General features: G+C 34.8%; 45 protein-coding genes (1 of these 45 running past the window's edge). 19 read left to right on the top strand and 26 right to left on the bottom strand.

Annotated features, from left to right (window positions below; genetic code table 11):
- On the top strand, nucleotides 1-50 hold the end of the coding sequence (gene aceB, locus ACP7AT_RS02515) for a malate synthase A (protein WP_426062791.1). The gene continues 1552 nt to the left of window position 1, outside the view; only the last 50 of its 1602 coding nucleotides appear in the window; its start codon lies off the left edge, out of view; it ends in the stop codon at nucleotides 48-50.
- A gap of 68 nt (nucleotides 51-118) precedes the next feature.
- Complete coding sequence (aceA, locus tag ACP7AT_RS02510; RefSeq protein WP_426062790.1) at nucleotides 119-1399, top strand: isocitrate lyase; 1281 nt, start codon at nucleotides 119-121, stop codon at nucleotides 1397-1399.
- 73 nt (nucleotides 1400-1472) lie between these two features.
- On the opposite strand, the gene ACP7AT_RS02505 is transcribed toward aceA, so the two are convergent.
- Nucleotides 1473-4310, bottom strand: a complete 2838-nt coding sequence (locus tag ACP7AT_RS02505; RefSeq protein WP_426062789.1) for a WD40/YVTN/BNR-like repeat-containing protein — start codon at nucleotides 4308-4310, stop codon at nucleotides 1473-1475.
- Between the two features lie 215 nt (nucleotides 4311-4525).
- Between ACP7AT_RS02505 and ACP7AT_RS02500 the strand changes: the two genes are divergently transcribed.
- From ACP7AT_RS02500 to ACP7AT_RS02490, 3 genes are all read left to right on the top strand, one after another.
- Nucleotides 4526-5818, top strand: coding sequence for an aminopeptidase P family protein (locus ACP7AT_RS02500; RefSeq protein WP_426062788.1), 1293 nt, complete (start codon nucleotides 4526-4528; stop codon nucleotides 5816-5818).
- A gap of 396 nt (nucleotides 5819-6214) precedes the next feature.
- Complete coding sequence (locus ACP7AT_RS02495) at nucleotides 6215-7015, top strand: TIGR00266 family protein (RefSeq protein ID WP_426063061.1); 801 nt, start codon at nucleotides 6215-6217, stop codon at nucleotides 7013-7015.
- A 462-nt stretch (nucleotides 7016-7477) separates the two neighbouring features.
- A complete protein-coding gene (locus ACP7AT_RS02490; RefSeq protein WP_426062787.1) occupies nucleotides 7478-8260 on the top strand; it encodes an alpha/beta fold hydrolase in 783 nt (260 codons plus the stop codon).
- Here ACP7AT_RS02490 and ACP7AT_RS02485 read toward each other — a convergent pair.
- The 5 genes from ACP7AT_RS02485 to ACP7AT_RS02465 all read right to left on the bottom strand — a co-directional run bounded on the left by ACP7AT_RS02485 (nucleotide 8257) and on the right by ACP7AT_RS02465 (nucleotide 18582).
- The gene (locus ACP7AT_RS02485; RefSeq protein WP_426062786.1) at nucleotides 8257-8928 is read right to left on the bottom strand and encodes an ATP-binding cassette domain-containing protein; all 672 of its coding nucleotides are present in this window, start codon (nucleotides 8926-8928) and stop codon (nucleotides 8257-8259) included. The genes ACP7AT_RS02490 and ACP7AT_RS02485 overlap by 4 nt on opposite strands.
- 302 nt (nucleotides 8929-9230) lie before the next feature.
- A complete protein-coding gene (locus tag ACP7AT_RS02480) occupies nucleotides 9231-11996 on the bottom strand; it encodes a PD-(D/E)XK nuclease family protein (protein WP_426062785.1) in 2766 nt (921 codons plus the stop codon).
- 63 nt (nucleotides 11997-12059) lie between these two features.
- A complete protein-coding gene (locus ACP7AT_RS02475) occupies nucleotides 12060-13493 on the bottom strand; it encodes an OmpA family protein (RefSeq protein WP_426062784.1) in 1434 nt (477 codons plus the stop codon).
- Between the two features lie 112 nt (nucleotides 13494-13605).
- Nucleotides 13606-14799 (bottom strand): glycine C-acetyltransferase, encoded by a 1194-nt coding sequence (gene kbl / locus ACP7AT_RS02470; protein ID WP_426062783.1) that lies wholly within the window; start codon nucleotides 14797-14799, stop codon nucleotides 13606-13608.
- A gap of 48 nt (nucleotides 14800-14847) precedes the next feature.
- The gene (locus ACP7AT_RS02465; RefSeq protein WP_426063060.1) at nucleotides 14848-18582 is read right to left on the bottom strand and encodes a UvrD-helicase domain-containing protein; all 3735 of its coding nucleotides are present in this window, start codon (nucleotides 18580-18582) and stop codon (nucleotides 14848-14850) included.
- Nucleotides 18583-18826: 244 nt separating this feature from the next.
- Between ACP7AT_RS02465 and rbfA the strand changes: the two genes are divergently transcribed.
- Nucleotides 18827-19219: a 30S ribosome-binding factor RbfA gene (rbfA, locus tag ACP7AT_RS02460; protein WP_035669309.1), complete on the top strand. Its 393-nt coding sequence runs from the start codon at nucleotides 18827-18829 to the stop codon at nucleotides 19217-19219.
- Nucleotides 19220-19222: 3 nt separating this feature from the next.
- A complete protein-coding gene (locus tag ACP7AT_RS02455) occupies nucleotides 19223-20422 on the top strand; it encodes an ABC transporter permease (RefSeq protein WP_426062782.1) in 1200 nt (399 codons plus the stop codon).
- Nucleotides 20423-20511: 89 nt separating this feature from the next.
- Here the strand turns inward: ACP7AT_RS02455 and dusB are convergent, their stop codons facing one another.
- Genes dusB through ACP7AT_RS02440 form a run of 3 tightly spaced genes read right to left on the bottom strand, consistent with a single transcriptional unit; the run spans nucleotide 20512 to nucleotide 23569 of the window.
- On the bottom strand, nucleotides 20512-21504 hold the full coding sequence (gene dusB / locus ACP7AT_RS02450; protein ID WP_426062781.1) for a tRNA dihydrouridine synthase DusB: 993 nt from the start codon (nucleotides 21502-21504) through the stop codon (nucleotides 20512-20514).
- A 39-nt stretch (nucleotides 21505-21543) separates the two neighbouring features.
- Nucleotides 21544-22311, bottom strand: coding sequence for a TIGR03915 family putative DNA repair protein (locus ACP7AT_RS02445; protein ID WP_426062780.1), 768 nt, complete (start codon nucleotides 22309-22311; stop codon nucleotides 21544-21546).
- Entirely contained in the window at nucleotides 22289-23569 is a 1281-nt protein-coding gene (locus ACP7AT_RS02440; protein WP_426062779.1) for a putative DNA modification/repair radical SAM protein, read from the bottom strand. The genes ACP7AT_RS02445 and ACP7AT_RS02440 overlap by 23 nt, the downstream gene beginning before the upstream one ends.
- A gap of 243 nt (nucleotides 23570-23812) precedes the next feature.
- On the opposite strand from ACP7AT_RS02440, the gene lepA reads away from it, so the two are divergent.
- Nucleotides 23813-25609: a translation elongation factor 4 gene (gene lepA / locus ACP7AT_RS02435; protein ID WP_417959202.1), complete on the top strand. Its 1797-nt coding sequence runs from the start codon at nucleotides 23813-23815 to the stop codon at nucleotides 25607-25609.
- Nucleotides 25610-25709: 100 nt separating this feature from the next.
- On the opposite strand, the gene ACP7AT_RS02430 is transcribed toward lepA, so the two are convergent.
- Nucleotides 25710-26642: a 1-phosphofructokinase family hexose kinase gene (locus ACP7AT_RS02430; protein ID WP_426062778.1), complete on the bottom strand. Its 933-nt coding sequence runs from the start codon at nucleotides 26640-26642 to the stop codon at nucleotides 25710-25712.
- 106 nt (nucleotides 26643-26748) lie between these two features.
- On the opposite strand from ACP7AT_RS02430, the gene thiL reads away from it, so the two are divergent.
- Nucleotides 26749-27795, top strand: coding sequence for a thiamine-phosphate kinase (gene thiL / locus ACP7AT_RS02425; RefSeq protein ID WP_426062777.1), 1047 nt, complete (start codon nucleotides 26749-26751; stop codon nucleotides 27793-27795).
- Between the two features lie 61 nt (nucleotides 27796-27856).
- On the opposite strand, the gene ACP7AT_RS02420 is transcribed toward thiL, so the two are convergent.
- The 4 genes from ACP7AT_RS02420 to ACP7AT_RS02405 form a co-directional block, all read right to left on the bottom strand.
- The gene (locus tag ACP7AT_RS02420) at nucleotides 27857-28552 is read right to left on the bottom strand and encodes a response regulator (RefSeq protein WP_426062776.1); all 696 of its coding nucleotides are present in this window, start codon (nucleotides 28550-28552) and stop codon (nucleotides 27857-27859) included.
- A 27-nt stretch (nucleotides 28553-28579) separates the two neighbouring features.
- Nucleotides 28580-30601 carry a tetratricopeptide repeat-containing sensor histidine kinase gene (locus ACP7AT_RS02415; protein ID WP_426062775.1) on the bottom strand — a complete coding sequence of 674 codons (2022 nt, stop codon included), beginning with the start codon at nucleotides 30599-30601 and terminating at the stop codon, nucleotides 28580-28582.
- 103 nt (nucleotides 30602-30704) lie between these two features.
- Nucleotides 30705-30893: a hypothetical protein gene (locus ACP7AT_RS02410; protein ID WP_426062774.1), complete on the bottom strand. Its 189-nt coding sequence runs from the start codon at nucleotides 30891-30893 to the stop codon at nucleotides 30705-30707.
- Nucleotides 30894-31069: 176 nt separating this feature from the next.
- Nucleotides 31070-31882 carry a LytR/AlgR family response regulator transcription factor gene (locus ACP7AT_RS02405; protein WP_426062773.1) on the bottom strand — a complete coding sequence of 271 codons (813 nt, stop codon included), beginning with the start codon at nucleotides 31880-31882 and terminating at the stop codon, nucleotides 31070-31072.
- A gap of 483 nt (nucleotides 31883-32365) precedes the next feature.
- Here ACP7AT_RS02405 and ACP7AT_RS02400 point away from each other — a divergent pair, with 483 nt between their 5' ends.
- Entirely contained in the window at nucleotides 32366-32893 is a 528-nt protein-coding gene (locus ACP7AT_RS02400; protein ID WP_426062772.1) for a DUF3575 domain-containing protein, read from the top strand.
- Between the two features lie 52 nt (nucleotides 32894-32945).
- Here the strand turns inward: ACP7AT_RS02400 and ACP7AT_RS02395 are convergent, their stop codons facing one another.
- Nucleotides 32946-34487 (bottom strand): glycine--tRNA ligase, encoded by a 1542-nt coding sequence (locus tag ACP7AT_RS02395; RefSeq protein WP_426062771.1) that lies wholly within the window; start codon nucleotides 34485-34487, stop codon nucleotides 32946-32948.
- A gap of 97 nt (nucleotides 34488-34584) precedes the next feature.
- On the opposite strand from ACP7AT_RS02395, the gene ACP7AT_RS02390 reads away from it, so the two are divergent.
- Both ACP7AT_RS02390 and ACP7AT_RS02385 read left to right on the top strand, forming a co-directional pair.
- Nucleotides 34585-35268: a ComF family protein gene (locus tag ACP7AT_RS02390; RefSeq protein ID WP_426062770.1), complete on the top strand. Its 684-nt coding sequence runs from the start codon at nucleotides 34585-34587 to the stop codon at nucleotides 35266-35268.
- A 403-nt stretch (nucleotides 35269-35671) separates the two neighbouring features.
- Nucleotides 35672-36280 carry a superoxide dismutase gene (locus tag ACP7AT_RS02385; protein WP_426062769.1) on the top strand — a complete coding sequence of 203 codons (609 nt, stop codon included), beginning with the start codon at nucleotides 35672-35674 and terminating at the stop codon, nucleotides 36278-36280.
- A gap of 297 nt (nucleotides 36281-36577) precedes the next feature.
- Here the strand turns inward: ACP7AT_RS02385 and ACP7AT_RS02380 are convergent, their stop codons facing one another.
- From ACP7AT_RS02380 to purN, 4 genes are all read right to left on the bottom strand, one after another.
- Nucleotides 36578-38476 (bottom strand): amidophosphoribosyltransferase, encoded by a 1899-nt coding sequence (locus tag ACP7AT_RS02380; RefSeq protein ID WP_426062768.1) that lies wholly within the window; start codon nucleotides 38474-38476, stop codon nucleotides 36578-36580.
- Nucleotides 38477-38605: 129 nt separating this feature from the next.
- Nucleotides 38606-39529 carry a PfkB family carbohydrate kinase gene (locus ACP7AT_RS02375; protein ID WP_426062767.1) on the bottom strand — a complete coding sequence of 308 codons (924 nt, stop codon included), beginning with the start codon at nucleotides 39527-39529 and terminating at the stop codon, nucleotides 38606-38608.
- A gap of 95 nt (nucleotides 39530-39624) precedes the next feature.
- Nucleotides 39625-40104, bottom strand: coding sequence for a ribonuclease HI (gene rnhA / locus ACP7AT_RS02370; RefSeq protein WP_426062766.1), 480 nt, complete (start codon nucleotides 40102-40104; stop codon nucleotides 39625-39627).
- Between the two features lie 7 nt (nucleotides 40105-40111).
- A complete protein-coding gene (purN, locus tag ACP7AT_RS02365) occupies nucleotides 40112-40681 on the bottom strand; it encodes a phosphoribosylglycinamide formyltransferase (protein ID WP_426062765.1) in 570 nt (189 codons plus the stop codon).
- A 176-nt stretch (nucleotides 40682-40857) separates the two neighbouring features.
- Between purN and ACP7AT_RS02360 the strand changes: the two genes are divergently transcribed.
- From ACP7AT_RS02360 to ACP7AT_RS02335, 6 genes are all read left to right on the top strand, one after another.
- Nucleotides 40858-41094: an acyl carrier protein gene (locus ACP7AT_RS02360; RefSeq protein ID WP_007137004.1), complete on the top strand. Its 237-nt coding sequence runs from the start codon at nucleotides 40858-40860 to the stop codon at nucleotides 41092-41094.
- A gap of 181 nt (nucleotides 41095-41275) precedes the next feature.
- Nucleotides 41276-42529, top strand: a complete 1254-nt coding sequence (gene fabF / locus ACP7AT_RS02355) for a beta-ketoacyl-ACP synthase II (RefSeq protein ID WP_426062764.1) — start codon at nucleotides 41276-41278, stop codon at nucleotides 42527-42529.
- Nucleotides 42530-42535: 6 nt separating this feature from the next.
- Nucleotides 42536-43276: a ribonuclease III family protein gene (locus tag ACP7AT_RS02350; RefSeq protein ID WP_426062763.1), complete on the top strand. Its 741-nt coding sequence runs from the start codon at nucleotides 42536-42538 to the stop codon at nucleotides 43274-43276.
- Between the two features lie 114 nt (nucleotides 43277-43390).
- Nucleotides 43391-43879: an IPExxxVDY family protein gene (locus tag ACP7AT_RS02345; RefSeq protein ID WP_426062762.1), complete on the top strand. Its 489-nt coding sequence runs from the start codon at nucleotides 43391-43393 to the stop codon at nucleotides 43877-43879.
- A gap of 5 nt (nucleotides 43880-43884) precedes the next feature.
- The gene (gene pyk / locus ACP7AT_RS02340; RefSeq protein WP_426062761.1) at nucleotides 43885-45315 is read left to right on the top strand and encodes a pyruvate kinase; all 1431 of its coding nucleotides are present in this window, start codon (nucleotides 43885-43887) and stop codon (nucleotides 45313-45315) included.
- Between the two features lie 173 nt (nucleotides 45316-45488).
- Nucleotides 45489-46262 (top strand): Bax inhibitor-1/YccA family protein, encoded by a 774-nt coding sequence (locus ACP7AT_RS02335; protein ID WP_426062760.1) that lies wholly within the window; start codon nucleotides 45489-45491, stop codon nucleotides 46260-46262.
- Between the two features lie 55 nt (nucleotides 46263-46317).
- On the opposite strand, the gene ACP7AT_RS02330 is transcribed toward ACP7AT_RS02335, so the two are convergent.
- The 3 genes from ACP7AT_RS02330 to ACP7AT_RS02320 form a co-directional block, all read right to left on the bottom strand.
- On the bottom strand, nucleotides 46318-46833 hold the full coding sequence (locus ACP7AT_RS02330; RefSeq protein WP_426062759.1) for a PAS domain-containing protein: 516 nt from the start codon (nucleotides 46831-46833) through the stop codon (nucleotides 46318-46320).
- Between the two features lie 94 nt (nucleotides 46834-46927).
- Entirely contained in the window at nucleotides 46928-48010 is a 1083-nt protein-coding gene (gene dinB, locus ACP7AT_RS02325) for a DNA polymerase IV (RefSeq protein ID WP_426062758.1), read from the bottom strand.
- A 46-nt stretch (nucleotides 48011-48056) separates the two neighbouring features.
- On the bottom strand, nucleotides 48057-50144 hold the full coding sequence (locus ACP7AT_RS02320; RefSeq protein WP_426062757.1) for a recombinase: 2088 nt from the start codon (nucleotides 50142-50144) through the stop codon (nucleotides 48057-48059).
- 309 nt (nucleotides 50145-50453) lie between these two features.
- On the opposite strand from ACP7AT_RS02320, the gene ACP7AT_RS02315 reads away from it, so the two are divergent.
- Entirely contained in the window at nucleotides 50454-50921 is a 468-nt protein-coding gene (locus ACP7AT_RS02315; RefSeq protein ID WP_426062756.1) for a CYTH domain-containing protein, read from the top strand.
- On the opposite strand, the gene ACP7AT_RS02310 is transcribed toward ACP7AT_RS02315, so the two are convergent.
- The 4 genes from ACP7AT_RS02310 to pgi all read right to left on the bottom strand — a co-directional run bounded on the left by ACP7AT_RS02310 (nucleotide 50922) and on the right by pgi (nucleotide 57344).
- Nucleotides 50922-51398, bottom strand: coding sequence for a septal ring lytic transglycosylase RlpA family protein (locus ACP7AT_RS02310; protein ID WP_426062755.1), 477 nt, complete (start codon nucleotides 51396-51398; stop codon nucleotides 50922-50924).
- An 84-nt stretch (nucleotides 51399-51482) separates the two neighbouring features.
- Nucleotides 51483-51905: a hypothetical protein gene (locus ACP7AT_RS02305; protein ID WP_426062754.1), complete on the bottom strand. Its 423-nt coding sequence runs from the start codon at nucleotides 51903-51905 to the stop codon at nucleotides 51483-51485.
- Nucleotides 51906-52001: 96 nt separating this feature from the next.
- Nucleotides 52002-55307 (bottom strand): carboxypeptidase regulatory-like domain-containing protein, encoded by a 3306-nt coding sequence (locus ACP7AT_RS02300; RefSeq protein WP_426062753.1) that lies wholly within the window; start codon nucleotides 55305-55307, stop codon nucleotides 52002-52004.
- Between the two features lie 384 nt (nucleotides 55308-55691).
- A complete protein-coding gene (gene pgi, locus ACP7AT_RS02295; RefSeq protein WP_426062752.1) occupies nucleotides 55692-57344 on the bottom strand; it encodes a glucose-6-phosphate isomerase in 1653 nt (550 codons plus the stop codon).
- Nucleotides 57345-57671: the final 327 nt, after the last annotated feature.

Raw genomic sequence — 57671 nt, 5'->3', positions numbered from 1 at the left:
ACGACAATTTTATCGAATTTTTGACGATTCCTGGATACAAATACATTTAAAAAATCAATTGCAATAAAATCAATATCAGTAAAAAATTATTAAAGACCATTAAACCTTTATAAACACTATGAAAACTACAGAAACAAGAATTCAAGAATTAGTTACCGACTGGATTACGAACCCAAGATGGAATGGTATTGAGCGACCGTACACCGCTGAAGAAGTGGTGAAATTGCAAGGTTCTTATCAAATAGAACATAGCGTTGCCAGAATTGGAGCCAATAATTTATGGAACAAACTAAACGCTCAGGATTTTGTAGCCGGACTTGGCGCGCTTACCGGAAACCAAGCCATTCAAGAAGTAGAAGCAGGATTGGATGCTATTTATTTGAGCGGATGGCAGGTTGCTGCTGATGCAAATGTAGCTGGTGAAATGTATCCTGACCAATCTTTATATCCTGCTAACAGTGTTCCATTGGTAGTAAAACGTATCAATAATGCACTTTTGAGAGCAGACCAAATACAAGTAGTAAACGGAACTGCTGACAAAAAAGAATATCTGGTTCCTATTGTAGCAGATGCAGAGGCTGGTTTCGGAGGAAACCTGAATGCTTTCGAATTAATGAAAGCGATGATTGAAGCGGGAGCAGCCGGAGTTCACTTTGAGGATCAATTGAGCTCTGCAAAAAAATGCGGACACTTAGGCGGAAAAGTATTGGTTCCTACTCAAGAAGCCATCAATAAATTGATCGCAGCACGTTTGGCAGCTGATGTAATGGGAACACCAACAATTGTGGTTGCCCGCACAGATGCGGATGCAGCTAACTTATTGACTAGCGATATTGACCCACGAGATGCTAAATTCATCACGGGTGAAAAAACTGGAGAAGGTTTTTTCTATGTAAATTGTGGAGTAGAGCAAGGAATTGACAGAGGATTGAGTTATGCACCTTATGCTGATTTAATTTGGATGGAAACCAGCAACCCGGATCTTGATTACGCAAGAAAATTTGCTGAAGGAATTCACGCAAAATTTCCAGGAAAAATGTTAGCGTATAACTGTTCGCCTTCTTTCAATTGGGCTGCAAAATTATCAGTAGCTGAAATGGAAACGTTCAGAGAAGATCTTGCGGCAATGGGATACAAATTCCAATTCATCACTTTAGCTGGATTCCATGCATTAAATACCAGCATGTTCGAATTGTCTAAAGCATATAAAGAAAGAGGAATGGCTGGCTATTCTGAATTGCAGGAGAGAGAATTTGCTTTGCAAAAACACGGTTTCAAAGCGGTAAAACACCAAGGTTTTGTAGGGACATCTTATTTTGACGCGGTACAAAATACTGTGACAATTGGAAAATCTTCTACAACTGCAATGAAAGACTCTACTGAAGCTGCTCAGTTTTAAACAAAGTAACAACCATAAAAAAACACGATTTCAAATGAAATCGTGTTTTTTGTTTTTAAAATAAAATGACTGTTTATTTCGATTCAATAATTTCAAGATCAGTAACAACCTTCTCTTTTCCTTTTTGAATACTTATTTTATTCACTGAAACTGGAAGGTAATAGTTGCCATTTTTGGCTGTTTCCAATTTTAGTTTTTTGTCTTTATTTTTCCAATTATCAGCGGTTGCCTTCGTTATAGAAAGATCATAAACGTGTTTGTTTAATCCTTTTAAAGCTTTCACTTTCTGAGAATAAACGACTTCTTTCAAGCTGTTTTCAATTTGCAGCAGCACCTCTGCATCTCCATTCGAATAAAACCAAATCTCCGCTTTTGGCTCCGCAGCTTTAGCCCAAGAACTCCAGCTATTTCCCCATTCTTTTGCTTTTTTTATCTTTTTAAGTTCAAAAATATAAAGATTTTCCGCTACAACTTTATCATTCAATTGTTGCACTTGATCCAAATTGACTTTATACACCGAACGACCGTGAGTTCCTACCACTAAATCTTTTGCTTTCTTTTGAATTACTAGATCGTGAACCGCCACGTTTGGAATTCCGTTAGAAAAATCATCCCAAGATGTTCCTTTGTTTAATGAAACATACAAGCCGTTATCCGTTCCCACATATAAAACATTCTCGTTGACATTATCCTCCACGATTACATTCACTGGACTTGCAGGCAAATTATTGGCTATATTTTTCCAGGTTTGACCAAAATCATCTGACATGTAAACATAACTGGTGAAATCATCATTTCGATATCCGTTCAAAGTCGCGTACACTCTTTCTTTCTTATGTGCCGAAGCCACTACTCTCGAAACCCAGCGGTTTTGGGGCATATTTCCCGAAATCTTGTTCCAAGTCGCCCCGCCGTCTTTCGAAACATGAATCAATCCATCGTCACTTCCTGTATAGAGTAACCCAAACTGCAAAGTACTTTCACTAATAGCAGCGATTGTTCCAAAAGCAACATTTCCTTCTTTTGCTCCTTGTGTTAAATCAGCCGAAATAGCCGTCCAGGTTTCCCCTTGATTCATTGAACGATGCAAGAAATTAGATCCCATGTATAAAATATCCTGATTGTGTGAAGATAATAAAATAGGCGTTTGCCAATTGAATCGAAATGGTTTTTCGTCTTTTTTTGGCTTTGGCGAAATATACTCTCGCTTGTTGCTTGCACGATCAATTCTGTAATAATTTCCAAATTGAAACCCTGTAAAAACAATATTTGGATTTCTTTTGTCGATTTGAGTCTGCATTCCGTCTCCTCCCATCAAATTTTCGTAAGGATATTTTCCGGTTTGGTACCATTCTGAGGAATATTTGTAAGTGCTTGGTCCAACCCAAACCCCGTTATCCTGCATCCCGCCATAAATATTATACGGTTCTTGCTCATCTACATTTACTGAATAAAACTGACTTACTGAGTGCGAATTACTTTTTATCCAGTGCGCTCCATCATCATACGAAATATTCAAACCACCATCATTTCCATTGATTAAATGCCCTGATTTATTTGGGTTCACCCAAACTACGTGATGATCTGAGTGAACATTATTTTCGCTAATGGATGTAAATGTTTTTCCGCCATCATTTGATTTTATAATGGGCACACCCGATAAATAAATTTTATTGACATCATTGGGATCAACAGAAATAACACTGAAATAATACCCGTACGAATAAAAGAAATCATCGATAAAATCCTGATGGGTCTTCGTCCAGCTTTTTCCTCCGTTACTTGACTTGTATATTTCGGCTCCAATAACTTCTGTTTCTGCTAAACTATTTATCGCATCCAGAACCACTTTTGCTGCTTCGCTAGGTTGCAAATACCCATTTTGAACCCAATGTTTGATGTTTTCTGCTCTGTATTTTTCGGTTAAACCGTAATTCTTTAAAATAGAATTCAAACTTTTATTTGGCAATTTCAGGAATTCATCTCCCGGCATAGAAAATGCGACCGGTAACGAATTGCTTTTTTTGGATTGTAAAGGTCTTTTGAATTGGTTATCCAAAATGGCATATACGTTTTCATCATCATACACCGCTAAACCAATACGACCAACGCCTTCACCAACAGGAAATCCGCTTTCAGCATTCGTGAAAAGCTTCCATGTCAATCCTGCATCCTCACTTTTGTAAATTCCCGAAGTAGCGCCACTTCCTGTAAAATCCCATGCCTTTCTGTCTTTACTCCAAGAAGCCGCATATTGAACCTTGAAATTTTTTGGCGAAACAGCCACATCAATAATTCCCGTTTCATCATCGATATAAAGAGTTTTACTCCATGTTTTTCCGCCATTTGTGGTTTTATAAATCCCTCTTTCTTCACTTTTTGAATACAAATGACCCACTGCACCCACAACGACTTCATCTGGATTTGATGGATTTATCAGGATTCTACTGATGTGATGGCTGTCGTGCAATCCCATATTTTGCCAAGTCTTTCCTTTGTCTTCCGATTTCAAAATACCAATTCCGGCGTAAGACGATCGAGACGAATTAACTTCGCCAGTTCCTACCCAAATCGTTCCTCGTTTCCAGTCTATCGCGATATCACCCACATTTTGCGTAGGTGCGGCATCCATAACTGGCGAAAAACTCATTCCATTATTATTAGTGTACCAAAGTCCGCCTGAAGCATAGCCCACATAAAACTCGGTTGGATTTTCCGGATTTACATCCACATCCACCACTCTACCGCTCATCACCGTTGGACCCACATTTTCGAAAGCAACATTTTGAAAAAGAGATTGTTTTTCCATTATTTTTTTGTCTTCCAATGCTTGCTGAATCGCTTCGGCAGAAACTTGTCCCCAAGAGACACTTTGTACAATAAGAGCCGAAAAGAGTACTATTTTTTTCATGTAAATTGATTTGAGTTGGAAAATTAATCATAAAAATAGTTATCTGAAAATTTTATAGTGTAATTAACATCCGTTTCTCTCAAAGTTAGTATTTTTGATTATTCAAGATATTAAACGATGTGTAATGAAATAAGTAAAGCCAGAAATGGTGTCAAAACCAATACTAGCGCTCCAAGAATTACGCTTATCCCATAAAAAACAATAAAAATCAACAAATGAAATACCATCAAATTGACCGAGATTTATTTATAAAAAATAGAGCAAAATTCATGGCTCAGATGAAGCCTAATAGCGTCGCTGTTTTCAATTCTAATGATATATATCCTGTTTCGGCAGATAGTACGTTACCATTTGCACAACACCGCGACATCTTTTACCTGAGCGGAGTAGATCAGGAAGAAAGCATTTTATTGCTTTTCCCGGATGCGCCTTACGAGCATCAAAGAGAAATGGTTTTCTTGAAAGAAACCAGTGAGCATATTGCGATTTGGGAAGGCGAAAAACTGACTAAAGAGCGTGCTTTTGAAGTAACAGGAATCAGAACTGTGTATTGGTTGCAGGAATTGGAAAAAGTCTTATTCGAGATGATGACGCATGCTGACACGATTTACATTAACACCAACGAGCATTACCGCGCTAAAGTAGAAACTGAAACTCGCGAAGCCCGTTTTGTAAAATGGTGGAAAGAGAAATATCCGGCACATGCTGTTGCAAAAAGTAATCCGATATTGCAACGTCTTCGCTCCGTAAAAGAGACCGAAGAATTGGATTTAATCCAAAAAGCCTGTACTATTACGGAACTCGGTTTTAGAAGATTATTGCCATTCGTGAAACCAAACGTGACCGAATACGAAATCGAAGCCGAGCTAATTCACGAATTCATTCGCAACCGTTCCAGAGGTTTTGCGTATACGCCAATTATCGCTTCCGGAAATAATGCCAACGTGTTGCACTACATCGAAAACAACCAACAATGTAAAGCCGGCGATTTAATTTTACTGGATGTGGCGGCTGAATACGCCAATTATTCCAGTGATATGTCGCGCACCATACCGGTTTCAGGGAAGTACACCCATAGACAAAAAGAAGTATATAACGCTGTTTTACGTGTAAAAAATGAAGCGACCAAAATGCTGACAACAGGCACACTTTGGAAACAATATCATATCGAAGTGGGGAAATTAATGACTTCAGAATTGCTAGGTTTGGGTCTTATTGACAAAGCCGACGTGCAAAACGAAAAGCCGGAATGGCCCGCTTACAAAAAATATTTCATGCACGGAACATCGCACCACATGGGATTGGACACGCACGATTACGGAATCCTCACCGAACCCATGCAAGCCAATATGGTGTTCACCGTAGAGCCTGGAATTTATATTCCTGCCGAAGGCTTCGGAATCCGTCTGGAGGACAATATCATCGTTCAGGAAAGCGGCGAACCATTCAACATGATGCGTAACATCCCAATTGAAGTGGACGAAATCGAAGAATTAATGAACAGTTAATTCCTCAAAAACTTGGAAGGAAATCGGTTTACAGCAATGTGAACCGATTTTTTTTTGGGCGCAACCCAGCCTCCGTAAACTTCGGCTGCGTCGGGCTATTCGCTATAAGTCCTCGTCTTGTCAAAAAAGACGAGACTGTGGGCTTTCCGCTGCTATCCCTTGCGCGTTACAGCGATGAAATTTGTAATTCCAAAACAGCAATTCCAAAATCCATCTTATAGCTGTAACTTTATAATCACCCTTCCGACTTATTTAAAACAGCAACTATTTTTTAAAACATATTCAATATGTAATTTGAACCATTAAGAAGTTAAGAAAAATTAAGCTCTGATTCTTAATGAAACTTAATTCCTTAATGGTAAAAAATTTTAAATATAAACTTAAAACACAGAAATCATTCAAGCACACGAAATAGACTACCACATTTACGGCGAGGAAATGCAATATGTGGAAATAGAATTAGACCCAAAGGAAATTGTAATTGCCGAAGCCGGAAGTTTTATGATGATGGATAATAATATCCAAATGGAAACTATTTTTGGAGACGGTTCCGGACAAGAAAGCGGATTGTTCGGCAAACTTTTAAGCGCCGGAAAAAGAGTATTGACCGGCGAAAGTCTTTTCATGACGGCGTTCATCAATCAAAACAGCACCAAAAGCAAAGTTTCCTTTGCCTCACCGTATCCCGGAAAAATTATCCCAATTGACTTAACTCAATTCGGAGGTAAATTCATTTGCCAGAAAGATGCCTTTCTCTGCGCTGCCAAAGGCGTTTCTGTTGGAATTGAATTTTCTAAAAAACTCGGTCGTGGATTGTTTGGTGGCGAAGGTTTCATCATGCAAAAAATAGAAGGCGATGGTCTGGCATTTGTACATACCGGCGGAACATTGGCCAAAAAAGAATTAGCCGCAGGCGAAATCCTAAAAGTCGACACCGGTTGCATCGTAGGTTTCACCAAAGATGTTGATTACGATATTGAGTTTATTGGCGGCATCAAGAACTCTATTTTTGGTGGCGAAGGTTTGTTTTACGCCACATTACGCGGTCCGGGAACCGTTTATGTACAATCCTTGCCTTTCAGCCGACTTGCGGACAGAATCATAGCATCCGCACCAAGAGCTGGCGGAAACAGCCGCGACGAAGGCAGTTTATTAGGCGGATTAGGAAGTTTACTTGATGGAGATAGAAGATTTTAAATTTCACCATTACGTTGATAAACTGCGACTTTAATTAATACCTACAAGGTTCAAAAAACCTTGCAGGAAATACAACAACGGCTTTCAGAAATGGGAGCCTTTTTTTTAACCATATAAGTCATTTAAGCCCGAAAGATGTATTGTCGCAATTATTAAAAGAGTTTTTATCACCGATTTTAAAGTTACTGATAAAATAATCTGTGCTGATCTGTGAAATCTGTGGCAAAGAAATTTAGAGTTTTAATATAATTCAGCATTAAATCTTAGCGAAAACTTATTAGTAAGACTCAAATAACTTAGAAGGTTGAAAAACCCTTTTTCTTTAATTATTCTTTTCAAAGGTTTTTTCAATTTTACTTTTGTACTTTTTAATATAATTGACTACAACAATTCTAAAACTTATATGCCTTACATGGTTTAAAAAAATTAAAGTCCTAATTTTGCAGTCTCTAAAAACTAAAAGTGAAACAAATTCTCTTTAAAAACACCAACATCTCCTATTCCGATACCGGGAAAGGAACCGCTATTGTCTTACTTCATGGTTTCTTGGAAAACAAAGGCATGTGGGATTTTTATATTCCGGAGTTTGCTAAAAAAAACCGCGTTATTACCATTGATTTATTGGGACATGGCGCAACGGAATGTTTGAGTTACGTGCAAACGATGGAAGATAATGCGGATGCGGTTCATGCTGTTTTATCGAATTTGCGTATCCGAAAGGCCGTTTTTGTCGGACATTCTATGGGCGGTTATGTCGCATTAGCTTTCGCCGGATTGTATCCCGACATGATAAAAGGATTGGTTTTATTAAATTCGACAGCAAGAGCTGACAGCGAGGAAAGAAAAACAAATCGGGATCGGGCTATTAAAGCAGTAAAACAATCTTTTAAGAACTTTGTTTCACTTTCTATCGCCAATTTATTTAGTGAATCCAACAGAGAACGGCTTTCTTCAGAAATTGAAAAAGTAAAAAAAGAAGCTTTAAAAACACCGTTGCAAGGAATCGTTGCGTCACTGGAAGGAATGAAAATAAGGCAAGATCGGGAGGTGTTGTTGCATCTTACACCCTATCCAAAATTATTGATTCTGGGCGAAAAAGATCCAGTTTTAAATTACGAAGAGACCAAAGAACAAATCGAAAATACAGCGGTAAAACTAGTAACTTTTCCGGACGGACACATGAGCCACATTGAGAACCAAGATCAATTATTGACCGTATTATTCGCTTTTTTCAGAAGCATCTAAATCATTCCTGATTTCAGATATCCTTTTTCCACCAATTCGCTTTTGTCTTTTAAATGGTGCAGTTTTCCTTCTTTCATCAACGCCAGTTTTGTGGAGACTTTAATCACATTTTCATAATTATGATCCGTGATAATAATTCCTTTTACACTGCACATTGCAGTGATTAATTCATTTATCTTTTCAATCATGATTGGCGACAAACCATTATAAGGCTCGTCTAATAAAACAAATTTTGACGCGTTATTCAGGATTAATTTAATTTCTAAATACCGTAATTCGCCCCCCGACAAATGCTTTATTTTTTTGTTCAGCATCAATTGAATCATTTCGTCGGCATAAAAATCTTGTAATTTATCTTTGGAAATAGACAATTGAATCGTCTTTTTTATCGAAAATGAACTTGGAATAAAATTATCCTGAGGTAAATAACTTATTTCGTTAAGCAAATCGCTTGTTTTTGATTTCACTACGCCATCCACCCGAATAAATTTAAAATCAGCGGCTACAATTCCGAAAATGATTTTTAACAAGGTCGATTTTCCGGAACCATTTCGTCCTAAAACACCAATAATATCGGTCGTTTCGCATTTTAAATACACATCAGAAACTATGATTTTTCCATCATATTGTTTTTGAACGCTGTCCACTTCTAAAACACTCTTTATCATACGAATTTGAGTATTACATTAATGACTAAAATTAACACCATTGAAAAAACAAAATTCATTAGAAAACCATAAATGAATAGATGTAATTTAGATATGCCGTTGTTGTAATAAAACAGGTATTCATTTTTAGCATTCACTTCTTTTATCAAAATACTGATACAGAAACCATAAATAATAAGCGCGTATTTAAAGGTTTCAAATCCTCCAAAAATCCATGCCAATGCACTTATTGACACGTTTATCGTCAAAGTACTTTTGTAAAACTCAATGATGTTGGCTAATTTTCTGATTGGGAACTTTGTTTAAATTATTTTCTCTTCGAAAGATATATTCACATCTAAAATTTCGCTCAATAAAAGAACCATTTGCTCCAGATAATTACTCAAAATTGCTTCATTTATAATTGAATTTATCTCTTTGTCTTCTTTAAAATTAAACGGAAGAAAACCAGCTTTTAAATTCTTAAAAGAGATAATTCCAGCTTCAATTGGCTTTCCTTTTGCGTCGTGCTCATACATGAAAGCATACGCGAGCACCTGAATGATTTTATCGCTTTTAATATCTTCGGTTAATCCTTTCCAGGATTTCAACGTGACGCTTGCTTTTTCTACTTTTCCGGTTTTATAATCAATAATTCGAATAATTCCGTTGCGCTCTTCTATTCGATCTACATTTCCTCTTATCAATACCGGAAAAGGCAAATTAGGATGATTTAAAGTTCTTCCAAAAGTTTTTTCCAAAGCAATTATTTTTATTGCATCACCGTTTTTAATACTTTCTAATTCTACTTTTAAGAAATTAGAAACATTTCGTTTGGCAACTTCAAACGCCAACAAATTTCGACCTTTTTTGATTTCGCCTTCTTTGTAAACCAATTTGAATTGCTTCAAAACCTCAGCGTCTATTTGTTTGAAACAATTTAAAATATCACTTTCCGAAATGAATTTACCAACGAATGACTCGTATAAAACCTTCAACGTTTCGTGGATAATGGTTCCTAGCGTATTCAGGGCAATATTTTCCTCGACTTCTTCGACTTCGCTGATGCGCAAAATCTTCTGGAAATAAAACTGAATCGGATTCCGAATATAACTCGTCAATGCAGATGGAGAAAACCCTTTTTCAGCAATTTCTTTCAATCGCAGCATTACACTTTCCGACTTTGGAATAACCATCGGTTGATAGGCTGTTTCGGGTAAAACTGCATTGTAAATTTCGTGTGATAAAGTATGATTTTTTTGCTTTTCGACTTCCAGTTGCGTAATGAATCGGCTTTTTTCACCCGCATCCAAACCTTCACTTTCGGTGTTATACAGTAAATAAATGTTCTTTGCTCTTTGTAGTAAATGATAAAAGTGATACGTGTAAATCGCATCTTTTTCTTTGAATGTGGGCAATCCTAATTCGCGTTTCACATCATACGGAATAAACGAATTTTGCGATTTCCCCGCCGGAAATTTGCCTTCATTCATCGAGGTGACGATAACAGTGTCAAAATCCAAAACACGACTTTCTAACACTCCCATGATCTGCAAACCATTTAACGGTTCGCCTTCAAAAGAAACTTCGGCTAAATCGATTACTTGTTTATATATGGCATAAAGCGTTTCTATTTTATCAATATGCAGGTGCTTCGAATAATAATTAATTAGTTTATTGATGACTTTGAAAATAGCGAAAACAAAAGCTTTCGTAATTTTTTCTTCCTCGTTATCGTTACTTAAATTTTCTTTTATCATTTGCAATAATTTAGAAATCGTCTGTAATACCGGAATCGAACCCTTTTCCCATTTTTGGAACAACAACAGAAACAATTCGCTTGGAACTACATTCAATTCCATCAATTTATGATGGGTGATAAATGTGTAATTGTTTTGATTAATGATCTTAACCAGTATATTCGTATTTGCATAAGGCTCCACCAATGGATGCGTCAATATATCCAAAACATCTTTGTAATACAACACATAACTTTTTGCATTTCTTGATAACGCATTCGTGTGCATTTTGAATAATTTGGCAATTAAAATTTGGGCTGGATTGTTTTTGCTTGAATACCCCATTGTAATATTCAAAGCGCCAACACTTGACGGTAACGAATATAAAAGCGGTATTAAAAGATTTTCTTCACCAAGTACTATCGCCACTTTATCTAATTTCCCTTCCGGATTTCCATTGATGACATTTTCGATAATACTTCCCGCGATTTTGGCTTGGCCAATTGATTTTGGTGTACCAATAACCTGAATATTTTTAATCTGCGAAAAATCATTGACAATCCATTCAAACGGATTCAGTTTATAATGCTTCCAACTCTCTTTAAAACGGCGTACAAAAAGTCCTGCATCGTGGTACGGATCATTGAGAAAGGTTTGGTCTACATCCCAATATATTTTGGCCTGATCAGAAGCGATAAGATGTTGGATTATTTTTTCTTCGGCTGCATTTAACGCATTAAAACCAGCAAATAGAAACTGTTTGTCTCGTACGGTATTTGAAAAATGATTTAAGTTATTTACTGCCTCGCGATAAATCAAGCCTTGATACCCAATTCGTTTATTTAGTAAATGAGTGTACAGAGATTGATAGTAATTGGGTAGTAATTTCCAAAAATCAATATATTTCTCTAATAATACAGTTTTGTTTTCAACTTCAATTCCCCATTTTTTTATATCTTCAATATCTTTCAGATACGAAAGAACATGCGACGGTTCTAATAAATAACGGTCAATTTCATTGAAGTCCTGTAATAATGTTTTGGCCCAGTTGGCAAACAACTCAAAGGATTGTTGATTTGCTTTATCAGTGATAGATAAGTAGACTTCATAAAATTCAAATAATAACTCTATAGGATCTACTGTTCGGATTCCAGCTATATTTTGAACAAAATCTTCAATACTTATAATTTCTGGAGAAAGTATATTTGTTTTGACTTGATTTTTTAACGCTTCAATCAAGAATATTTTGGCTCGTTTGTTTGGTAAAACTACAATGGTATTGGAAAGATTGTCTAAATGATTTTCAATTAAAATCGAAGCTATTTTGTCAAGAAAGGAAATATTTGTCATTTTATAAAAATAAAAAAAACGCCCCGATAAATCGAGGCGTTTTCTAAAAAATTTCGAAGGAAATTATTTTTGTAAAATAACTTCTGTTCTTCTGTTTTTTGCTTTACCAGCAGCAGTTTTGTTTGTTTCAACCGGAGTTCCTTCGCCAAAACCAACAGCATTTAAGTTTTCAGCTTTAATACCTCTTTCTAACAAAGCTTCTCTAACTACGTTAGCTCTGTCTTCAGAAAGTTTTTGGTTTAATTCCTCTGATCCATCACTATCAGTATGTCCTTCAATACTAAATTTAGCATTAGGATAGTTTTTAAGAATGTTTGCCATAGCATCTAATCTAGCTGGAACATCAGCAGATTTGAAAGTAGCTTTACCTGAATTAAAGTAGATTGCTCTAGCTTGAATTTTAAGGTTATCTAAAGCTTCAGTAGTTACTTCAGGACATCCTCTGTTGCTAGCTGGACCAGCTACAGTAGGACAATCATCGTCTTTATCTAAAACTGAATCTCCATCAGTGTCTGGCCATGGACATCCACCATTTTCTTTAGGACCTGCAACAGTAGGACATTTGTCATCTTTGTCAGCAATTCCATCACCGTCAGCATCAGGACAGCCGTTTAATGCAGCTAAGCCAAAAACTGTAGGACATGCGTCATTTTTATCAGCAATTCCATCTGCATCAGTATCAGGACATCCGTTTAATGCAGCTAAACCAAAATCATTTGGACATTCGTCAGCACTATCTTGAATTCCGTCTCCATCAGTATCAGGACAACCGTTGAATTCTTTTAAACCAGCAACTTCAGGACAAGCATCATCTTTGTCATAAATTCCGTCACCATCAGTATCTTTACCACCAAATTTGAAGATAAGACCTGCTGAATGTTGGAAGTGTGATGGAGCATCTGGAACACCAGCTGCATCTTCTCTATCTCCAAAAGATTTTTTATACCTTGTTGCAAGTTCTAAACCTACATTATCAGTAAACCAAAATGTCAAACCAGCGCCTGGGTTTAAAGTTCCGTAGCTACTATCACCAAAGAAAGTATATCCTCCACCAATAGATAAAGAGGGATCAATTACTTTAGAACTAATTAAGTTCATAAAACTATATTTGATAGTTGCATCAACACCATAGTACATCAAATCTCCAGGATCAGATACTTTATATCCACGAGAATCGCTTCCAATAGTTCCAGGTGCAAATTTTACGTAGCTATCAATTTTATTCACAGATCCAGATAAACCGAAAGAAAAATTGTCACCCACGAATCTAGATACACTAAGGTACGATACTGAAGGAAGGATATTCCAATTGTCTTTAACAGCAAATGGTTGAGAAAAATGGCGATCTAGCCAATTATGTCCTCCACCAGCACTAGTTCTAGTGTCAACGGCATTAACTCCGAAAGAGATAGCCCAAGGATTGTTACTGTCTTGTGCGTGAGAGCTTAAACCCATCACCATCATCACAGCAACTAAAATTTTGTTAAGATGTTTCATACTTAATTTTTTTAATTACAATTTAGTTAATTACATACAAAAGTAGTACGTAAATTTTAAACTACAAAATGAATTGTTAAAAAAAACCTACAATCATTTCTAAAAGTGGGAATTATACAACATTTAACATTCTTCCAACCTCAATAAATGCGTTAATTGCTTTATCCAAATGCGCTATTGTGTGGGCTGCAGACAGTTGTACTCTAATTCTTGCTTTATCCTTAGGAACAACAGGAAAAAAGAAACCTACAACAAAAATACCTCTTTTTAACAGCTCATTTGACATCGTCTGGGACAATTTTGCATCATAAAGCATTACCGGGACAATTGCTGAATCGCCTTCAACAATATCAAAACCTGCTTTTTTCATTCCCTTTTTGAAATAATTAGTATTCCATTCCAATTGATCCCGTAAAACAGTATCTCTCTCCAATATTTCAAAAACTTTTATAGATGCGCCAACAATAGCAGGCGCCAAAGAATTAGAAAACAAATACGGTCTGGATCGCTGACGCAATATTTCGATAATTTCTTTTTTTGCAGTCGTGTAACCTCCCATGGCTCCTCCAAGCGCTTTTCCTAATGTTCCTGTAATGATGTCGACTCTTCCCATTACACCTTTTGCCTCGAGCGTTCCTTTTCCAGTTGCTCCAATAAATCCGGCAGCATGGCATTCATCTACCATAACCATCGCGTCATATTTATCGGCCAAATCACAAATTTTATCCAACGGAGCTACAACACCATCCATAGAGAAAACGCCATCGGTAACAATTAATTTAAAACGAGTTCCAACTTCAGTAGCTTTGATTAATTGTTGTTCCAAATCTTCCATATTGCTATTTTCATAACGATATCTAGCAGCTTTACACAAACGAACACCGTCTATAATGGAAGCGTGATTTAAACTATCTGAAATTATAGCATCATTTTCTCCTAGTAAAGGTTCGAAAACTCCACCATTAGCATCAAAAGCCGCAGCATAAAGAATAGTATTTTCGGTTCCGTAAAATTCAGAAATCTTTCTCTCCAATGCTTTGTGAATATCCTGAGTTCCGCAGATAAAACGAACCGATGACATTCCGAAGCCATGAGTGTCCAAAGCGTCTTTAGCAGCCTGAATAACTTCTGGGTGCGATGATAATCCAAGATAATTATTGGAACAAAAATTTAAAACAGTTTCTCCTGTAGAAATAGTGATTTCTGCTCCTTGAGGTGAAGTTATAATTCTTTCTTTTTTAAAAATTCCGTTATCTTCAATGGTTTGTAATTCTGCTTGAAGATGTTCTTTTATTTTTCCGTACATTTTTGCTATTTTTTAAAGTTCAATTTTGCGAATAATTCATTATTTAGGTTACAAATTTACTACATCGATTTCTTTTCCGATGTAAATTAGTGCTTTTTTTGTCACTTTAAAACCCATTATCTCAATTGCTGTTTGATAATTTTCCAATTGCTGTTGGTATTTCACATTGTGTATTCCCGTTTTATAATCCAGCAGCAACACTTCTTTGTTTTTTGTTAAAATCATACGATCCGGCTTGATGGTTTTACCTTGTTTTTGAATAATAGTTTGTTCATTCAAAACTTCATTCCCTTCGGCAAAACAAATTTCTAATTCACTGTGATTAACAATTTCCCGAATTGTTTTCAAAACTATTTCTTTTTGACCAAAAGTTATCAATCCGTTTTCAATAGACTTTGTAATTGCCAAATCAATATCGTTTTTAGTTTTCACAAAAGACAGAATTTCATGAATTACATTTCCATATTCAATAGCTTCCTGTTGATGAGTTCCCCACATTAAAGCTTCACGCTGCGCAATTTTTATATTCTTTGGATTTAGAATTTCATTCACGAGAGGAATTGTTTTTGAAGTATCAATGTGTAGTTTTGCGGAAGATAATTTTGTTGCATTTCCAAATTCATATTCCAATTTATCTTCGGAAAATTCGCCTTTATTACCTAAATAATTAATAAAAAAGCTACACATATTGTTCTTTGGAATTTCACCTTTACTGGATAAATTCATATTCGAAATCACATATAACTGCTCTTCAGCTCTTGTCAAAGCCACATACAAAACATTGACATTATCCAGTAATTCTTCCTGTTTCTTTTGATTGTAAACCTCAGCAGCTTCCTCGCCAAATCCTTCTACCGCACTGCTGTTGTCAATTAAAACCTTTGGCAAACCAAAATCCTGTTCCTCAGCGTTTAGCCATAATTTGTCTTTTGGCTTTCTGTTATAATCCTCTTCGGCAAAAGGAAAAATCACGACCGGAAATTCCAATCCTTTCGATTTATGAATTGTCATAATCCGAACGGCATTAGTCCCCTCTGGAGACGGAATACTGAATTTCTCCGCATTTTTATCCCAAAAATTCAAGAAATCAGAAATTCCTGCTTGGTTTCGAATGTCTCGCTCGAGAACAATGTCCAGAAAATATTGAACGTAAGCATTCCCCTCCCCAACCCTCCCCGAAGGGGAGGGAGACGAAACTGGAGCAATAGTTCGTAAAAAGGTTTCTTGAAGAATTAACTCTTCATTTATTTTATTTAAAACATATGAAATACTCTTTACAACTTGCTCATTTGTAAATCGAATGACTTTGTACCCTGATTTATTTAAAGTATTTGTTCTATTTTTATCAAATTGAATTTGCTCTTTAGTAAAATGGTATTCGCCATCTACTTCAACAACGAGTTTTTTTGACAAACAAACAAAATCAACAATAAAATCATCAATGAGATATTGCTGCCTAAATTTATAATTTTCTAATGATTTAGATTTGAGCTCCATCCAAAGAACTTTTTCAGCATGTGTTTGTTCTTTCCTCATCGCTATAGCCTTATCGATTGAAAGGTGAGAATAATTTCCGCCCGTCATGTATCCAAATTTATTTGATTCAATAATACGGGCTTTATCCATCTGATCAACTACTACGTCACCCTTTACTTTGGAGAGGACTGGGGAGAGGAACTTTGCTATTATAGTTTCAACTGCTTCATACAATGATTTTTTTCGAATGTTTTGAAACGAAAGCGAAACATCAAAACTCATCAACCAATTTTCGAAATCGGTTTCCTGAAATAACGCCATTCCTTGTGCAATAAAATCGTGAATCGGTAATTTATCCTGACTGTTTTGTGCTAAATATTGAAGAAAATTTGCTTTAGATTCCAAATCAGAACTGTTTTTAAGGTATTTTAGTAAATGAATAATCAACCGAACTTCAGTGGCATTTTGAATCATCAAGGTTTCCGATGACAAAAGTGGAATTCCTTGCTCAGTCATATAATTCGCAATCGCAATTCCTTGGCTTCGTTTCCGTGTCAGAATCACAATATCTTTGTATTGAAAGCCTTGTTGTAGTACTTTTTGAATCGTATTTAATGTTGCTAAAACATACAAATCAGTTTTATCTAGAGCTTCTTCATCTTCTTCCGAAGTTTCTATTTTTGGAATGAACGAAATATTTACGTAACCACCGGTTTTATCGTTGGTTTTTTGATGGCTGTGATTTTCGTATAAATCTTTATAATCCAAATGTTCAAATTCATTGGACAACAATTTAAAAAAATCATTATTGAATTCGATTATCTTGGAATAAGAGCGGTAATTTTTGTCTAAATGTTCGAGTCTTTTATCTGGATTATTGAACGGATTTTGGTCTTTACTCAATTCAATAAACTGTTCCGCTTTTCCACCGCGCCATCTGTAAATGGATTGTTTTGGATCGCCCACGATCATCAAAGTTCCTTTTACGCCATAATCATCTTGGCCTGAAAGCGCATTATCGATTAACGGAATTAAATTTTGCCATTGCATTTCGGAAGTGTCCTGAAATTCATCAATAAAAAAATGACGGTAACGCTCGCCCAATCGTTCGTATATAAAAGGAGCCGGTTGATTTTGAATTTCGCGATGGATAATCGCATTAAATTCTGAAATGGAAAGCACATTTTGTTCCTCCTGAATTTTAGCCAATTCATTACTGACGGTATTTAGTAATGACAAAGGCGTAATGTTTTTGAGAAATGCTTTATAAAAATTTATCTTTTCAAAAGCTGAATAAACTTTAGTAAGAATCTGCAAAAATTCAGGAATCAACTTCTCAATAATCGCTCGATCTTTGGCTGTTTTATTGATTACTATATCATCAAACTCGTGAAAAGTTTTATTCTTAGGATTGAATTTCCCTTGCTGAATACTATTGATATGATTTGGAAAAGTGCCTCTGGAAAAAGATTTTACATCAATCCCGTTTTTATCAATTAAAGTCAAGGCTTCTTCTGCAAAAACAATGGTTTGCTTTTCTAAATCTTTGCAGGCTTGAGTTAATTTGACTTTAATTTCGACAAACTCAGCGATGGATTTATCTTGAAAATGGGTGATTTCGTTTCGATTATTTTCGTTTAAAACCAAGCGACCGGTTTCGAGAATTTCACGGGAAATGTCCCACGACTTATCATCATCGGTTTTTTCCATCGTGAAATCTATTAACAATTTTGTTAATGTTTCATCTTCTCCGGCTTGCGCGATGATGGCATCAACGGCTTCAATTAATAAATTTTCAGTATCCAAAGTGACTTCAAAAGTCATTGGTAAATTTAGATCGTGCGCAAAAGCCCGAATGACTTTATGCGTAAATTTATCAATGGTCGAAATATCAAAAGCGGCATAATTATGAATAATGTGCTTGATAATTTGCTGTGATTTGGTTTTGATTTGGATAATAGAAAGTCCTATTGGTTCCTCACTCCATTCTTCAGGATTATTTTCTTTCCGTTTTCCGTTCACCAAATCCTGCATTAAGTCCTGCGCTTTACCGCTGGGTTCATCTTTGGCAAATTCGGATAAACTACCTACGATTCGGCTTTTCATTTCGTGTACCGCTTTGTTGGTAAACGTAATGGCGAGAATATTGCGGTAGGCATCATTTTTGGGCGCGACAAGGATAATTTTCAGGTATTCTTTAACAAGCGCATACGTTTTTCCGGAACCGGCCGATGCGTCATATATCGAGAAGGAAGGTCTCCCCTCCCCAGCCCTCCCCGAAGGAGAGGGAGCCGAAACTGGATTTATTTTATGTTCCAAATTGATGTTGTTTATAAATTACGATTTTTGATTTAAAATTAGCGTTCTAATTTCTCAAATCCCATAGCCCTGATGGAAACGGCATCCTTTTTATTAGGTGATTTTTCATCACCTAATAAAAAGATATAGTGAACAGCAGGAAATAGCTCCTAATAATACAAGTATTAACAGGTTACTTTTAAAATTTGTCCCTAAACTTCGGGATAAAACTTAAAAGTAGTATTTTTGCAGCATGGAAACAAATAGACAGAAAAAAATAGGTGGGGTGATCCAAAAAGATTTGGTTGATATTCTACAAGGTGAAGTGAGAAAAAACGGAGTGGCAAATTTAGTCATTTCGGTATCCAAAGTTACTGTAACTACAGATTTATCAGTGGCTACGGTTCATTTAAGTGTTTTCCCTCAAGACAAAGCGAAAGAAATTTTAGAGGCGGTTAAGTCCAATGCCAAAAATATTAAGCATGATTTATCACAACGCGTGCGTTTGCAGTTGAGAAAAGTTCCTAATTTAGTTTTCTTTATTGATGACTCTTTGGATTACATTGAAAAGATTGATAATGCCTTAGCGAATAGAGACAATCCTATAGAAAATAGAGATCTTTTGGACAAACGCAGATTTCAATAAGATTTGAATTTCCCTCTTTACATAGCCAAACGCTACATTCTTAGCAATAGTAAAAATAATGCTATCAATATCATCAATCGGATTGCCAGCATGGGAATCATCGTTGGTGCCATGGCTTTGTTTGTGGTTTTATCTGTTTTTAGTGGGTTAAAAGTTTTTAGTCTTTCGTTTACAAATGACATTGATCCCGATCTGAAAATAAGCAGTACTTTAGGAAAATCCTTTTTGATATCTCCAAATCAGGAAAGCCAAATCAATAAAATTGATGGATTGTCTTCGTATACTAAAATAATTGAAGAACGTGTTTTATTCACTTTTGACGGAAAACAAGAAGTTACGTACTTAAAAGGTGTTGATTCTAATTTTAGCAAAGTAAATGCTATTGAAAAGAAACTTTTTAACGGACAATGGCTTAAACCAGATACGTATCAGGTGGTAGTTGGTTACGGAATTGCCGAGAAATTCTCGATGGGATTATTGGATTTTAATCGTCAATTGGAAGTTTTAGTTCCAAGACCTGGAAAAGGCGCTATTGAAAATCCGGAACAAGCTTTTAATAAAACGGATTTAATTCCTGTTGGGATTTATGCCATCAGCGAAGATTTAGATTCGAAATATGTTTTTGCCGATTTAGGTTTAGCGCAAGAATTATTGGAATACAAAACCAATCAGGTTTCGGGGATTGAAATCAAGACGAAAACCGATGCTGACGAAAGTGCAATTACAGACCAACTTAGAACTATTTTCAACAATAAAATCACCGTAAAAAACAGGGCGCAACTCAACGAATCGCTTTATAAAATGTTGAATACCGAGAATATTGCCGTGTATTTGATCTTTACGTTGGTGATTGTTGTGGCGCTATTCAACTTGATTGGAGCGTTAATTATGATGATTTTGGACAAAAAAGGAAACCTAAAAACCCTTTTTAATCTAGGAACCGAAATCAAAGATTTGCGAAAAATATTTCTGCTTCAAGGCACATTACTAAGTGTTTTTGGTGGAATTATTGGCTTGTCTTTAGGAATTATCATTGTTTTACTACAAGAGTATTTTCAACTAATTATGATTACTCCTACGCTGGCGTATCCCGTTGTCTTCTCGCTTGAAAATGTACTGATTGTTATGGGAACAATTGTTACGCTAGGCTTTATTGCTTCGCTGATTGCGAGTAGCCGCGTGAGTAAAAAGTTGTTGGAATAAGATTTCCGCTTTAAAATAAAACACGAATTCCACCAATTTACACGAATCAATTTGTGCAACTTAGTGGGATTCGTGTTTAAAGTCATTAGCTAAACAACCTCATAACCCGCATACGTTTCTTCAATTTCACTCAAAGCGGCAAACAACTCTTCCGGTCGGTCTAGGGTTACCAATTGTTGCTTGTGCGTTTTAAAAGAATGAATTCCTTTGAAATAATTGGTATAATGAGGACGCGTTTCAACAATTCCTAGTCTTTCTCCTTTCCATTCCATGGCCCAAGTAAGGTGATTTCGCACTGCTTCGACTCGATCAATAACGGTGGGTTTAGCTAAATGTTCTCCTGTTTTGAAATAATGTTTAATTTCGTCAAAAATCCAAGGATAACCAATTGCAGCACGACCAATCATGATGCCGTCAATACCGTATTCATTTTTATATTGTAATGCTTTTTCGGGAGAGTCAATGTCGCCATTACCAAAAATAGGCATCGTTATTCTAGGATTATTTTTTACTCGCGCAATGTGCGACCAGTCGGAATGGCCTTTGTACATTTGGGCACGAGTTCTGGCGTGTATGCTCAAAGCGGCAACACCAATATCTTGCAACCGCTCTGCAACCTCATCGATATTGATGGAATTATCGTCCCAACCCAATCGGGTTTTTACCGTTACTGGCAAATGAGTACTGTTAATAACAGCCTTAGTCAGACGAATCATCAAATCGACATCTTTGAGAACTCCGGCTCCGGCACCTTTACAAACGACTTTTTTGACAGGGCAGCCAAAATTAATATCAATTATATCTGGGTTTACAGTAGATACAATCTTTGACGACATTGCCATGGCTTCCTCATCACCACCAAAAATCTGGATTCCAACTGGACGTTCGTAATCAAAAATATCTAATTTCATTCGGCTTTTGATCGCGTCACGAATCAATCCTTCAGAAGAAATAAATTCCGAATACATCATATCGGCACCATGCATTTTGCACAATCTACGAAACGGCGGATCGCTCACATCTTCCATAGGTGCAAGAAGTAGCGGGAAATCTGGTAATTCTATGTTGCCAATTTTTATCAAGGGAATTTTTTTTGCAAAAATACGGAAATGTTTGTAAGTCTAAAACATTTTCTTTTCGGTTAGGTATTTCCAATATCGTTTTGGAACATGCTGTACGTGAAGCTTGGTGTTTTTTCGTTCTTTTATATTTGTATGGTCAAAATATTCCCACCACAGTTTCTGATAATTGATTTCTGTGTCCGAAAAAACTTGATTGTTTTTATCATCTAATGATTTAATATCTAAATCCATCATCACAATTTCGGCATCTTTTAAATCGTAATATACACCATATTTACGTCGTAAGTCATAAATAATCCATTTCTGATCTAGGTAACGATTTTTAAAATGTCTTATAATTAAAGTCAAAACATCAAAATCGGGATCAATTTTCGCAAAGTAGATACCGTCTTTCAATTGTTCGAATCTAATGAATGCTTCCATTCGGTGCTTTTCGCGCCCCACATTTTTGGTTAGTTGAGAAATTTGCAACACACTTTCATTTGCAAAATCCTTCATAATATTTATAGAAGGATTTTGAACCGCATAATTTATGACATCAAAAATCACATCTTCAACACCAATTTTTTCAGACAGAAAGGCATAAATAATACAGCGAACACCATCATTACCAATTTGTGCGTTGAGCTTTTTAATGACCCGATCGGATTTAGAAATATCGGTAATGATTTCTATTTTTTCAGCGAATAAATTGTGCTGTAAATCGTCTTTTTTACTGATTTTTGGGTTTGAATATTTGAATTCATAGATTTCAAAAACTGCAGTTAATAAACCCTCAAAAGTGTTATCGTAGGAAAGTTGCGTCATTGAGTAATGATAATTGATTATCAAACGGTTTCTCAAATTTTGATTTCATGTCACTGAGAATAATTTCCTTCAAATTTAAGGCGTTCAAAAATTTCAAATGAGCATTTTCGTTACTTACGGATATAAAATATTTTGCTCGATTTATCGATACACCAATTTTTTTTAGATGTTCCATGGTTAGATTTTGGAATCGTCTGGCATGAACAATTTTGTGTGCCGATTTTACTCCGATTCCAGGAACACGAAGAATCATTTCAAGCTGAGCATTTTGAATAATTACTGGAAATTGCGTGATGTTCCGGAGAGCCCATCCCATTTTTGGATCGACTTCTAAATCGAGAAATGGATTGTTTTTTTCGAGAATTTCATTGGCTTTAAAGCCATAAAAACGCATCAGCCAATCGGCTTGATACAATCTGTTTTCACGGACCAAAGGAACTTGAGCACCAATGGCTGGCAATCGTGCGTCATTGGAAACTGGAACATAACCAGAATAATAGACTCGTTTTAGGTTAAAATTATTGTAAAAATGATCGGCAACCTGAATGATTTGAAAATCGTTTTCTTGCGTTGCCCCAACAATTACTTGTGTGCTTTGTCCAGCTGGTGCAAATTTTGGTGTGCTTTTGAATTTTTTCTTTTCTTCTTTGTATTGAATGAGTTCATTTTTTACAAAACGCATCGGCTTAATCATGTCCTGATGATTTTTATCTGGCGCCAACAATTTCAATCCAGATTCAGTAGGAATTTCTAAATTCATACTCAACCTATCTGCGTATAATCCGGCTTCACGCATTATTTCATCAGAAGCTCCAGGAATACTTTTCAGGTGGATATAGCCATTAAAATTGTGTTCCAGCCTTAATTTTTTGGCTACTCGAACCAAACGCTCCATCGTGTAATCGGCATTTTTGAAAATTCCTGAACTTAAAAAAAGACCTTCAATATAATTTCTTCGGTAAAAATTGATGGTTAAATCAACCACTTCTTCTACGGTAAAAGCGGCGCGCTGAATGTCATTACTTTTTCGAGTGACACAATAAGCACAATCGTAAATACAAAAATTAGTCAATAGAATTTTGAGCAATGAAACACATCGTCCATCTTCGGTGTAAGTATGACAAATTCCAGAAGCCGACGAATCGCCAAGTCCTTTATTGGTGTTTTTTCGATTCCCGCCACTTGAGGAACACGACACATCATATTTTGCTGCGTCTGCCAGAATTTCTAATTTTTCTTTGATTTTATCGTAATCCACAGTACCTTTTTCTTTCTTTTATTTAAACAAAAGTACAGCTAATAATAATTGTAAAACAGCTATTTAACATTTTTGTATTCTTGTAAAAACCTTCTTTTGGACGGTAAAATATTTAAAGAAATTATGAAAAGTTTACTTTATATTTGCAAACTTAAAGTAGGGCTTAGAAGGGCCTGGACAGATATAAAAAAGAAGATGATATGTTAGGCATTTCATATTTTCAAAAAATAATATTATTAAGATATGAAACACATACGTAATTTTTGCATTATTGCACATATTGATCACGGAAAAAGTACACTTGCTGACCGATTATTAGGTGCTACACAAACCGTTACTGCTCGTGAGGAAAAGGCGCAATTACTCGATAACATGGACTTGGAGCGTGAACGTGGGATTACTATAAAAAGTCACGCGATTCAGATGGAATACACCTATAAAGGGCAAGAATATATTCTGAATTTGATTGATACTCCGGGACACGTAGATTTTTCGTATGAAGTTTCTCGTTCGATTGCAGCTTGTGAAGGCGCACTTTTGATTGTAGATGCAGCGCAAAGTATTCAGGCACAAACCATTTCGAATTTATATTTGGCTTTGGAAAACGACTTGGAAATTATTCCGGTTTTGAATAAAGTGGATTTACCAAGTGCTAATCCGGAGGAAGTAAGTGACGATATTATTGATTTACTTGGCTGTAAATTGGAGGATATTATTCACGCTTCAGGTAAAACTGGTTTTGGTGTAGAAAATATTTTGGCTGCTATCATCGAAAAAATTCCGCCACCATCAGGAAGTGTTGACGAGCCGTTACAAGCATTAATTTTTGACTCGCATTACAATCCATTTCGAGGAATCGAAGTTATTTTTCGTGTAAAAAACGGACAGATTAAAAAAGGTCAGAAGATTAAATTCATGGCTACGGGCAATGAATATTTTGCGGATGAGATAGGTACTTTAAAATTAAACCAAGTTCCAAAACAAGTCATTTCAGCAGGCGATGTCGGATATTTAATTTCTGGAATTAAAGAAGCAAAAGAAGTAAAAGTAGGAGATACGTTGACGGATGCGAAAACGCCAACAACAAATATAATAAAGGGTTTTGAAGATGTGAAACCAATGGTTTTTGCGGGTATATATCCTGTGGATACCGAAGATTATGAAGAGTTGAGAAACTCTATGGAAAAACTACAGTTGAACGATGCTTCGTTGGTGTTTTTACCGGAAAGTTCTGCAGCTTTGGGATTTGGTTTCCGTTGTGGATTCTTAGGAATGTTGCACATGGAAATTATCCAAGAGCGTTTGGAGAGAGAGTTTAACATGACTGTAATTACTACCGTTCCAAACGTTTCGTATTTGGCTTACACCAAAAAAGATCCTACAACGCCGCTTATCGTAAACAACCCTTCGGACTTGCCGGAGCCTTCTCGTTTAGACCATGTTGAAGAGCCTTTTATTAAGGCAACTATCATTACCAAATCCGATTACGTCGGAAATGTAATGAGTTTATGTATCGAAAAGCGTGGGTTGATTACCAATCAGACGTATTTGACTACGGAACGTGTAGAGTTGACTTTTGACATGCCTTTGGCAGAGATTGTATTTGACTTTTATGACCGTTTGAAAACCGTTTCTAAAGGATATGCCTCGTTTGATTACACGCCAATTGGGATGCGAACTAGTAATTTGGTTAAAGTGGACATTTTGTTAAACGCTACGATTGTTGATGCTTTATCATCGTTGATGCATGCCGACAATGCATATCACATTGGAAAAAAAATGTGCGAAAAACTGAAAGAATTAATCCCACGCCAGCAATTTGATATTCCTGTTCAAGCGGCGATTGGGGTAAAAGTGATTTCTCGTGAGACGATAAAAGCGTTACGTAAAGACGTTACCGCCAAATGTTATGGTGGTGATATTTCCCGTAAACGTAAATTATTGGAAAAACAGAAAAAAGGTAAAAAACGAATGAGACTCGTTGGAAATGTTGAAATTCCACAAGAAGCGTTTATGGCTGTTTTGAAGTTGAATGATTAAAAATTATTGTAAATTCTGACTCGAGCAAAGCGAACTGGCGAGGTAATTTAAAACTATAGATGAAACCTGACGATGTAAAAATTGTCAGGTTTTTTTGTTTTTATTTATCCTTCAACCATTCAAACAATCGTTTTGCATCTTCGAATTTAAACAATTGGGTTCCTTCATTCATCGTTGCTGCTGAACCACAAGCGACTCCCCAACGAATGACTTCTTTCAGGCTTTTATTTTGGGAAAGCGCCCAAACCATTCCACCCACCATACTGTCACCAGCACCTACAGTGCTTTTTTTGGCAACATTGGGAGCAGGAAGAAACTCACAAGAGTCTTTTGTAACTAATACTGCCCCTTGTGGACCAAGGGAAACGACAACAATTTCGGCACCACCATTTGTAATGATTTGCTTGGCAGCTTCGTTTACTTCTTCCAGTTCCAATCGCTCCACGCCTATTAATTTTGCGAGTTCACCAACATTAGGTTTAATCATATAAACACCAACTTCTAATGCTTTTTTTAATGCTTCGCCTGAGGTATCGATAATTAACTTTGCATTTGATTTTTTGGCAATTTCTGCAATTTTTAAATAAAAATCTGTTGACAAACCTTCATTCAAACTACCACTAGCAACTAAAAATTTTGGGCTTAAATTAGCTATGGTTTCTAGAATTCTATTGCTTTCTTCTTCCGAAATATTTCCTCCTGTAAATCCGAATCGATATTGAGAATTGGTATTGTCATCCACAGCAACAAAACTTTCTCTAGTCCAACTTTGAACGGCAACAGCTTCATAGGCAATTGACTCCTTGTCAACCAATTCTTCAAGCATTTTACCTGTTGGTCCACCAGAAGTAAATACCGCTAGCGAAGTTCCTCCTAAACGCGAAATTGCCTTAGAGACGTTAATTCCGCCGCCACCAGCATCAAAGAGTGGTTCATCACAGCGTATTTTTTGTTCCGGTTTTAAGCCTTTAAAGTGAGTACTTTTGTCCAAAGCAGGATTAACTGTTATCGTAACTATATCAAATGACTTCATTTTTTATGATTTAATTACTCTAAAGGTCGAATAAAATTCATAAAAATTGGTACAAATCAAGGCGAATATTTCTTCGTATATTTGCAACCTCAAAACAATTAAAATAATGATTGAAGATAAAAACCCACAACGTACTAGCATAGCTCAATTAGGAGAATTTGGATTGATAGACCATTTGACAAAAAACTTTGAAATTAATCAGCCTTCTACTCTAAAGGGAATTGGGGATGACGCAGCCGTTTTGGATTTCAAAGACAAAAAGGTGGTTATCTCTACCGATTTACTCATTGAAGGTGTGCATTTTGATTTGGCTTACATGCCGTTAAAACATTTAGGCTATAAAGCAGTTGTGGTCAATGTTTCGGACATATGCGCGATGAATGCCAAGCCAACTCAAATTACGGTTTCTGTAGCCGTTTCCAATCGTTTTCCTTTAGAAGCTTTAGACGAATTGTTCGCAGGAATTACGCATGCAGCTCGTGAATATAATGTAGATGTTATAGGCGGCGATACGACTTCATCTCAAAAAGGGTTAATTATTAGTATAACTGCTATTGGTGAAGCCGACGAAAATGAAATCGTATATAGAAACGGCGCGAAACAAACTGATTTATTAGTAGTTACCGGAGATATTGGAGCTGCTTACATGGGACTGCAAGTTTTAGAAAGAGAAAAGCAAGTTTTTAAGGTGAACCCAAATTCACAACCAGATTTAGATGCATATACGTATTTAATCGAACGTCAATTGAAGCCGGAAGCCAGAAAAGATGTCCGTACTTTATTGCATGCTTTAGAAATAAAACCAACTTCAATGATTGATATCTCGGATGGATTGTCATCGGAAATTATGCATTTGTGCAAACAGTCCAAAGTAGGTTGTAATTTATATGAGGACAAATTACCAATAGATCCACAATTTATTAATGTGTGTGAAGAATTCAATATCGACAGTACAACCGTTGCGATAAACGGTGGGGAAGATTATGAATTGCTTTTCACTATTGCTATGGAGGATTTTGAAAAAATCAAAGGCAATCCAAATTTCACTATCATTGGTCACATGACACAAGAAAGTGAAGGGATTCATTTAGTTACTCGTGCCAACACCAAAATTGCGTTAAAAGCACGTGGCTGGGATGCTTTGAGTGAATAAAGTATACATTAAAACAACAAAAAACGACACCTTTTAAGTGTCGTTTTTTTGTAAAAGAAATTTAAAAAAGCAATCCCTTATTTTTAGCTTCTCGAATTAAGTCAATGTCACTGCCGTCTTCTATTTTTAATAATTCTTTTAATTTTAATTTTCTTTGTTCAACTGCACCCAAAGAAATTGGAATATATTGAGGAATAGTATTCAACTTAGTACCTTTTGATATATGAAACAAAATTTGTTTATCAAATTGATCGATTTCGATTGCATCTTCCTCCGATTGGGCTAACATTTTTAGAACCGATTGACTGTAATACTTTTCATCCTTTATAACTTTGTCAAAAGCAAAAAGCAATTCGTCAAATGTTAAATCATTTTTTATAGCCAGTGCACTTGGGTTTATCGTATTGATAATTGTTTTAATCTTCAGCAATTCCGTATACATGGTTAGCAAAATGATTTTGCAGTTTGGCATATATTCAGATAATAACTTCGCTAAATCCTCCCCAGAATAAATATTTTTTTCTTCAAAAGGAGGCATGCTAATATCCAAAAAAGCGATGTCAAATGCGGGAATATCTGGATTTGTAATAATCTGGTATGCTGATTGACAATCTTTAGCTTGAGTAATAAAAAACTCAAATTCATCCGGATTATATCTGGTAATTGCATTTTTGTAACCTTCAATAATGAAAGGATGGTCGTCAACTATTAAAATTTTATTCTTCGTTGTTAATGTATCAACTGAATTAATCGCCATTTTTTGTGTAAATTGTAGGTTTATTTTCTATTGTATTGGGGCTGTAACGGTTATAATTGTTCCTTTACCTTTTGCCGATTTAATGTCAAAAACTCCATCGCATTCCTTGGATCGAAAAAGTATGTTTTGCAGGCCAATTCCTTTTTTGGCTGTTTTCACATTAAAACCAGTGCCATCATCGGTGATTTTTAAAATTAAGTAATCCGCTTCTTTTTTCAGTTCTATTCTAATGGTATTTGCATTGGCATATTTATTAATATTTTGGAGTGCTTCCTGCAAAATACGATATAAATTAATTTTTACCGGGTTACTCACCAATTCCCATTTTATCGCAGAATCAATATTAGAAATGAGTTTTGATTTATAAGTCTTTTTTTGGTCTTCAAATAAATTATCGATTATCGCGACGAAGTTATTAATTAATTCTGATTTTTCTCTATTAAGATCATGGGAAATCTCACGAATATCCTGCTCAATATTTTTTAATTCTGTTAAATAGCTGTTTCTTTTTTCAATAGCAGTCTCATCAACAACTTTATTTAAACTATCTAAGTTAATTCGTACTCCAAACATTCTGCCCAAAACTCCATCATGCAATTCTTGCGCCACTCTTTTTTTCTCCTTAATCCTATTTATTTCGATTGTGTTTTGTTGTGAAATCATTAAATTATAAATCTCTTCATTGGCAATCTGCTGTTGTTGCTTGAATAACAATTCTCTGTTTTTTGCTTTTTGTGTTCTAATGACAAATGAAAACAAACCAATCATCGCTAATCCGCTAAAAATATATACTAAATTTCTATTTTGTTGAACTAAGTCCGTATTTTCGCTTTTGATTTCCTCTGTTTCAAACTCTATACGGGAGAATTTATTCCCTATTTTACGGTCTGATCTTTGGAGTTTTTCATTGACAAGAATGTATTCTCTGGCATATATCGCCGCGTTTTGTGGTTCTGTTACAGATAATTGCTTTAGCGAGTTTAAAATATCACGATAATCATTAGTCTCTTGTGATAACTTAAGCGCTTGTTTGGCATACTTACTTGCATTTACAGTATCATTCTCAGACATAAAATATACTGATAAATTAATTTTACTTGCAATAACTCCAACTGTAAACTGCAAACTATCCCTGATTTTTAATGACTTAAAAAACAAATCTGGCAATTCATTTTTCTCATTCAGTTTAAATTTGGTATAAGCTAAATTATCTAACAGCATGGCATACAGTGAGGGTTTGTCTTTAAATACATTCTCTTCTTCTAATCCTTTTTGAAAAAAAGATTTTGCTTTCTTAAAGTCTTTTTTGTTTTGATAAACTAATCCAATATTATTATAAGAAGTAGCCTTTGGCTGAAAAACTGATGGAATTATTTCATCAATACTCGCCAAGGCTTTGTTATGGTATGTCATTGCATTATCAAAATCATCTAATTCGTTATAGATTAATCCCAATAAATTATAAGCATGATACGACACTTCACTTTGATCTGTATTATTTATAATTTTTAAAACTTTAAAGGCGGCTTTTTCAGATCCCAAAAAATCACTTACGTTATACTGAAGATTAGCTTTATTCAGAATCGTTCTTGCTTGATTGGTTTTGTCTTCTAGTTCGAGATACATTTTCTCGGCTTTGTCATAAAATATAAAAGAACTATCCGATACCGCTTGAGAATAATAATAATCCCCTAAGTAGGTATAGCCCTTTGCAAGACTAAACAAATCCTTTTTTTCTTCAGATTTTTTGAGTATTACAAACACTGCTTTTTTATACTCTTCAAATTTGTCTAAGTTGTAATACCGGTTAGCGATTTTGAATAAATTTACACGGTGTAGCGAGTCATTTTCTTGGTCAGCAATAATTATTGATGCTTTTTGTACGTATTGCTCTCGCAACTGAGGAGGCAAGTCAAAATCATTAGCAAAAGTTAAATAAGAAGTAAGGCTGTCTTGTGAGCGCACATTTACAGCTGACGCTCTTTTCTTTTGGTTACATCCCAAAAAAAACAATGTCAAAACAATTACTATATAGGAAGTTAATTTCAATAGGAGATTCTTATTTCATCAAAAATAACAAAATAAAATTAGTACCATAAAAAAAGGCTGTCAAATTTCTTTGATAGCCTTTTAAATTTATAGGAGCAGTTTACTAATCTACTTTTTTATTCCCAGCGCTTGTTGATCCGCTTCCAGCAAGATCCAATCTCACATTTTCGATTTTAAAAACCTCTGCTTTATTGTCTTTTTTTGTTACTGAAGTGATTTTTTCATTTGAAGTAAAAGAAGTTAATACCATTACTAAAGAGAATAATCCGATTGTTAAAATTGCTTTTTTCATAATTTGGGTTTTTTATGTTGTTGTTTTGATTTATCTTATTTAGAAGCACAATTGATCTGTGATTCTTCTGTAAAACTACACAGACAACTTAATTTTTTCCTACAAAAAAAGACGTTTATGGTAGAATGCATCCGTTTGGTGGTAGATGAATATCAAATTTGAGTGCATGGCTGATTTTATATTTCTAAATAATTTCCGTTAGCAAACTCGGAGATAATGAGATCGACATTGATCTTGTATGATTTAGAAAAAGGAAGTTTTTCAGGACTATTTTTAATATGACAGAGAGAGTTTCCACTATGAATTCTGGAAATATAATTACGGTTTACAATGTAACTATTATGAATTCTAATAAATGGATACGACAATGCTCGTTCAAAATGTTTCAATGTTTTAAAAGCAGTAATCATTTCTCCATTGTTGAGATAGATATCTGTTGAATTATTATCCGCCCGCAGATAACAAATGTCTTTTGCATCAATATAACGATAATCTCCATAAGACTTAATACACAATGTCAACGATTGTCCATGACTTATCGTTTCGGGTTGTGGGAGGAATGTTGGTTTTTCATCAAAAGTTATAGGTTCATTCAAATCTACTTCACTTTCAACTTTTGACTTATTTAATTTTAATATCAATTTTACCAGATCAATTCTTAGCAGTGGGTTTACGAAATAATCGAAAACCTCACATTTTATAGCATCAAAGGCTAAATCTTTATTGCTGGATGTAACAATAATTTTTGGGATAACTTTTAAATACCTGTGCAGTTCATTGATAAGTGCCAAAGACAAATTACTGGCTTTATTATTAGGATCAATTTCGAGAAAAACTATTAGAGGAATATGTTCTAAAATAAGATTTAGTCCATCAGTATAATTATTTGCGGACGCCACAAAAGTAAGCTCTGAAAAACTATCAGCAATGCCTTTTGTTTTTAGAACACCTTCTTGATTGTCGTCAATAATAATGTACGAGTAATTCATCGATGGCTTTTCCTGAAATTATGAGGCATTAAATCTGATATTCAAAGCAAAACATACTTCAGATCATTAAATTACTATCGTGGTTTAGGGAAACTAATTATACGAAAGCATGAAAAATCAAATAAAAGAATCTTATTCAACATTCTAAAAATAATCATTTAACCTTTTTTCCTTATAAGTTGTTAATATGTTTTAAACAAATGTTAACACATTAAGATGAAGTGCAAATATATCCGATAAAAAGCGTTGTTTTTTATTTTATAACCAGTTAAAATAAATTTCATTTAGTAAACCATACCTAAAAAACATCTCGTTATTATCACCAAAAATTTCCAATAGAAAAGCTGGGACTTATTTTATTACTGACATAAAAATTAACGGTATCGATTGATTATTACTCTGTGCAAATTAGCCAGCAAAAAATTAAACGTAAAAAATACTTTTTTTACAAATTTATCTTACTTTTATAAAAAAACCAACATTATGAAAAAACTATTTGTATTAATTTGCCTAACTTCTTCTCTATTTGGTTTTAGCCAAGAAAAAGAAACAGTCGATTTTAAAAGAAATGAATTAAAAGGAAATGCACTTTTATTGGTGATAGGCGCCGGAGAATTCACTTACGAACGATTACTTAGCGAAGAATCCGGAGTTGGAGTATCATTATTTTTCAATTATGATGATCAATTTTACACCAAATTTAGCCTAACTCCCTTCTATCGTTTTTATTTCAGTAAAAAACCGGCGGCTGGTTTTTTTGTGGAAGGTTTTGGGATGCTGAATTCTTATGATAGCTATGTTTATAACAATAATTCATACGATCCATACAATTCAAACATCGAAAACAGAACCGATTTTGCACTTGGTTTTGGTCTAGGTTCTAAATGGATTACCAAAAAAGGATTTCTTTTTGAAATAAATGCAGGTGTTGGTAGAAACTTATTTAATAGCAGCGATACTGATAATGAAATAGTAGGACGAGGCGGAATAACATTAGGTTACAGATTTTAAACAAAAAAGCTTCTCAATCGAGAAGCTTTTTTTTAATATTAATCGCAACTAATTACATTTTCATCAACCAGTTTTTCATTGAAACTTCATTTTCAATAATTGATTTTAAGTCTTTAATAGCCACACGATCTTGTTTCATTGTATCTCTGTGACGAATCGTTACCGTTTGATCTTCTATTGTTTGATGATCTACTGTAATACAAAACGGTGTTCCAAGCGCATCTTGTCTTCTGTAACGTCTTCCTACGGCATCTTTTTCATCATACGCCACATTAAAATCCCAACGTAAATCGTCAATGATTTTATGCGCGATTTCTGGTAATCCGTCTTTTTTAACCAATGGCAAAATTGCCGCTTTAGTTGGAGCCAGAACCGAAGGTAATTTCAAAACAATTCTTGTGGAGCCATCTTTTAGCGTTTCTTCCTTCAATGAAGTCGCGAAAACTGCCAAGAACATCCTGTCTAATCCTACTGAAGTTTCTACTACATAAGGAACATAATTCTGATTCAATTCAGCATCAAAATATTGTAATTTTCTGCCGGAAAACTGTTCGTGTGCTTTCAGATCAAAATCGGTACGAGAGTGAATTCCTTCCAATTCTTTGAATCCAAAAGGGAAATTAAACTCAATATCAGCAGCTGCATTCGCATAATGCGCCAATTTCTCGTGATCGTGAAAACGGTAATTTTCTTTTCCTAAACCAAGGGACAAATGCCAACTAAGTCTAGCCGCTTTCCAATGTTCGTACCATTTCATTTCATCGCCTGGACGCACAAAAAATTGCATTTCCATTTGTTCAAACTCACGCATACGGAAAATAAATTGTCTTGCAACGATTTCATTTCTAAATGCTTTTCCGGTTTGTGCTATTCCAAAAGGAACTTTCATTCGACCTGATTTTTGAACATTCAGGAAGTTCACAAAAATACCCTGAGCCGTTTCCGGACGTAAATACAAATCCATCGCTGAATCAGCTGAAGCTCCAAGTTTTGTTCCAAACATCAAGTTGAATTGACGCACTTCGGTCCAATTTCTGGAACCTGATTCCGGACAAGCAATTTCTAATTCTTCAATTAATGCTTTTACATCTTCCAAATCTTCGTTTCCTAAAGAACGCGCCATTCTTTCCAGAATTTCTCTTTCTTTGGCTTTGTACTCCATGACACGGGCATTTGTCGTAACAAATTCCTGTTCGTTAAAAGCATCTCCAAAACGAGCACGTGCTTTTTCGATTTCTTTGATTGCTTTCTGATTTAGCTTTTCGGCATAATCTTCAATCAAAACATCGGCTCTATATCTTCTTTTTGAATCTTTGTTATCAATCAATGGATCGTTAAAAGCATCTACGTGACCTGATGCTTTCCAAGTAGTTGGGTGCATCAATATTGCCGCGTCAAGACCTACAATGTTATCGTTCATTTGAACCATTGCTTTCCACCAATATTCGCGTATGTTCTTTTTTAATTCTACTCCGTTTTGTGCATAATCATAGACTGCACTTAAACCATCGTATATTTCGCTTGACGGAAAAATAAATCCGTATTCTTTTGCGTGCGAAATTACATTCTTAAATAAATCTTCTTGTTTTGCCATAATAATGCAAAAATATAAAAAGTGAACTTAAAAAAAAGAAAATTGTTAAAGATTGAAGCATTGATTTGTCTATTTTTATAAATAAATCCCTGATTACATGTTTGAAAGCATTATAAATCTCTTTTTTCCAAAAGTCTGTTCCGGTTGCAGCTCCTTTTTATTATCCAATGAAAATGTAATTTGTACGGTTTGCAGACACGATATTCCACTAACAAATCATCATTTGAATTCAAAGAATGATGCTTTCAAAAAATTTTACGGACGAATTCCTGTAATCCATACTTCGGCATTATTTTATTTTCATAAAAAAGGAATTGTACAAGAACTTATCCATAATTTAAAATACAAAGGACACGAGGAAATTGGGGCAATTCTTGGCGAATGGTACGCCGAAGATCTAAAGAACATTGACTCACTACAATCTGTTGATGAAATTATTCCTGTTCCATTACACCGAAAAAAGTTAAAAGAAAGAGGATACAATCAGGTAACTGCTTTTGGAAAAGCACTTTCTTCTGGTTTAAATATCGTTTATAATGATTCGCTGTTGATTCGCAATGTGTACTCAAAAACGCAATCCAAAAAAAACTTATTGGGAAGAACTGAAGGAATCGAAACCATTTTTGATGTTTCTTTTACTGGAAAAGACCACAACAAACATTTCCTTTTAATTGATGATGTCATCACAACAGGCGCTACACTGGAAGCTTGTTCCAGAGCTTTGCTGAAAATTCCCGGCGCAAAAATCAGTATTGTTTGTATGGCCATGGCGCAATCTTAATTTAGAAATTTTGGTTCTAAAACATATATTTAAAACAGAATGGCAATTTAAAGCACAGCCGTTTTTTAGCCCTGATTACTTCACCAAATTTTTATTCTCATGTAAGTTCAATGAACTTCGTTTAAAGTGGAAATCCTTTTTACGCGTCTTTGCAACAGATAAAAAGATTACTTCATTATACTTTTATTTTAATTGGTGTTCGGTGAATTTCATTTGCGGCGGAAAGCAGGACACGAGCGGAGCGAATTAATGAAGTAAATAGCTCCTTAAAATAAGTCTGTTACAATTTCAAATAGCACACTATCAATTAATTTAATGAAATTATAACGAAATAGAATTTCCGTTTCCAAAGTTTAATGTTTAAATTTGAATAAATATTTATAAATCATTAAACAAACACATTATGGCTTTTGAATTACCACAATTACCTTATGCGTATGACGCATTGGAACCTTATATTGATGCGCGCACGATGGAAATTCATCACACGAAACATCACAACGCTTACATTACCAACGTTAATACTGCTATTGCAGGGACGGATATGGAAGGTAAGACGATTGAAAATATTTTAATTAATCTTGATATGAAAAACATGCCAGTTCGTAACAATGGTGGTGGTTTTTACAATCATAATTTGTTCTGGACTGTGATGACACCAAACGGTGGCGGACTTCCAACTGGAGATTTATTAGCTGCGATTGAAGCGACTTTTGGATCTTTTGAAGAATTTAAAGCATCGTTCAGCAAAGCTGGAACAACTCAATTTGGTTCTGGATGGGCATGGCTTTGCGTGCATAAAGGTGGAAAAGTAGAAGTTTGTGGAACTCCAAACCAAGACAATCCATTAATGCCTGGTGTAGGTTGTGGAGGAACTCCAATTTTAGGAATGGATGTTTGGGAACACGCATACTATTTGCATTATCAAAACAGAAGACCCGATTATATTGAAGCTTTTTTCAATGTAATCAACTGGACGGAAGTAGCAAGAAGATTCGCTTTAGATAAATAAAAAGAGATTCCAGATGAAAGAATAAAGACTTCAAAAATTACTGTTGTCTTTTTTCTTGTTTCTTAAAACAAAAATCACCGATTTCAAGATTTGAAATCGGTGATTTTTTTTATATCATTTCCTGACTTTATTCCAATAAAAAAGGTGGAATCTCTTCCACCCTTTTTGCCCCAAATCTACCATAAACTTAACCTACTAATATTATGGTGATTCAAATTTATACTAGTTCTTCGTTGCCACCAAATAAATTAGATGAACAACTTAGAAAACCGATTAAAACCTTGTGGACCCCCAAAATTAATACGCTCTGGCGTCTTTTCCTTCATAAAAATTCATGAATGCTCGGTTTACCACTCGGTTTCCTCCAGGTGTTGGATAGTCTCCGGTAAAATACCAATCTCCTAAATTTTTTGGACAAGCAATATGTAAATCTTCTACGGTTTGAAAAATAATTTTCACTTCGGCTTTTATCTCTGGAGAACTTAACATTTGTGCGATTTTATCTGAAATCTCTTGAGGTTGAAATGGTTCGTAAATTGCCGTTACGTAATTTATAATTTCAATGTCCTTGAAGTTTTCCTGCGCTTTACATTCCACATATACTTCATCCACGATATGATACAAATTTCTTTCTTTAAGCAATTCTAAAGCAGCTTTAAACGCTACCAAACCTTCCAGTTTAGCCATATCAATTCCGTAGCAATCCGGATAGCGAATTTGTGGCGCCGATGACACTATAACAATTCGCTTTGGATTCAAACGATCCATCATTTTGATGATACTCATTTTCAAGGTGGTTCCCCGAACAATACTATCATCAATAATAACCAGATTATCTGTTGGTTTTATAACGCCATACGTCACATCATATACGTGCGCTACTAAATCGTCACGGCTGCTATCTTCTGTAATAAAGGTCCTTAGTTTAGCATCTTTAATCGCTACTTTTTCGGTGCGAATTTTTACCGCAAGTAATTCTTGCAACGATTCCTTCGTTAATGTATTTCGGTTTTGAAGAATGTAATTATTCTTTCTTTGATTCAAGAAATCCTGCGCTGCCTCCACTAATCCGTAGAATGAAGTTTCAGCTGTATTTGGAATATATGAGAAAACCGTATTGTCTGTATCTTGATCAATCGAGTTTAAAACAGCCGGAAGAATTAATCTTCCCAGTGTTTTTCTTTCCTGATATATTTCAGCATCACTTCCTCTGGAAAAATAGATTCGTTCAAAAGAACAGGCTTTTTTAACCGTTGGCGGAAGAATTTCCTGCATAGAAACTGTCCCGTTTTTCTTGATGATCAATGCGTTTCCTGGTTCAATTTCCTGCACTTTTTCGAAAGGCACATTAAAAACAGTCTGGATTACCGGTCTTTCTGAAGCCACAACTACTATTTCATCATCCTGATAAAAATAAGCGGGACGAATTCCTGCCGGATCTCTAAATACGAACGAATCTCCATGTCCCAGAAGTCCAGCCATCGCATAACCGCCATCTAAGTTTTTAGAAGCTCGGGTTAAAATCTTGGCAACATCCAGCTTTTCAGCAATTACTGGTGAAGCTTCTCTTTTTGTTAAGCCATTATTTTTACATTCTTGATACAAATCAGTTACCTCGTCATCCAGAAAGTGACCAATTTTTTCCATTACAGTAACTGTATCAGCCATTTCTTTTGGATGCTGACCCAATTCCACTAAACTTTGAAAAAGCTCTTTAACATTCGTCATATTAAAGTTTCCAGCCAAAATCAAGTTTCTGTGCATCCAGTTATTCTGACGTAAAAAAGGATGAACACTTTCAATGCTGTTTTTTCCAAAAGTTCCATAACGAACATGTCCCAAAAACAATTCTCCTAAATAAGGGATTTTCTGTTTTTGTAGCGCCACATCATCGGCGTATTCCGGATGAGTAGCCATTTCCTCATTAATTCTGTCATTAATCTGCGCAAAAACATCCTGAATCGGTTGTGCATGATTAGAACGAACACGACTAATGTAACGCTCTCCTGGTTCCACGTCTAATTTTATACTTGCAAAACCAGCACCATCTTGTCCGCGATTGTGTTGCTTTTCCATCAAAAGATACATCTTTTGGATTCCGTAAAAAGCCGTTCCGTATTTTTCTTTGTAAAATTCAAGCGGTTTGAGTAGTCTAATTAAGGCTATACCACACTCGTGTTTTAAAGCATCGCTCATTGTAAGGTTGTTTGTGTTGTTGTGTTATTCTAAAAATAAATTGAACTGATTTAAAAAAAAGATAAATCAGATGTAATTCCCTGCTAATTTTATTTAACAAAAAAACCCCGTTTCCGAGGTTTCATAATATTATAATTCTATATCAAATTGTGTCAGTGATTTGAATTGTTGCAGTCTGGAAACTACTTCGGTTTTGTCTAAATCAACCATTCTTTCGGTTCCAAATTTCTCCACACAAAAGGAAGCCAAATTTGACCCCTGAATAATTGCGTTTTTCATGTTTTCGAATGAAATATTTTCACTCTGCGTTAAATATCCTGCAAACCCTCCCGCAAAAGTATCTCCTGCTCCAGTTGGATCAAAAACCTCTTCAAGCGGTAAAGCCGGCGCGAAGAAAACTTCTTTATTATGAAAGATAAGTGCTCCGTGTTCTCCTTTTTTAATCACTACATATTTAGGTCCCATCGTATGGATTTTTGCAGCAGCTTTCACTAAAGAATATTCTCCGGAAAGTTGTCTTGCTTCCTCATCATTGATGGTGATTACATCTACACGTTTTATTACATCCAATAATTCAGGTAAAGCACAATCCATCCAAAAATTCATCGTATCCAATACTGTCAATTTAGGTTGTGTTTCCATTTGGTCCAAAACACTGCTTTGTACCAATGGATGTAAATTTCCTAACATTACTATATCAGCGTTTTTATAATCTTGCGGTACTTTTGGTTGAAAATCAGCCAAAACGTTTAGTTGTGTATCCAGCGTATCTCTTGAATTCAAGTCATTATGATAACGACCACTCCAAAAGAAAGTTTTCCCTCCTTTTACAATTTCAAGACCAGATATGTCAATATTTCTTGAAGTCAATAAATCTAAATATTCTTGCGGAAAATCATCTCCAACTACAGAAACTATAGCGGATTGTACATTAAAAAAGGAAGCCGATAAACCAATATAAGTTGCCGCACCACCTAAAATTTTGTCCGTTTTTCCAAATGGAGTTTCAATTGCGTCGAAAGCTACTGTTCCAACAATCAATAATTTATTCATTATATACGTTTCGAATTAAGGCGCAAAGATAGTCTATAAGTTATAAAGTTGCAAAGAGTGTCAATTGTAAAGTTTTGCCAATTTACATTCTTATATCACAACAGCTTTGCCTCCTCTTTTTCATAAAAAGCATCTATAGAAAGTTGTTTTTGCATTGAAGCCATAACAGCTAATTCATCGCACCTTTCGTTTTGGACATGGTTGTTATGTCCTTTGATCCATTTAAAATCCACTTTGTGTTTTCTATAAACAATTAAAAAACGTTTCCACAAGTCAGCATTTTTCCGGTCTGCAAAGCCTTTTTTTTCCCAGCCTAAAACCCATTTTTTTTGTACTGAATCAACCACATATTTGGAATCAGAAACTACCAATACTCTTGTATTTGGGTTTTTTAATTTTTCGAGACCTACAATAACGCCCAGCAACTCCATCCTATTATTAGTAGTGCGACGAAAGCCTTCATAGAATTCTTTTTTATACGGTTTTCCTACCCATTCCATCACGACACCATAACCGCCGTTTCCGGGATTTCCTTTGGCAGCGCCATCCGTGTATATGTGTACGTCGTGTTCCATTTATCAATTAAGATTTTAGATTTAAAATTTCCTCAATTACCGTTGGAAAATATTTTTGTTCCAAATCATGAATTTTATGAGCCACTTCCTCCGGAGTTTCATCACCTGCTAAAACAACATTTTGTTGAAAAATAATATTTCCTTCATCATAATTTTCATTAACAAAATGAATGGTAATTCCGGTTTCATTTTCTTTATTGGCCACAATTGCTTTATGAATATGCATCCCATACATTCCTGTACCGCCATATTTTGGCAACAAAGCAGGATGAATATTTATGATCTTATCCGGATAGGCAGCTATGATATTTGCGGGGAATTTCAATAGAAATCCTGCTAAAACAATCAAATCCGGTTGGATTTCATTTACCTTATGTAGTACTTCGCCTTCAAAAAGCTGTTCTTTTGAGAAAACATTTGTTTGTATTTCATAGGTTTTTGCTCTTTCAAGCACTCCTGCATTTCGATTATTAGTGAAGACTGCCACAACATTCCCCGTTTTTGTTTTTTCAAAATACTTTATGATATTTTCAGCATTAGTACCCGATCCAGAAGCAAAAACCACAATTTTTTTCATAACCTTACCTGTTTTAATTGCACAAAAAAAGGCATAAAAATCGAAAATAAATAACATTGCGACAGCTTTGTTAAAATAAATTTCATAAATTAGATGTCACATTTATTAACTAAATAGTTGTTTTAAAATAAAGTTTTTTATTTTTGCCAACAAATTAAATTCTAAAATTAAAGATTATGTCAGACATTGCATCAAGAGTAAAAGCGATTATCGTAGACAAATTAGGTGTTGACGAAAACGAAGTTGTAACAGAAGCAAGCTTCACTAATGATTTAGGAGCTGACTCATTAGACACTGTTGAGCTTATTATGGAATTCGAAAAAGAATTTGACATTCAAATTCCAGACGATCAAGCAGAGAACATCGCTACTGTAGGTCAAGCAATCTCTTATATCGAGGAAGCTAAAAAATAATAAAAGACACACCCGTTTGCATTCTTGTAAACGGGTGTTATTATTATTTTTAAAATTAAATTCGAGATTGAATTTCAATCACAAATATATTTACTGTAACACCCATGGCTCTTTTGTAATAGTAATACAGTAAAGAAAGCATGGGTTTTATTTGTTTAAAGATAACAAAAATAAAGAATTTATGGTATTAAGACGAGTTGTTGTAACAGGTTTAGGCGCTCTTACACCTATTGGAAATAACATTGAAGACTATTGGAACGGACTTATTAACGGCGTTAGTGGCGCTGCTCCAATTACCTATTTTGATGCTTCAAAATTTAAGACGCAATTTGCCTGCGAATTGAAAAATTTTAATGCTGAAGATTTTTTAGACAGAAAAGAAGCCCGAAAAATGGACCGCTACGCACAATATGCCATGGTTTCATCAGATGAAGCGGTACTTGATGCAGGTTTTAATTTCGAAAAATTAGACAAAGACAGAGTTGGTGTTATATGGGGTTCCGGAATTGGAGGCCTGGAAACGTTTCAAATTGAAATGTTGAATTTCGCAGCCGGAGATGGCACACCAAAATTTAATCCTTTCTTTATTCCAAAAATGATTTCGGATATTGCCGGTGGTCATATTTCTATAAAATACGGTTTCAGAGGTCCAAATTTCACTACTGTTTCAGCTTGCGCTTCCTCTACAAATGCTATAATTGACGCTTTCAACTATATTAGATTAGGACATGCTGATGCTATGATAACCGGTGGCTCTGAAGCTGCGGTGACAATAGCCGGAATGGGAGGTTTTAATGCTATGCATGCTTTATCAACCAGAAACGACGATCCTAAAACTGCTTCAAGACCAATGGATAAAGATCGAGATGGTTTTATTTTAGGTGAAGGAGCTGGTGCGTTGGTGCTGGAAGAATATGAACATGCTGTTGCCCGTGGAGCAAAAATTTATTGCGAAATAGGCGGTGGCGGAATGTCAGCTGATGCGTATCACATAACTGCACCGCATCCTGAAGGATTAGGTGCTAAAAATGTAATGCTAAACTGCTTGAGAGATGCTGGCTTGCAAGCAACTGATGTTGATGGTGTGAATATGCACGGAACTTCAACACCACTTGGCGACATGGCAGAATCTAAAGCAATATTGCATGTTTTTGGTGAACATGCGTACACGATGAATTTAAATTCGACTAAATCCATGACAGGTCATTTACTTGGAGCAGCCGGAGCAGTTGAAACAATTTCTTCGATTCTTTCATTAAAATATGGAATAGTACCACCTACAATCAACCATTTTACGGATGATGAAAACATAGATTCTAAACTGAACTTTACATTTAACACAGCTCAGAAAAGAGACATGAACGTTGTAATGAGTAATACTTTCGGTTTTGGAGGCCACAATGCTTGTGTATTAGTTAAAAAATTAGAAATCTAATTATATATGCGTATAATCAAAAAAATATTTTCAAAATCCCGTTCTCCAGAAGACGGGATTTTTTTTGATTCTATTCAGAAAATTTTAGGATTTGCCCCGTTAAATCTTGATTTTTATAAAAAAGCGTTTACTCATCGCTCCTCTAATCGTCTGGATGTTTTAGGAAATCCAATCAATTACGAACGATTAGAATTTTTGGGAGATGCCATGTTAAGTTCCGTTATTGCTGCTCATTTATTCAGCAAAGCACCCGCAGGCGACGAGGGTTATTTGACCAAAATGCGTTCTAAAATTGTAAGCCGAGAACACTTGAACGAATTAGGCAAAGACCTGAATTTAGTCCAATATATAGAAAGCAAAGTGCCACTTCAGCATTTTGGAGAAAACATCCATGGTAATATTTTTGAATCGTTGGTTGGAGCCATATACCTAGACCGAGGATATGTGTATTGCGAAAAATTCATTCAAAAGAGAGTTGTAGTTCCCTATGTTGACATTGCAAGACTCGAGGGAAAAGTAATCAGCTATAAAAGTCTGGTTATCGAATGGTGTCAAAAAGAAAAAAAAATATTTCATTATGATATTTTTGAGGATAATGCCATTGACGGACAACGTCTGTTTGGTGTAAAACTCAGCATTGACGAGAAGGTAATTGCAAAAGCAAGAGCAACCTCCAAAAAGAAAGCAGAAGAAAAAGCATCTCAACGCGCTTATTTTGCATTTCAAGAAAAAATGGATAGAAAATAATCATAACATTCATAAAACTACATCGTTTTCGTTCATAAATTAACAAAAACATCCCGTTTTGAGGCTTTCATACTTCATTAGAAATACTATATTTACATCTTATTTTCTCATGAAATGGCTATTCACAAACTTGATCTTGGCGAATTTGACAAAATAGATTACTATCTTATTGCTATTCATACTTCCTTAGAAGACTATCGGTTGGCATTTTTTATTAATCAAAAATTGCCTGTAAACCTAAGTAAAAGTGAGAATGAAATTCAAATCAATATAAAAGAAGGAGAGACAAATTTTTCCAGATTTTATTACATTGATAAAGAAAGTACCATTACCTGGAATTTGATTCAAAATAAAAACGAGGTTATCCAATATAAAAAAGGAAACACTCCAAATCTATTTTCAGATGTAACAATGGAAGTGGCTACGAAAGTCTTTTTACTTCCTGAATTCAAAAAAGTAGATTATTTTTTGAAAATTGAAAATAACGACGATACCATGAACGTATCCAATATACAACTCCTATTAAATACCATAGACAGCATATCAACTGTTTATATTGTAGATACAAATAAAATCAAATCTAAAAACAATTTAATTTTTTAATATCAATGCTTACAAACAAAAAAACTAAAATTGTAGCCACACTTGGGCCTGCATGTAGTACAAGAGAAATCATAAAAGACATGATTGACGCAGGCGTAAATGTGTTCCGAGTAAATTTTTCACATGCTGATTATGAAGATGTAAAAGAAAAAATAAATCTGATACGGGGATTAAATGAAGAGTTTGGATATACCACAGCGATTCTAGGAGATTTACAAGGCCCAAAACTTCGTGTAGGAGTCATGGAAGAAGGTGTAGTAGTGCGTGACGGTGATCTAATTACATTTACCACCGCCGAAGATATACTTGGAACTGCAAAGAAAGTGTTCATGAAATACCAAAACTTTCCAAATGATGTAAATCCAGGGGAAAGAATTTTGCTTGATGATGGAAAGCTTATTTTTGAAATTGTGGAAACTGATAAGAAATCAGAAGTCATTGCACGAGTAATTCAAGGCGGTGAATTGAAATCTAAAAAAGGAGTTAATTTACCGAATACAAAAATATCGCTTCCCGCAATGACCGAGAAAGATATTGCTGATGCTATTTTTGCAATTGGACAAAATGTAGACTGGATTGCATTATCATTTGTAAAAACACCACAAGACTTACAAGACTTGCAGGATTTAATCGCAAAACATTCAGATTATAAAATTCCTATTATTGCAAAAATAGAAATGCCGGAAGCATTAGAAAATATCGACAAGATTGTTGCCTATTGCGATGGATTAATGGTTGCCCGAGGAGATTTAGGAGTAGAACTTCCGGCACATGAAGTTCCGCTTGTTCAAAAAGAATTGATCCGTAAAGCTAAAACAGCTCGTATTCCAGTTATCGTTGCTACACAAATGATGGAAACTATGATTACCAGCCTTACACCAACTCGTGCAGAGGTGAATGATGTTGCAAACTCAGTTATGGATGGTGCAGATGCAGTAATGCTTTCTGGAGAAACAGCAACTGGTAATTATCCGGTTCAGGTAATTCAAAAAATGACTCAAATCATTGAAGCAGTAGAAGATTCTCCGCTAATTCAGGTTCCACAAAATACACCACAGATAAAAACAAAACGTTTTATCACTAAAACAATTTGTCATCACGCAGCAAGCATGGCAAATGTAATCAAAGCAAAAGCAATTTGTACATTGACAAATAGTGGTTATACGGCTTTTCAAATATCAGCTTGGAGACCAAATGCACATATTTTAGTATTTACATCCAATAAAAGAATCCTTACCCAACTTAATTTATTATGGGGCGTAAAATCTTTTATGTACACCAAAGATGTAAGTACCGATGATACCGTAACTGACATCAACGAAATTGTAAAACAAAAAGGTTTTGTACAAAAAGGAGATTTCCTTATCAATTTAGCAGCAATGCCTATCAAAGATAAAGGAATGGTCAACACCTTGAGAGTTTCTGAAATAGAATAGTTTAAAACTGTTTAAATACTTTCCGTCTTGTCTCGTTTTAAAACGAAATAAGACGGATTTTTTTTATGCAATATTCCATGTACTATGATTTTAGTTTACAAAAATTTAAGAGTAATTACACCTTCTTATGCAAAATAAAATTTATATTTGAACAACAAATAACCCTAAAAATTATGAGTTTAAATTCTAAAAATCCATTTTTGAACAATAAAACTTTTTCGTCAACTGCAGTTTCAAAAAGAGATGAGACACATCACGCAACGATCATAGATTATAATGAGGAAATGACTTTGTCTGGCACTATTAATAAAAGTTTAATCTTATTTTTACTTCTTACCGCATCTGCAACCGTAATCTGGTGGCTGACTTTTAACGGAATGAACCCGTTGGTTGCCGCTATTGGTGGAGCTGTCGTTGGATTAATTTTAGTACTTATCGCTGCTTTCAAACCACAATATTCTCCTTATCTAGCTCCGGGATATGCGCTGTTTGAGGGATTATTTATCGGTGGAATTTCGGCAATATTTGAAGTCAGATACCCTGGAATTGTAGTTCAGGCGGTTGGAGCAACTTTTGTAACTTTTATGGTTTGTCTGGGTTTGTATAAATATAAAATTGTAAAAGTAACGGAGCAATTTAAATCAGTTGTCGTGGCAGCTACGTTAGCTATTGCCACTTACTATCTTATATCTTGGGTTTTCTCCATGTTTACCAGTTTTGTTCCCGTTCATTATGGAAACTCCCTGATGAGCATTGGCATCAGCGTTTTTGTGATTATCATCGCAGCTCTAAATTTATTCTTAGATTTTGACCGCATTGAAAAAGGAGTTGAACAAAAAATGCCAAAATACATGGAATGGTATGGCGCCATGGGATTAATGATTACATTAGTTTGGTTGTATATTGAGTTTTTAAGATTACTATCTAAATTGAACAGTAAAAACTAACCTATATATTTATATAAAAAGAGAAAACCTTTCCAGACTGGAAAGGTTTTCTCTTTTATGCAGCTTTCTCAAAAGCGATATAATGACTCAATTCGCCTTTGATGTTGAAAACAGGATATCCTTTTATCAGACAAGCATAAACTTCTCCGTTCTTTTTATAATTCATTACAACTTTCTCAAAAGGTTGCTGATCTAATATTGCTAATCGGATTTCATTTGAAGTAATGTGATTGGTTGCTTCACCCTGAAACATCTTTGGGCTTTTACCCAATACTTCATGTTCTAAATAGCCATTCATTTTAACGATGTTGTGTGAAGCAAAAACAATGCTTAATCTTGCATCAGTGACAACTACAACTTCATCTCTGAGACTGCTTTTTAAATCCCAGTTATTCTGAACCCATTTATTTTTGGAAGCAATTGAATTTAATTTATTTAAATCCAAAAAAAAGCTCTTTACTTCAGTCAAAAATTCATTGTGAAAATCCCAACAGAAAATTGGAGCTGTCTTTACGTTTAAACCATTGTGATACACCGCAATAGCATCTTCATATTCTTTAAAATTACTCATGATTTATCGATTTAAAGAGACAAATGTAAATTTATTTGTAACGATAAAACAGGAATTATCTAACTTTAACCATTGTTGAACATGCTTTAAACACCTAAAAATCAAATTTTAACTGCACTACAACAAACTTCTTCTCCTCTGTATTTAAATTAGTTAATGAAATGCCAAGCAATCGAACAGAATCTTTCATACGTTCCTGAAATAACAAATCCTTAACGATTTCGAGAATTAATGCTTTATCAGCAATAAAATATGGCAAGGTTTTACTGCGGGTTTGCTGAGTAAAGTCGCTATACTTGATTTTTAAAGTGACTGTTTTGCCAGCGACATCGTATTTTTTTAGCCTTTTTTCCAAAGCTGCAGCAATACTTTCCAATTTCTCCATCATGAAAATTTCAGACGAAAGATTAACATCAAAAGTATGTTCCGCAGCAACTGATTTTGTTGTTCGATTGGATTTCACTTCACTATTGTGAATCCCTCGAACCACATGATAATAGTAAGCACCTGATTTTCCGAAATGCTTTTCCAAAAATTCCAAAGATTTATTCTTTAACTCTACTCCGGTAAAAATTCCAAGTTGGTACATTTTTTTAGTGGTAACTTTCCCTACACCATGAAATTTCCGAATGGGCAACGCTTCTAAAAATGAAATTACATCATCAGGATTAACCGTTTTTTGTCCGTTTGGTTTGTTGTAGTCACTAGCAATTTTGGCTACAAACTTATTGATGGATATTCCAGCCGAAGCAGTCAAACCCACTTCCTTAAAAATACGTTGTCTTATTTCCGCTGCCAATAATGTAGCGCTTGGATTTCCTTTTTTGTTAATAGTAACATCTAAATACGCTTCGTCAAGTGATAATGGCTCAACTAAATCTGTATAATCGTGAAAGATTTTTTGAATTTTATTCGAAATTTCCTTGTAACGGTCAAATCGGGGTTTGACGAAAATGAGTTCCGGACAATTTTTCTTAGCCAAAACTCCGCTAATTGCACTTCGGACTCCAAATTTCCTGGCCTCATAACTTGCAGCTGCCACAACACCCCGACTTTCGGAACCTCCAACAGCGATAGGTTTACCTCTCAGAAACGGATTATCCATCTGCTCCACCGAGGCATAAAAAGCGTCCATATCGACGTGTATAATTTTTCTATTTAGAATTAACTCCTGCATCTTAATTGCATTGCACAACCGTTATTATTATCAAATGACTGACACACTAAGAATTTTTCCGGTCCTCGACGTGCAAATAATTTTCGACTACAACTGATTTAGCTTTCTTTTCTGTCGGAAAAAAGAAACTGACAGGATTTGATTTGAAATGATTCCAAATGGAAACGGTAACAAATCGTAATTCATATAAAGAGATTGCTCTGGAACGAAAGGCTAGTCCCAGTGAAAGACTGAAACTCACGATAAAGTTAATCGCTCCAATAACACCAATTCCAAAAATACCCCAAAACAACATAGAGTTGCTTACTTGATAATTTGCTCCATATAATCCTAAGGCAAGATTACCACTTACAAAAGTGATATGTCTAATATCAAGATTCAATCCTAAAAACAACCCTACCGAAGCCGTACTTCCCATAAAAATACCAAACCAGAAATTAGAAATAATTCCAGCTCCTCTTTTTTCATACAGTTCGGCTAATTTCAAAGTTTTAGCTTTTCCTAAATTTCTTTTCAAAAAAGGATGCTCTGTAATCCGGAAATAAACTTGATTGTGTTTGTCTCTGTTAGCAACACTTCCTGAAATAATCCCAGATAAAAACAGAAAAAATCCTGCTATCGCCGCATGAAAAACAGCTGGGGAATGAATTGGACTAATGTCGATCAGTAAACTTTCCCATTTAGTAGCCGCAATATTGTAGTGTGCTGTATAATCTATAAGCCAAATTCCGAGTAATGAAACAGGAAAAGCCATGATAACATTCCCTACAAATGCGATAAACTGAGAACGAAATACGCGTGCAAAAAGAATAGCGAAAGCGGTATACTTTTCAGAATCTTTTCCTTTTTTTATCACGCCTTCCTCCAATGCTTTTATTAAAGCCGAAGCTGTCATCGCTGGTTGTTTAGTCGCCAAAGTAAAACCGAGAAGATAAATGGCAATAAAACCAAATGCATAATTCATACTATACAAAAACGCATGCCCAAAAAAGCTCGTATCAGCTTTAGAGAGCAGCACTTTGATAACACATAAAATCCCTACAATGAAACCTCCACCCAATGCTGTTTTGAACATTTTATAATATTCTTTTCGGCTTTCTGTAATATAATGTTCTCCTGTTTTTGCGGTGTGTTGTGTGATTTCATACGAAATCAATTGTGTGCTTTCTCCAATAAATTTTCGAACATTATTTTTATAACAATTGAATTTTATCAATCGCAACGCCAATATAATTCCATTGTATTTTTTGTCTTTTTCTTTACCGACAATCAATAACGAAATCAAAAATTTCAAGCGTTCTAATTGCTGTCTAATTTTTAATAAATTTTGGTTCACTCGAAGTGAAATTCCATATTTTGAACTGTTATGAAATGCTCTATCTACAAATTCTACGCATTGTTTATGCAAAACCAGCAGCTGTGCATACGATAAATCATCCGGCGCGATATAATGACTATCTGAACTTCTAATCCGCTCTTCAATTAGGAATAATTCCTTTTCAAAAGCTGAAAAAGGACTTTCAAGATCATCATATTCCGGTACCATTTTAATTACATCAGTTTCCATCGCACGACCACTGATCCGCTGTGTAATTAAATGCATGGAAACTAATAATTCCGATAAAACTGAGTTTGGTTCTGTACTGTCGTAAATGGATTTAAACCTCAAAAGATTATATAATTCTTCCAACTGACTTAATGGAATTTTGTTGATCCAAATCCCGTCATTCGCTAAATAAAAAACCTGATTAAGAATATATTCTAAAGTATCTTTTTGGGGTTGATACGGCAATAATTTCGCGAAAATCCTTTTTTTTACTTCAAAAATAAAATCTACATCCTGAAGAATTGCCGCATCAGCAAGAATTTTATTGAACTTTTTATCTTTTAAAATTTCTTTAAGATAAGTAAAAAACTGTTCTCGACACGAATAATTTTCTTTCAAAAATAAAATGATTTCTTGTAAATCTACCCTTTGCACATTTTTGATTTTTACAGGTCGAATCAACCGAATCAACTCTATTAAAGGCTCCAAACTATCATTTGTTTCACGCCAAGACTGCGCTTCGCCAAAAAACTCCGTTAAAAGCCCAGCAATAGTTGGCTTTGGTTTTGCTTTGAAAAATGCCTTCATTGTATTAGTTCAATTTTTGTAAAAATACAAATCAGAAAACAAACTACTGTTACTTATTCATAAAATTACGGCTTATAAGACAGACTCAGGAATCAAAATTTATTAAAGTAAATATTTTGATACCTTTGAATTACGATGCCATACAACTATACGTTAAATTTTAAATTAAAAAGCACTCTTTTGAAAGTTAAAAAAAGAGCAATCCAAGAAGTCCTTTTTTTAAATACTAAAAATTGAACTAAAAAGTCAGAAGCAAGAGAAGAGATAAAACAAAAAAATTAGCAGACGCTATTTATAAAAAACACTAAAATGATTGAAATAGAAAGAAAATTTAAAGTAAAAGATGATTCATTCAAAACTGAAGCTTTTGCAAAAAACCACATCGCACAAGGCTATTTAAATTCAAATCCAGCGCGTACGGTTCGCGTTCGCATAAAAGGCGACAAAGGATTTCTGACTATCAAAGGAGCGTCAAATGATACGGGATTATCCCGATTTGAGTGGGAAAAAGAAATTCCGGTGCCAGAAGCTCAAATGCTATTGCTTTTATGTGAAAAAGGTGTGATTGAGAAAACCCGTTTTGAAATAAAAAAGGGCCATCATGTTTTTGAAGTGGATGAATTTTATGGAGATAATGAAGGATTGATCGTGGCAGAAATTGAGCTTAACTCTGAAACGGAGACCTTTGAAAAACCAGATTGGTTGGGTACTGAACTAACCGGCGACATTCGGTATTACAATGCTTACTTAAGCAATAATCCTTTCAAAAGCTGGTAATTATTTAGTCATTACTTCTATCGTGACTAACATTCCTCCGCTACCTTTATTGGAAGTAATATCCATATACGCTCGTTTTGAAAGGTCAATTTCTCTGGACTTTACAAAAGGGCCTCTATCAGTAATCTCGACGATTACCCATTTGCCATTTTTTTCATTGGTAATTCTTACTTTTGTTCCAAAAGCGAGTTTTTTGTGTGCTGCCGTATATTTATTATTATCAAATTTTCTTCCGCTTGTAGTTTTTCTTCCGTTAAACTTATCGGCATAATATGATGCATGTGCCTCTCTTTTAAAAGGTTTAAAAACGCTTAATACATTATTTAAAGAATCAATTTTCTTGTCTTGACTTTCTAATACTAGTTTACTCTTTTTGATTGAGTCTTTTTGGATTAACGTTTTCTGTCTGATTGTACTTTGACTACTTAATATGCTTATAAATGTCAGTAAAAAAAATAAAGTAATTGATTTTTTCATAAATATTTTCTGTTAATTTAGTCTAGTAAAACAAAAACCATACCTAGATAAAAAAAGCCCTATTTCTAGAGCTTTATTCGGTTTTTATAACCACATATTCCATGGTATTCTACTCAAAATAAGTAATAAACCTAGACCGTAAAAAATAGAAAAAGTTTTAAATTTAGATTCGCTTGTCATTAACTTTTTATGCTTGGACCAACCAATTGTAATCAGAACAATCGCAATGATATTGATCAACGGATGTTCTAAAGACGTTAGGCGTAATGCTTTGTCAGCCATTTGTCCAAATGAAGCTAAACCTAATGGTGACACAAAGTATAAAATGATACCAACTAATAATTGAATGTGAATTGCTATTAAAGCAAACAATGCAATTTTTCGATCTTTTGAAGTGAAATCTTTTTTAGAAGACATCCCGATAAAGGAGTTAACCACAGCAACCACTAATACTAAAAGTGCTAAATAAGCCCAACCTGAATGAAATTTTTGAATTAAATCGTACATAAATACTGTTTTTGTTTTAACAAATATAAGAAAAAAAGGCATAAAAAAACCACGTTTTTCAACGTGGTTTTAAATATTCAATTGCTTTTAATACGCTTATTTCCCAAAAATATATCTAAGTGTAAATTGTGCTTGCCACACATCAAAAGTTGAAGCATTTTTCTGGAAAGTATCTTTAATTAAAATTCTATTTCCATTAGATTCAACTTGAGTTGCTAATTGGAAAAAGGGAACATTCACAGTAGCTATTCTATAGTTCAACACATTGGCATTAGTAACCCTTTGTGTAACTCCCCAATCTTTATTAATAAAATTGGTAAAGTTTAAGATATCCGCTCTAAATTGGAAATTATTCTTTTTACCTGCGATTGTAATGTAAAAATCTTGAGTTGCAGATAAATCCAATCGATGTAACATAGGCAAAACCCCTCCGTTTCTCGCAGCATACTGCCCTCTTCTTGTAGAAAGATATTTATCTTGACTGATGTAAGAATCATACGCTTGTTGTTGTTGCGCTTCAGAATATGTAGTTACAACATTAACTCCATTTACAACATTTGTAACGGCCAATGGCTGAAAACGGATTTCATTTCCATTTTTAGGAACGTAAATCAAATCATTATTGTTTACTCTGTCACCGTTCATATCTCCTCCGTAAGAGTAAGAAAATGGTCCTGCTTGTTCTCCGATATACCCTAAGTTAATTGAAGTCGCCGCGCCAACATTTTTACCATATTCGATTTTGTATCCTAAAATACCAACTAATCTATGTGGAGTATTGTTATTAGACAATGCTAATGGCAAATTGTTATTACCATTTACAGATCTAGCGCCCGTCCATGAACCAGAAGCGATAGAACCTGGAGATAACAAATCGTTAGCACTTGAATGCGTGTATGCAAAAGATCCCCAAAGACCTTTTTTGTATGGATACTCTAATTTAAAAGTTGTAGAATAAAAATATCCTCTGTCTGTATTTGTTAAAACTACTGCACTAGAAACATTGTCATTTACACGAACACCCGCATCCGTACGTGCATATCTTGGTCTCTTATCCGGACCACTGAAAGTTCCAACAGGCGCATCAAAATTACTGTTGTAATAATGGATTGCATTAATGTTTCTTTGAAAAATCCCTTCTATTGTACCTACAAAACCGAAAGGAAGTTTTTGATCAACCGCTACATTAGTTTTCCAAACTTGAGGAAACTTAAATTTTTTATCTGTGAAAGCCAATTCAAATGTAGTTGGAAGAGTTGGTGTATTTGGAATAAAATAATCATTAGGATTTGGAGTGAAACCATATCTTCCTGCTGCTAATGCTGGACCACTCACGTCAACAAATCCTGTAAGTACTCCATTATTACCAATCGCATTCGATAAATAAACTGAAGGTGCTCTACCTGTAAATACACCACTACCACCACGAAGAAGCGTAGATGAATTACCATTTAAATCTAAATTAAACCCAACTCTAGGTTCTAACAAATATTGAGTCTCAGGCATCTCTCCTGTATTAAACTTTTGTCCTTGTGCAAAAGTTAATGCAGTAACTGCTGGATTTTCAAGTGCAGTATCAGCAAACCAAACTGCCGAGGCACGAAGACCTACTGTTAATTTGAATCTATCACTCAATTTCATTTCATCTTGAGTATACAAATCTAATTTATTAGACTTAAACACTTGCAATGGTTCTTGAGCTCCCGGCAATGCAGAATATCTAAATTGGAAACGTGCAGGAAGTGCTGTTGTAGATGGCGCTCCTCCAGTATTTGCTGATTGATTAGCCGCTGCATAAAAATCAGTTAATGAATTAAACACATAAACTCCATTAGAACCAGAGAAAAACAAGTTGCTAGATTTGAAATGTTCAAAATTAGAACCAAACAATAAAGAATGTTTTCCAATAGTTTTGGTCAAATTATTAGTAAAATGCAATGTAGAGTATGTAAGTTTATTACCCTGTGTAAACGGGTCTAATCCCGCTGAAATAAATGTATTTGATCCATTTAATATGTCAATTGTTGGGAATAAACCACCACCTTGTAATGCTCTATCTTCAATTTGCTTATCATAACCAGCAATGAAATTATTGTACCAAGAATTACTTAACTTACTATTCAATTCTAAAACAGCTGATCTCGTATTATCTAAAATAACATAACCGCTGTTTTTAAAAGACATTGCAAGCGGGCTAGTTCTTCTGTTTCCAAAACCTAATGAATTTGAGTTTGATGTCAACTCATCAGAATTTGAGTTATGAAAAACATATCGAGCCGTTAATTGATGATTGCTATTAATATTCCAGTCAACTCTGGCAAGGAATTTTTTTGAAATTCTTTCTGCATCATAATTTTCCCAAGGTCCGGTTGTGTAATTAAACTTGTCTTGTAAAAAATTAGAAAGTGTTTCCATTTGCGCGTAAGTAGGCGCAGAAACCTGAGCACTTGGTTGTGGTGAACCGGTAGAAGTCCACGTTGTAGCCGGGCTAATGTTTTCTATAGTTTCAAAATTTCCAAAGAAAAATAATTTATCTTTAATAATTGGTGCACCAATTCTGGCTCCCCAAATTTTTTCTTGAAATTTTCCAGGAACTACTGTTCTTTCTCCTGCTTTAGTTCCTATAAAATCTTTTTTATTGCTTCGGAATGAATGGTATACTGATCCTTCTACTTCGTTTGTTCCACTCTTAGTAACTGCATTTATTCCAGACCCTAAAAATCCTGATTGACGAACGTCATAAGGAGCGACACTTACTTGCAATTGTTCAATTGCATCTAAAGAAATAGCTGTTGAACCAGTTCTACCTCCTGCTTGTGAATCGTTACCTAAACCAAAACCATTATTAAAAACAGATCCGTCAATAGAAAAATTGTTCAATCTTGAATCTTGCCCACCAAAAGTACCATTACTACCTGCATTGGCATTGTACTTTGTAATTGAGTTTATAGAACGTGCACCCGTTACCGGTATAGCTGTAATTTCTCTGTTAGAGAACTGTTGAGATGCTCCAGTTCTTCCTTTGTTAAAATTTCCTTTAGATTTTGTAGAAACAATCACTTCATTCAAAGCATTTGATTCTTCTTCTAAAACAACATTTACAGTTAAATTATTCCCTAAAGGAGCATTAATTTCTGTGATTTCAGTTGTTTTGTAACCAACGTAAGTTACTTTTACTGTGTAAGGACCTCCTGGTCTGATACCTTGGACTGCATATCCTCCAGTAGATCCTGTAGTAGAGAAATATTTTGTTCCAGTAGGTTTGTGAACAACCTCAACTGAAGCTCCAGGAAGAGTCTCTCCAGAATTTGATTTAACAGTACCAGACATAGCAGAACTAGTAACCTGCGAATGACCTACAACTGATAAAAAAATAATCAAAATAAAAATAATTCTTTTCATTTTTGTTTTTTGTTTAGTTTATTAAATTTCAGCAAAAATATAACATTTTTATCTTAAAAAGTTAACACAACGTTAAGAATACTATCTTTTTCAAGTAGGAATTTTTACTTAAAATGATAAATTCATTTTTTTTGTTAAAAACCTATAATATTACTCATCTTATTAATTTTTTATTAATTTTTTCACAGAAAAAACTAATATTACATTCTGGAATAAATTATATTTTTTTTATAAAACTACTATGATTGAGTCACTTATCTATAAAAAAGCCCTGATTAGATTATAATCAGGGCTTTAAATCTCACAAACTTCAAAGAACGAGAGCTGCAGATTAATAGCAGAACTAAATTTATAAAATTATAAAAACAACTAGCATTCACAACACTACTTATTAACAAGAAAATGATTTAATAAAAAAGCTGTAGAACTATCATGACTTTTAATCGTTTTGGTATTAATTTCATCTAAAATAGAATTTGCCAATTGTTTTCCTAACTCAACTCCCCATTGATCAAAACTAAAAATATTCCAAATAATTCCTTGTACAAAAATCTTGTGCTCATACAAAGCAATCAAAGAACCTAAAGTTTTTGGAGATAATTTCTGAATTAAAATAGTATTGGTAGGCTTATTTCCAGTGAAAACTTTAAACGGCAAAAGAAATTTAGCCTTGTCTTCTGAAATTCCTTGTTTATCAAATTCTGCCTGAACTTGCGCTTCGGTTTTTCCGTGCATTAACGCTTGCGTTTGTGCAAAAAAGTTAGACATAAGTTTATTATGATGATTATCGTCTCCATACAAAGGAGTTACAAAACCAATAAAATCTGCAGGAATTAATTTTGTCCCTTGATGAATTAATTGAAAAAAAGCATGTTGTGCATTCGTTCCTGGTTCGCCCCAAATAATAGTTCCGGTTTGGTAGTTGACAGTTTTCCCATCACGCCCAACGCTTTTACCATTACTTTCCATCGTTCCTTGCTGCAAATAAGGGGCTAATTTCTGTAAGTACTGTGTGTATGGAATTAAAACTTCACTTTCGGCACCAAAAAAATTATTGTACCAAATACTTAATAATGCTAAAGTAACTGGCATATTTTGATCAAGATTAGCAGTTCTGAAATGCTCGTCCATTTCATTAGCTCCTTGTAGCAATTCATCAAAATTATCGTATCCTACGGCTAAACTTATCGTAAGTCCAACGGCACTCCATAAAGAAAACCTTCCTCCAACCCAATCCCACATAGGAAATACATTGTCTGGGTTTATCCCAAACTCAGTTACTTTTTGAATATTGGTAGAAACCGCAACAAAATGTTTAGCAATATCTTCCTCAGTTGTTCCGAAGTCTCGGGATAAAAACCATTTTCTGATGGTCTCAGAATTAGTCAATGTTTCTTGCGTGGTAAATGTTTTAGAAACAATCACGAAAAGGGTAGTTTCCGGATCTAGTTTTTTTATAATCTCATTAACATGATCGCCATCAACATTTGAAACAAAATGAACATTAAGATGATTTTTGTAAAATTGCAATGCTTCAACTGCCATAGCAGGCCCTAAATCTGAACCTCCAATACCTATGTTAACGACATCCGTGAAAGGTTTTCCTGTGTAACCCGTTCTTTCACCTGAAGTAACTTCATTTGAAAATTCTTTTATTTTATTTTTTACTTCAAATATTTCCGGAATTACATTTTTTCCATCAACATTTATAACTGCTGATTCTTGCGCTCGCAATGCGGTATGAAGCACTGCTCTATTTTCGGTTTGATTGATTATCGCACCATCAAAATATTCTGCAATAGCGCTTTTAAGTCCAACTTCGTCTGCCAATTCTAATAACAACTGAAGTGTTTCTTGATTAATAATATTCTTTGAATAATCAATTAAAAAATCATTCCATTTCAAATTGAATTTTTCAGTTCTAGTTGCGTCCAAATGAAATAATTCTTGCATTGAAGCTTTTTGCATTTCGTTGTAATGCATTTCAAGTTTCTTCCAAGCATTTGTTTCTGTTGGGTTTATCGTATTTAAAGCCATTAATTAGGTGTTTTGTAGTATTATTTGAATTTGGCAAAAATACTGAAATTAGTTTTAACGGTAAATGAGTTTTCGACTATATCACAATTTAGCGCGAAAAACACTAAATAGTGACCATCTATAATTATCGGAAGCATTTCAGTTTTAAAGCTATATATATTTACTAGATTCAACTAATTAATGCAACTTTTAGGGGGGAGATAAAGATATTTTTTCAAAAGAAAGGACTTTTAAAAAGCCCTCTCTCTCGAATGGAATAAATGTTCTTTATTTGCTCCTGACCAAAGTTGTAAATAATGAGCCACTTAACCAGCGAACAAAGATACA

Origin of the sequence: Flavobacterium sp. DSP2-3-1, from assembly GCF_049896865.1 — a bacterium.
In the GTDB taxonomy this organism is placed as follows: domain Bacteria; phylum Bacteroidota; class Bacteroidia; order Flavobacteriales; family Flavobacteriaceae; genus Flavobacterium.
This window is presented reverse-complemented; position numbering and strand designations above follow the sequence as displayed.

Bases quoted from the DNA above. Each gene is read 5' to 3' on its own strand.
- thiL (WP_426062777.1), top strand. From the start codon at position 26,749: ATGATTGAAGATAAAAACCCACAACGTACTAGCATAGCTCAATTAGGA.
- ACP7AT_RS02410 (WP_426062774.1), bottom strand. From the start codon at position 30,893: ATGAAAAAAGCAATTTTAACAATCGGATTATTCTCTTTAGTAATGGTA.
- kbl (WP_426062783.1), bottom strand. From the start codon at position 14,799: ATGTACGGAAAAATAAAAGAACATCTTCAAGCAGAATTACAAACCATT.
- ACP7AT_RS02480 (WP_426062785.1), bottom strand. From the start codon at position 11,996: ATGACAAATATTTCCTTTCTTGACAAAATAGCTTCGATTTTAATTGAA.
- ACP7AT_RS02445 (WP_426062780.1), bottom strand. From the start codon at position 22,311: ATGACGCAACTTTCCTACGATAACACTTTTGAGGGTTTATTAACTGCA.
- aceA (WP_426062790.1), top strand. From the start codon at position 119: ATGAAAACTACAGAAACAAGAATTCAAGAATTAGTTACCGACTGGATT.
- ACP7AT_RS02375 (WP_426062767.1), bottom strand. From the start codon at position 39,529: ATGAATAAATTATTGATTGTTGGAACAGTAGCTTTCGACGCAATTGAA.
- ACP7AT_RS02505 (WP_426062789.1), bottom strand. From the start codon at position 4,310: ATGAAAAAAATAGTACTCTTTTCGGCTCTTATTGTACAAAGTGTCTCT.
- ACP7AT_RS02315 (WP_426062756.1), top strand. From the start codon at position 50,454: ATGATTGAAATAGAAAGAAAATTTAAAGTAAAAGATGATTCATTCAAA.
- ACP7AT_RS02305 (WP_426062754.1), bottom strand. From the start codon at position 51,905: ATGTACGATTTAATTCAAAAATTTCATTCAGGTTGGGCTTATTTAGCA.
- ACP7AT_RS02320 (WP_426062757.1), bottom strand. From the start codon at position 50,144: ATGAAGGCATTTTTCAAAGCAAAACCAAAGCCAACTATTGCTGGGCTT.
- ACP7AT_RS02500 (WP_426062788.1), top strand. From the start codon at position 4,526: ATGAAATACCATCAAATTGACCGAGATTTATTTATAAAAAATAGAGCA.
- ACP7AT_RS02385 (WP_426062769.1), top strand. From the start codon at position 35,672: ATGGCTTTTGAATTACCACAATTACCTTATGCGTATGACGCATTGGAA.
- ACP7AT_RS02485 (WP_426062786.1), bottom strand. From the start codon at position 8,928: ATGATAAAGAGTGTTTTAGAAGTGGACAGCGTTCAAAAACAATATGAT.
- fabF (WP_426062764.1), top strand. From the start codon at position 41,276: ATGGTATTAAGACGAGTTGTTGTAACAGGTTTAGGCGCTCTTACACCT.
- ACP7AT_RS02430 (WP_426062778.1), bottom strand. From the start codon at position 26,642: ATGAAGTCATTTGATATAGTTACGATAACAGTTAATCCTGCTTTGGAC.
- rbfA (WP_035669309.1), top strand. From the start codon at position 18,827: ATGGAAACAAATAGACAGAAAAAAATAGGTGGGGTGATCCAAAAAGAT.
- ACP7AT_RS02390 (WP_426062770.1), top strand. From the start codon at position 34,585: ATGTTTGAAAGCATTATAAATCTCTTTTTTCCAAAAGTCTGTTCCGGT.
- ACP7AT_RS02335 (WP_426062760.1), top strand. From the start codon at position 45,489: ATGAGTTTAAATTCTAAAAATCCATTTTTGAACAATAAAACTTTTTCG.
- ACP7AT_RS02475 (WP_426062784.1), bottom strand. From the start codon at position 13,493: ATGAAACATCTTAACAAAATTTTAGTTGCTGTGATGATGGTGATGGGT.
- ACP7AT_RS02310 (WP_426062755.1), bottom strand. From the start codon at position 51,398: ATGAAAAAATCAATTACTTTATTTTTTTTACTGACATTTATAAGCATA.
- ACP7AT_RS02400 (WP_426062772.1), top strand. From the start codon at position 32,366: ATGAAAAAACTATTTGTATTAATTTGCCTAACTTCTTCTCTATTTGGT.
- pgi (WP_426062752.1), bottom strand. From the start codon at position 57,344: ATGGCTTTAAATACGATAAACCCAACAGAAACAAATGCTTGGAAGAAA.
- ACP7AT_RS02405 (WP_426062773.1), bottom strand. From the start codon at position 31,882: ATGAATTACTCGTACATTATTATTGACGACAATCAAGAAGGTGTTCTA.
- purN (WP_426062765.1), bottom strand. From the start codon at position 40,681: ATGAAAAAAATTGTGGTTTTTGCTTCTGGATCGGGTACTAATGCTGAA.
- pyk (WP_426062761.1), top strand. From the start codon at position 43,885: ATGCTTACAAACAAAAAAACTAAAATTGTAGCCACACTTGGGCCTGCA.
- ACP7AT_RS02350 (WP_426062763.1), top strand. From the start codon at position 42,536: ATGCGTATAATCAAAAAAATATTTTCAAAATCCCGTTCTCCAGAAGAC.
- dinB (WP_426062758.1), bottom strand. From the start codon at position 48,010: ATGCAGGAGTTAATTCTAAATAGAAAAATTATACACGTCGATATGGAC.
- ACP7AT_RS02395 (WP_426062771.1), bottom strand. From the start codon at position 34,487: ATGGCAAAACAAGAAGATTTATTTAAGAATGTAATTTCGCACGCAAAA.
- rnhA (WP_426062766.1), bottom strand. From the start codon at position 40,104: ATGGAACACGACGTACACATATACACGGATGGCGCTGCCAAAGGAAAT.
- ACP7AT_RS02300 (WP_426062753.1), bottom strand. From the start codon at position 55,307: ATGAAAAGAATTATTTTTATTTTGATTATTTTTTTATCAGTTGTAGGT.
- ACP7AT_RS02345 (WP_426062762.1), top strand. From the start codon at position 43,391: ATGGCTATTCACAAACTTGATCTTGGCGAATTTGACAAAATAGATTAC.
- lepA (WP_417959202.1), top strand. From the start codon at position 23,813: ATGAAACACATACGTAATTTTTGCATTATTGCACATATTGATCACGGA.
- ACP7AT_RS02330 (WP_426062759.1), bottom strand. From the start codon at position 46,833: ATGAGTAATTTTAAAGAATATGAAGATGCTATTGCGGTGTATCACAAT.
- ACP7AT_RS02360 (WP_007137004.1), top strand. From the start codon at position 40,858: ATGTCAGACATTGCATCAAGAGTAAAAGCGATTATCGTAGACAAATTA.
- ACP7AT_RS02380 (WP_426062768.1), bottom strand. From the start codon at position 38,476: ATGAGCGATGCTTTAAAACACGAGTGTGGTATAGCCTTAATTAGACTA.
- ACP7AT_RS02420 (WP_426062776.1), bottom strand. From the start codon at position 28,552: ATGGCGATTAATTCAGTTGATACATTAACAACGAAGAATAAAATTTTA.